The sequence below is a fragment of the candidate division WOR-3 bacterium genome, from assembly GCA_039801905.1.
In the GTDB taxonomy this organism is placed as follows: domain Bacteria; phylum Hydrothermota; class Tepidihabitantia; order Tepidihabitantales; family JBDRVQ01; genus JBDRVQ01.
Genome location: JBDRVQ010000010.1, coordinates 1 through 49,230, shown reverse-complemented (window position 1 = coordinate 49,230; position 49,230 = coordinate 1). Strand labels below are relative to the sequence as shown.

The window sequence follows — 49,230 nt, the reverse complement described above, 5'->3', positions numbered from 1 at the left end:
CAAAAGAAATTTTCTCCCTCCTTTTAAAAGCGGAAGCGAAGGTACACAGAAAAAAGACGACTCACCTCCACGAATTGGGAGAATACGATACCCTCTTAGATATTGTCGGTTGCCTTTTGGCGCTTAACCTCTTAGAAATAAGAGAGATTTATGCCTCTTTTGTCCCTTTGGGGAAGATAAAGGCACCGGTCACCTTAGAAATATTAAAAGGGATACCGGTCTACGAGAAGGATATTGACTTTGAGATTACCACCCCAACCGGCGCTTTACTTATAAAATCATTAGTCAAAAAATTTTGCCCTTTACCTTTAATGAAAATAGAAAGGATTGGTTACGGCACCGGTACCTTTGACCTCAAAGAGCCTAATCTTTTAAGGGCAATCGTTGGCAAATTGGAAGAGAAACCGAAGCAAATCTTTCTAATTGAGACCAATGTTGACAACACCTCACCCGAGATCTTGGGCTATCTAATGGAGAGATTATTAAAGAAAGGGGCTTTGGATATTTATTTCACACCAATCTATTGTAAAAAGAACCGCCCCGGGATAAAGATTTCCGTTATGACAAAAGAAGAGAAGAGGGATGAGATGATTGATGAGATTTTTTCTCAAACCAAGACCTTAGGGGTAAGAGTCTATCCAATAGAAAGGTATGAGGCGGAGAGGGAGATAAAAGAGATTAAGACCGAATACGGCAAAGTGAGATTAAAGATTGGCCGGTGGCGGGGAAAGGAAGTGAATTTTGCCTTTGAATATGAAGACTTGAAAAGAATAGCGGAAAAGAAAAAAATCCCCTTAAAAGAAATTTACGAAAAACTCTTCCCCTTGACAAAGAAGGTTTATAGTCAAAATTCCAGCTGACTCGGCAACCATAAAGGTCTCTTTAAGTTTTAGAAAGTTAGGGGATAATAGAATATAGAAACAAATATCGCCTATCTTAAACTTAATCACGGATTGGGTCTCGTCTCTTTTTTCACTCAAATGAGATTGCTTCGCCTTCTGTGCATAATGACATTCGGAGTTAAGTCGTAAGACTTTTATAAAATCCTTATCCCTCGTAACCTCTAAGGAGTTCCAAGGCGAAAATCTAATCTTATTAAAAATTGGTAATTCATCAAATTGAAATATTAATGTCATTCATATTTTTGCTAGCCGCTCTTTTCTTACAAGTCCTTAATTTACAATAATTTATTAGATTTTGCCTGAAAAATGGGGGGCAGTATAGGGGATATAATGGGGAAGGTAAGTAAAGGCCTAACTTAGACCTTAACCTTCATCCTAATATTCAGTTTAAGGGAAACTATAAGTGATGGCTCAATTCTCTCCCTAATTGGCAGTTTAAAAGGGTGTTTAATGGGTAAATTAAAGGGGAGTCTAATTATTGGGCTAAAAGGAAGGCTAAATTAGGGTCTAACCGCATGGCTAAAAGAAGGGATAATTGGAATAATGAAGATAACCTTTGACCGCCTATTTTTTTCTCCTGGTAAAGGATTATTCGCTCCGGTGGAAAGGAAGTAGTCCTCTTTGAGAAGAAAAGATTTTTGTCTCCTTCCCAATCTCCACCACAATCGCTCCGGAAGATGTATTCAATAAAGAAGAATCTCCTTTCAAATGAAACCCTCTTTTCTGGATGACAAAATACTGAGCATCCTTCTTTTCCATCACCTTTTTAATCTTTTTCCTACTTAAATCCCCACCAATCTTTTTAAGGAAAGCCCCATTTCCTCCTTCTTCCCCAAAAGAGAAAATTAGTTTTTGGCCATTAGCCCAAAAAAGGATATTGTAGGAAGATCTTTCCGGGAGGAGGTGGAAATTTACTCCCGAATAGATTATCTCGTATCCCCTCTCTACTTTTAATACCCCGGGCAGGGAAAAAGAAAAATTCTTGGGGACAATTATCTTTTCTATCTCTAACCCACCACCTCTATTTAAGAAAGAAATTAACTCTCTTTCCCTAATTTTGGGGAGAAAGAGGATAGCTAATTTTTTTACCCCTTTCCGGAGAAGAAAGTTATCCAAAATTTCTTCCCATTTCCCGGTGAGGATGAGAAACTTCTTATCTTGGACTTCGATCAAGATCGGCTCGGAGTGGTAGGTGTCAAGAAATGTTATCCGAACTGTTTCCCTTTTTACCAGGGAAGACCAAAGGGAAAGGTTGAGACCGATAAGGAAGAAAAATGACCATAATCTTCTTATCCTTCTCTCGTTAAATTTTAATGGCAGGAGGAGTAAAAGGTAAAGCCAAAGAAGAGAGGGGAGGGAAGGTGGGCTGAGGTTAAGAGTAGAAAATTTTTGCGAGCCAAAGAATTTACCCAATCCTAAAATTATTTGGGAGGAAAGAGCCAAGGTAGGGGAGAGAAATTGCCCCAAAGCGGGATGAAGTAAATTGAGGAGAAGAAAGAGAAGGGTTGAGGATAATAGGAAACTGACTAAGGGGATGATAATGAGATTGGCAACAATACCGAGGAGGGGTATTTGGGAGAAGTGGAACCAAAGGAGGGGAAAAGATCCGAGAAAAGAAGAAAAGGAAACAGAAAGAGGAAGAAGGATATATTTTTTGATAAGAGAGGGGAGGTGGTGACTGCGGAAAAGGGAATAGAGGCGATGGGCAAATAGAAGGATGAAGGCCGTTACGATAAAAGAGAGTTGGAAGCCGATATGAAAGAGGGAGGTTGGAGAGAAGAGAAGGATAAAAATGGCAGCGAGGACAAGAGAATGAAAAGAATCGGTCTTCCTCTGGGGGAGAGAGGAATAGAGGAGGAGTAAGAAGATAATCGTTGCCCGAGTTGCGGAGGGACTAAAACCGGCCATTGCGAGGTAGAATAAAAGAAGAAAAGTAATGATAAAAAGCCTTGCCCAATTTTTTATTCTTAAAACCGAAAGGAGAATAAAGAGGGAGAAAGCGAAAATGCCGATGTGCAAACCGGAAACCGCCAATATGTGATAAATCCCCGCCCTTGAGAAATACTCCCTCACTTTATAAGGGAGTTTTTTCCCCTCCCCGAAGAGTAGGGCAAAGAGAAGTGCTCTTTCCTCTCCTTTAAGATACTGACTGAGGGTGCGGGAGCAATAATTCCGGCAAGAGATGATTAACCGGAGAAAGAATGGAATTTTCCCTTTCGCTAAGACTTCCACCTCTTGGGCAAAGAGGTTGCCAATAAAACCCTGCCGCCTTAAAAACTTATTTCGGTCAAAAAGGTGAGGATTCTTGGGATAGTTTAAGGGTTTGAGTTTTCCCCTCACCCAAAGAAGATCGCCCAATTGGAGAGGGATACTATCTCTCATAAAGAGATTCGCTTTCCCTTCCCCTTTCATCTTTTTACCCTTGGCAAAAATTGAATTCAACTCCAATACCCAAAAACCATTTTTCTCTTCTCTTATTTTCCCAATGAAAGAAATTTCCCGAAAGTAGAACTCTTTTGGGAAGAGCGGTCGTTTCAGATGGTAATGGAGAGAGAAGAGGGAGGAGAAGAGAAGATAGAGGGAGAAGAAACGGGTGGGGAGAAGAAGGAGGAGGGATAAGAGGAGAGAGAGGAGAAGGAGAGGAAAGGGGAGATACTCCCCAAAGATGATACCGAGAATTAAAAAGAAAAGAACCCTTCGGGCAAAGGGACGCACTACCTTTTAGAGGAAGATCTCTCTTATCATCTCCTCCGTGATTTCTAATAAACTACTAATTTTGCGGTCTGCTAAGGAGAAATCTTCATCTTGATTGTATTGATTGGGGATGGCAATACACCTCATCCTTGCCCCCTTTGCCGCCTTTACCCCGGGTAAGGTGTCTTCTAAGACCAAGCACTTCTCCTTATCAATCCCCAAGCGGGAACTGGCTAAAAGGAAGATCTCCGGAGCAGGCTTTGCCTCCTTCACCTCTTCTCCCGAGACGATCACTTTAAACTCATTTTCAATACCTAAACTTTTTAATCCCATCTCAATCCACTTTCTTTGGGAAGAGGAGGCAATCGCTTTCTCAAAACCCATCTTCTTAAAAAGGGTCAAAGCGAAAAATAGACCCGGGCGGGGCGCAATGCCAAATCTTGACAATAACCGACCGTAAATCTCACTTCTTTCTTTTAATAGTTCTTCTGGATTTTCCTTTAAGGAGAGCCTCTCCTTCATAATCTTCATACTCAATAGACCACCGGTTCCCATAACTTCCCTTTTCGTCTCTAAGGTAAAATCCTTACCCCTTTTCTTTGCCATCTCCTGCATCGCCAGAAGATAGATGGGCTCGGTATCAACAATCACCCCGTCGTAGTCAAAGATCGCACCAAATCCCAAAAAGTTCATTCACCCAAAGGGAAGAGCTCTTCAATCTCTTTAACCGTCCTCTCCGGGTCGGAATTGTCAAGCCAGTAAATTCTCTCCCTCTTGAACCAGGTCAACTGTCTTTTCGCATAATCCTTTGTCTTTTTTTTAATAATCCGCAGCGCCTCTTCTAAGGTTAATTTCCCCTTTAGGTATCTCATCAGTTCTTTATAACCGAAGGCATTAAAGGGATAAAGGTTCTCATCATAACCCAAATCTAAAAGTCTCCGCACCTCTTCTAAAAACCCTTCCTGCATCATCCTTGCCAATCGTTCCTCTATCCTCCGATAAAGGGTCTTCTTAGGCAGGAAAAGGCCAATATAAAATGGTTGGTAGGGACACTCTCCTTCTTTTCCCGACCAGAAAAAAGAGAGGGGTCTTTTTGTCTGAAAGAAGACCTCTAAGGCGCGAATAATTCTCTGTCGGTCCTGAGGGTGGATTCTCTGGGCAGCGGTTGGATCAACTTTCTCTAATTCTTGGTAGAGGAGTTCCAAACTCTTTCCCTGCAACTCCTCCCGAATTTTTGGGTCAATCTTTGGGATCTTGGCCAGGGGCTTAAAAATTGCCCGGATATAGAGGCCGCTCCCCCCGCAGATTAAAAACCTCCTCCCTTCTTGAGAAAGTCTATCCATCACCTCTCTTGCCCGGAGAGCGAAGTCACCAGCACTCAAAACCTTATCCGGGGAAACGATATCAAGGAGATGGAATTTAACCCTTTCTCGCATCTCCTTCGGCGGTTTGGCGGTTCCGATATCCAAAAATTGATAAACCTGCCGCGAATCCGCCGAAATGATCTCTAAGTTATGCCGTAAGGCCAAGAGGAAACTGACCTCGGTCTTCCCCACCGCGGTCGGTCCGACAATTGTCAAAACCTTCACTATGGATTATAGATTTTATCTCTGATGAAGTTTATATCCTTACGCCAACCTTCCGCCACTTTGACCCATAATTCCAAATAGACTTCTTTACCTAAAAAATTCTCTATATTTTTTCTTGCCCAACTCCCTAATCTTTTTATCGCCTTTCCGCCCTCACCAATAATAATCTTCTTTTGGGAAGGCTTCTCCACATAGATTATCGCCCGGATGTAATCCTTCCCCCCTTCCCTTTCTTTAAACTCTTCCACCTCCACGGTTGTGGCGTAAGGGATCTCCTCTCCGTAAAGGTTAAAAATTGCCTCCCTTAAAATCTCTGCCACGAAGAAGCGTTGGGGACGGTCGGAAATCTCCTCCGGTGGATAATAAGGTTCCCCTTCTGGTAATTTCTCAACAATCCCCTTTTTCAACTCTTCAATCCCATCCAATTGCAAAGCGGAAATGGGATAGATATCTTTAAAACCCATCTCCTGATACTTATCAATTATCGGTAAAAGCGAATCCTTAGGCACCAAGTCCACCTTATTAATGACGATCAGCGTCGGCTTCTTCTCTGCCAGCAATCTCTTCAAATTCTTCTCTTCGATCTCATCTGGGGGACCGAAGGCTTCGGTAACGAAAAGGATGACATCAGAATCCGTAATCACTTCCATAATCTCCTTCACCATCATCTCTTGGAGGGTGTATTTGGGGGTTAAAATCCCTGGAGAGTCTAAGAAGAGGATCTGATAACCTTCACCGCTTAAAATCCCTAAAATCCGATGGCGGGTGGTCTGGGGTTTGGGAGAGATGATTGCTAACTTATATTTGAGGAGGGCGTTAAGGAGGGTTGACTTTCCCACATTAGGTTTTCCAACCAATCCGCAATAACCAACCTTCATTCCTTAAAGACCCCCATCCGAGCAAATTTTTCCCGACGTTGCGCCAGTAATCTTTCTTCTGGTATTCCCCGCAGGAGGGCGAGGTTCCTCTTGATCGCCTCTTTCACCAAACTTGCCGCCTCATCCCAATCCTGATGGGCACCTCCTAATGGTTCCGGGATTATCTCATCTATAATCCCGAATCTCTGTAATTCAGCAGCGGTCATCTTTAGGACCGCTGCTGCCTCTGCTGCCTTACTCCCATCCCGCCAGAGAATAGAAGCGCAACCTTCTGGGGAAATGACCGAATAGATAGCATTCTCTAAAGCTAAAATTCTATCCCCAACCCCTAAGGCTAAGGCACCACCCGAACCTCCTTCCCCAATCACGACGCAGATAATGGGGACGGTGAGCTGTCCCATGGTGAAGAGATTTTGGGCAATCGCTTCGGCTTGCCCGCGTTCTTCTGCCCCCACCCCGGGAAAGGCGCCCGGGGTATCAATAAAGGTGATGATTGGTAGATTAAACTTCTCCGCCAGTCTCATCACCCGCAATGCCTTCCGATAACCTTCGGGGTGGGGCATCCCAAAATTCCTCTCTAACTTCTCTTTGGTTGTTCTTCCCTTCTGGTGACCACAGATACAAACCCTTTCCCCTTCCAATTTCCCAAAACCAGCCACGATCGCTTTATCATTACCATACCTCCGGTCACCTGCCAATTCAATAAAATCCTCGGTAATCCTTAAAATGTAATCCAAGGTGTAAGGGCGAGAAGGGTGGCGGGCTAAAAGTACCCTCTGCCAAGGAGTTAAGTTAGCATAAATCTTCTGTTTCAATTTAATAATATTCTCCTTTAACTCTAAGACCCTTTTATCCTCTATCCCCAAATCTAACAGATCCCGAAGTTTCTCCTCCAATTCTTGGAGGGGTTTCTCAAAATCCAAGTATTCCTTTTCCACCTCATAAAATAGCCTATTTTTTCTTAATGTCAACTAATAAGAGAGGTAAATATCCCAGAGAGGATTTGGTGATACCTTGACATTTAACAATTTTTTCTTATATTTATTCTTTATAAAAATGAAAGAACTTATTTCATTTTTATTTAAAGGGAGGAGATAATGCGCATTAAGTTGACCAATAATAAAGAGATTCCGATTGAAGGCCATCGGGTGAGGATTGTTCAAAAATTAGAACTGCCATCGGTTGACCGGAGGTTAAAGGCGATGGAGGAAGCGGGCTATAACACCTTCCTTTTGCGGACCAAGGACATCTTCTTAGATATGCTCACCGATTCCGGAGTGAATGCGATGTCCGACAATCAATTGGCCGGGATGATAGTTGCCGATGATGCCTATGCCGGGGGTGCCAGTTATTACAAACTCTTGGATGCGGTCTGGGCGGTTTTGGGTTATAGGTATGCCTTTCCCACCCACCAGGGAAGAGCCGCGGAGCACTTGATTGATAAAGTCTTCTTAAAACCGGGTCAAGTTGTCCCCACCAACTACCATTTCACTACCACCCGCGCCCATATTGAACTTTTGGGGGGCACAATCTTAGAGATTTATAACGACGAAGCCTTAAATACAAAAAGTACCCATCCTTTTAAAGGGAATATTGACCTAAATAAACTCCAAGATGTGATTAAAAGATACGGCCGGGATAAGATCGCCTACGTGCGGATGGAGGCAACCGCCAATCTGATGGGTGGTCAACCTTTCTCAATGGAAAATCTGAAAGAAGTGAAAAAGATCTGCCAAGAGCACAACCTACTCTTAGTCCTTGATGGCTCCTTAATCTGTGAGAATGCCTATTTGATAAAACAGAGGGAAAAAGGTTATGAGAATAAGTCGGTGGGGGAGATTGTGAAAGAGATTTGCACCTACCCCGATATCTATTATATGAGTGCCCGTAAGAATACCTCCGTGCGGGGCGGCTTGATTGCTACCAATAACGAAAAGTATTACTTGGCAATGCGCGATTGGCTTCCCGTCTACGAAGGCTTTTTAACCTATGGAGGGATGTCGGTGAAGGAAGTAGAGGCAATGGCGATTGGGATGTGGGAGATGACCGCCGAGGATGTGGCCGGTTGCGCCATTGAGCAGGTAAAATATTTTGCCCAAAGACTTTTGGAAAATGATATCCCAGTTGTCACCCCACCCGGTGGTCTTGCCTGCCACCTTGATGCCAAACTATTTCTGCCCCATATCCCCCAAGAGCAGTATCCGGCTGGAGCATTAGCGGCAGCTATCTATCTCGCCTCCGGTATCCGAACGATGGAAAGGGGAACAATCTCCACCGACCGGGATAAAGAGACCGGGAAGGAGATAATGGCGGATTTGGAACTGACAAGAATCGCTCTGCCGAGAAGGGTTTATACCATTTCCCATATTGAATACGGGGTTGACCGCATCTCTTGGCTTTTTAAGCATCGGGATTTGGTGAAAGGGTTAAAGTTTATTGACGAGCCACCGGTATTGAGATTTTTCTTTGGCAAATTAGCCCCGATTGATAACTGGGGAGAAAAACTCTGTACGGTTTATAAAAAAGAAGTAGGAGATTACTGAAAGAGCAGCCTAAAAACCGATAGTTTGACGAAAGGGTGCTCTTCCCTTAAAATCGCTTATGAAAAAAATAATCGGCTTTTCGCTTTTTATCTTCTCTTCCCTTCTTTGGGCTCAAAAGAAAGATAATTGGTGCGGAACCCTCTTCGCCTTAGAGAGATTTTTAGCTAAAAGTCCTCTTCAAAGGCCTGACCTCTCTCCGGAATCAATTATTGAGACTGAGCACTTTCTCATTCATTACACCCTTTACGGTCAAAACCGTTCGGATCCCACCTATGCCCAGGCGGTTGCCAGTTACTTTGAATATTCCTGGCACAAGCAGATGGATACGATGGGTTGGGCGGCACCACCACCGGATTATGGCCAAGGTGGTGATGACCGTTACGATGTTTACATCTATGACCTACCCTCCGGTGTCGGCGGTTGGTGTGTAACAGAAGCCTGGTATTCAGAACCCTATCCTAATGGAGCCACAAGTTGGATCGGTATTGATAACGGTCTAGGTCTCGGCAATTTCTTAAAGGTTGCCTGTGCCCATGAGTTTAGCCACGCCTCCCAATTTCGTTACAGTGCCCGGGAGATGAATTTTATCTATGAGAATACAGCGGTCTGGATGGAAGATTGCTGTTACGAAGAGATAAATGACTATGTCGGCTATTTGTCCACCTCTCCCAATCCCTTAGGCAATCCCGACTATCCCATCACCTCAGTTCAAAATCTCTATCTCTACGCCGGAGGAATTTGGTTTATGTTCTTAGAAGACAGATACGATATAACTTGTCCCCGCCGGGTCTGGGAAAGGATGGGAGAAGTGGCCGGGGAGAATACCCTTTCGGCAATTGATTCTGTCCTCCGGGAATATTACTCCTCCAATCTAAGGGAGGCACTAAAAGATTATGCCCTCTGGCGCTATTTTGTCGGGATGCGTGCGGATACGACGCACTTCTTTAAGGAAGGAAACCTCTGGCCCACCTCTTATCTTTTAAGGACAATCACCGAGTATCCAACCTGGGGGACCGAAGACCCCCGTCCGCCTTTTGCTCCTGGGGGTTGTGACTTTATCCAACTCCAAAATGGTGGTGGCAAGTTGCTCCTAAACTTTAATGGGGAAGATGGGTATAAGTGGCGGCTCTGGGTCATTGGCTATAAGTCAGGAAATCATTTTATCTTTGAGATGCGACTTGATTCGCTCACCAATGTTGGGCGGGATTCTTTCAATTGGGGTGACCGGGTCCATTTTGCCTTAATTCCTGTGGTTTGTGATTGGGAATTTCACTCCGGGGCTTTAATCTTTGATTACGATGTGGACTGCCGAATTTTAAGGGATGTCGGTGTCGCTTCGCTGGTCGGTATACCCGGTTCGGTGGATACTGGTTCTTTCTTCATCCCTAAAGCCTGGGTGAAAAATTACGGCAGGCAAAGTGAAACATTTGATGCCATCTTTCGGGTTGGTGATTTCTATACCAACCAAAGAAGGCTCACCCTCTCCCCAAACGACTCTTTCTTACAAGAATTTTCTCCCTGTACTTTAAGGGCGCGCGGTTATCAAAACTATATCTGCACCTTAGCCTTAGAAGGCGACGAAAGGGTTGCCAATAATTTTAGAACCGGCCGGATATTGGTTCTGGTGCGGGATGTTGGCGTCTTAGAGATTTTAGAACCAGTGGGTACTGTCCCCCAAGGAAGGGTGATTCAACCAAAAGCAAAGGTGAAGAACTTTGGTAACCTACCGGTCCAATTTGATTGCCACTTTTGGATCAATTCCTGGCGGACAACGAAGCGGGTAAACTTAGCCGCGGGCCGGGAATTTGATCTCACCTTTGATTCCACCTGGCTAGCGAATGATACTGGTCAATTCACTGTCAGATGCTCAACCGCCTACGCGGATGATAAAAACCCTTTTAACGACAAGGTGGAGGGAAGTTTTTCTGTTTCTCCTTCCGGAATCGGCGAGGGAAAGGGAAAAAGGATTATTTTTGATAAGGAGAAGATGGAGGTTTATAACGCCTTAGGGATTAAGGTTTATGAGGGGGAGAAAATCTCCCTCTTCCAACTTCCCTCCGGCATTTACTTTTTAAATCCCCTATCGGATAAAAAGGCAAGAAAGAAGGTTTTAATTGTCCGTTAAGTGAGAGAAATTTTTATTTTCTCTTTCCTCCTCTTTCTCTTCTGTTATCCGAGACCCAAGAGCCCTCCTCCTTTAGAAATTGTCAATGGGGAATTCAATGAGGATTGGAATTTTGGTTGGCGAAGTAAAGTAGAGAACCACGCGGGCGACTACGAGATAAGAAGGGTAAAAGTGGATAAAGAGTATCATATCCGGGTTTATAAAAGCCTCTGCGGTTCTGCCCAAATCTACCAAGTTATAAAAATTCCTAACCTCGCTGCCACTCTTTCTTTTCGGGCAAAATTTTTTGCCGATTCCAATATTGAAGAATACGCGGCAGCGGCCGGCATTGTGATTGAGTATCTCAATTCCGCCCAGAGAAAACTTGGTGCCACCTATTTCTATTCTGCAACCCCTAACTTCCAAGAGTGGCAGAACTCCCCTACCACCCATCTTTATAAAGTATCTCCTGCCGACTGGCAAAGATTCTCATTAGACATTAAAAAAGAACTCAGGGAGAATCTGCCGGGTATAGAAAGAGAAGAGGTAAAATATATTAAAATTACCCTCCTCGCCTATTGCACCCAAAAGGAAGGTTGTTGAGGGTTGGTGCAGGAAGCTGAGGTCTCAGCGGATAAGATAAAATTAAGCCAAACCAATTAAAATAAAAGGGGAGGGGTGAAATCACCCCTCCCCTTCTCCGCTTAGGGATTAGTATTCACCGTAGCCACCCGGTGGGGTTGGTGGTGCCTTCTCTTTCTCCGGCTTCTCGGTAATACAGGCTTCCATTGTCACCAGAAGAGCCGCCACACTTGCCGCATTCTGTAAAGCGGTCCTTGTCACCTTAGTTGGGTCAATAATTCCTGCTTGGAACATATCCTCAAAACGGAGTGTCTCCACATTGAAACCGACATTTGGATCCTTTTCCGCCTTCACCTTCTCCACGATGATGGAGCCATTCTCTCCAGCATTTTCGGCTAACTGCTTTAATGGTTCCATTAATGCCTTCCGCACAATCTCCACCCCTAATTTCTCATCGCCTTCCAGTTTCAGTTTTTCTAAGGCGCTACTCGCTCTTAAGAGGGCAACACCACCACCCGGCACAATCCCTTCCTCCACCGCGGCGCGGGTGGCATGGAGAGCATCTTCCACTAATGCCTTCTTCTGTTTCATCTCCACCTCAGTTGCGGCACCGACATTAATCACTGCCACACCACCAGCCAGTTTTGCTAAACGCTCCTGCAATTTCTCCCGGTCATAGTCGGACTTCGTCTCCTCAATCTGTTTGCGAATGGACTCAATCCGCCCCTGAATCTCTTTCTTCGAACCCTGACCCTCAACGATTGTTGTATTATCTTTATCCACCACCACCTTCTTCGCCCTTCCCAAGTCGGAGATTTGAACATTTTCTAACTTTATCCCTAAATCTTCGGAGATGAGTCGACCACCGGTGAGAATCGCGATATCCTCAAGCATCGCCCTCCTTCTCTCTCCGTAGCCGGGGGCTTTAACCGCACAACATTGTAAAGTTCCCCGAATCTTATTCAAAACTAAGGTAGCTAACGCTTCACCTTCCACCTCTTCCGAGATGATGAGGATCGGCTTCCCTTTCTGGGCAACCTTCTCTAAGAGGGGCAATAAATCACGGGCGGAAGAAATCTTTTTCTCATAAAGGAGGATATAACAATCCTCCAATTCGCATTCCATCTTATCGGGATTGGTGATGAAATAAGGCGAGAGATAACCTCGGTCAAATTGCATCCCTTCCACCACCTCTAAGGTCGTCTCCATACTCTTTGCCTCTTCCACGGTGATGACACCCTCTTTCCCAACTTTTTCCATCGCGTCGGCAATCAGGTTGCCAATTTCTTGGTTATTGTTAGCAGCAATTGTCGCCACCTGAGCGATCTCCTGTTTGGTGGTGGTCTTCTTTGACATCTTCTTTAATTCTTCCACCGTCTGGGCTACCGCCTTCTCAATCCCTCTCTGAACCGCCATGGCATTGGCTCCGGCACTTACAACCTTTAGCCCCTCGCGGTAGATTGCTTCCGCCAGGATCGTTGCCGTTGTTGTTCCGTCACCTGCCACATCCGAAGTCTTAGAGGCAACCTCCTTCACCATCTGCGCTCCCATATTCTCAAACTTATCCTCCAGTTCAATCTCCTTCGCCACCGAGACACCGTCTTTGGTGATGGTCGGAGCTCCCCATTTCTTCTCAATCGCCACATTCCTTCCTCTGGGACCGAGAGTCGCTTTTACCGCACGGGCTAAAATCTCAACCCCTCTTAAAATTGCCCTTCTCGCTTCTTCATTAAATTTTATCTCTTTCGCTGCCATTTTACTCCTCCTTCTTTTCAATTATCGCCAACACATCATCTTCCCTCATAATGAGGTATTCCTTATCTTCCACCTTTATCTCCTGACCAGAATATTTCCCGAAGAGGATATAATCCCCTTTTTTCACCTCCATCGGAATTCGGTTTCCCTTTTCGTCAATCCGACCCGGACCGACCGCGATCACTTTTCCCTGCTGGGGTTTTTCCTTAGCGGTATCAGGAAGGATAATTCCCCCTTTTTTTACCTCTTCTTCTTCAATCCTTTCTACCAATATACGATCGGCTAATGGTTTTATCTTCATATCCTCCTCCTATTCTTTTCACCTCTCCCAGAAGACCCTCACCATCTTCTGGTCTTCGGAGAAGCGAATTTCTAATTTTCCCTTGTAGGCACGGCTTAAAGCCTTGCCCAAGGCAAGGGCTAAATTCTCAGAGGTTGTTTCAACAATCATCTTCTCCTTCTCTTCTTTTAGACTCATTATCCGGTCCAATGGATTCCGCAAGATCTCTTTCCTTTCCGTATTTTTGATAATATTATTTATCTCCTCTTTGTGACTAAGAAAGAAACTTCCGCTAATGGTTAAAATCCCCATTGGGTAATGGTCTTCTATCTTGCGGCACGAAGGACACTTTATCCTTTTTGCCTCCCTTTCTAACTTCTCTTTTAACCCCTCATCCCTTTTCCAGTGCTTTTTATGATAAATAAGACCACAAGTCGGACAAACGGTCGGTTCCGGGTAAGCCTTCTTCGTCAAGTACGGGTCATCTAATTTACCTCTTAACCATCCTCTAATCTTATGGAGCATTGGAAAATGGGCGAAACCCGACTTGAACGGGTGACCTCCTCCTTGTAAGGGAGGCGCTCTCGCCAACTGAGCTATTCGCCCTTAAAGGATAATAAAAAAGTTATTATTTTTGTCAATATGCTGAAGCGTTAACAGTGATTATGACCAGTCTAAGACCTTAGCTTAAAAAGCTTTAGCAAAATCTTTTTAAGGATTTTATAAAAGTCCTTTATCATTTTTGCTCCCCTCTTTCAAAGCCTTTTTAGGCTCCGGATTAAACTCCTAATTAGGATTGGGTTTAAACCCTTCATTATTTCCTCTATTAAACTCTAATTTAGGCTTCTAATTATACCTTCGCTTATACCCTTTTTAAGACCATTTATTAAATTCTCCATTACCCTATATATAAATCGGAAATACCCCCAAAACTCTGACACTAAATTCTCTCTTTCTATCTAACCCATTCTTTTTCAAGGGCTTAATTTATCCAACCTCCCACCAAAATAATGGAAAATCTCAATTGACAGGAAGGGATTTCTTTTTATAATGATTTTATGCTTATTATCCTTTTAGGACCGCCCGGAAGTGGGAAAGGAACCCATGCCGAGCTTTTAGCCAAACGCTATTCCCTTTCCCATATCGCCACCGGGGATATCTTTCGCGCCGAAGTGGCTAAGAAAACTCCTTTGGGCGAGAAGATAAAGACCTATTTGGAGAGCGGAAAACTTGTGCCCGACGAATTGGTTTTGGCGGTGATTGAGGGATATCTATTGGAGAGTAAAAATGAAGGGATTGTCTTTGATGGTTTCCCCCGAACCTTAAATCAGGCATTGGGGTTAGAGAAAATTCTTAACCGTTTGGAGAAAAGAATCTCTTTCGTCTTTCTTTTGGAACTATCAGCAGCGGAAATTATCCGGCGCTTGACAACCCGAAGGGTATGCCGGCAATGCGCCGCCATCTATAATTTGGAATCTAAACCACCAAAGTCTCCCGGAAGATGCGACCTCTGCGGCGGTGAACTCTACCAGAGGGAAGACGATAAGGAGGAGACGATCCAGAAGAGGCTTTTGGTCTATGAGGAAGAGGCTAAGGATTTAATCCCTTTTTATGAAAAGAAGGGAATCCTTTATCGGGTTTCCGGAGAGAGAGAGGAAGTTCAAGAGGAGATGAGAAAGATTATTGAGGGATGCCGATCTACATAAAATCAAGTGGAGAAATCAGAAAGATTAGAGAGGCGGGCAAGATCGTCGCTGAAGTTTTAAGGATGATTGAAGAGAGGATAAGAGTTGGGGTTTCCCTAATAGATTTAGAAAAGTTCTGTGATCTCTTAATCCAGAAGAGGGGTGGTATTCCTGCCTTTAAGGGATATAAAGGCTTTCCGGCGGCGGTCTGTATCTCCCTTAATGAAGAAATTGTCCACGGGATTCCTGATGGTCGGCGCCTAAAAGAGGGTGACATAGTTAAAGTTGATGTTGGGGTGATAAAGGATGGGTATTTTGCGGATGGGGCAAAGACTTACACCTTAGGGAAGTTAGAAGGCCGGGTCAAAGAACTGATTAAAGTTACCGCTTCCGCCCTTCTCTTAGGGATTAAAGAAGCCCGAGCGGGAAAGAGGGTTGGCGATATCAGTGCCGCAATTCAAAGGGAGGTAGAGAGGGCTGGTTTTTCTGTTGTCCGGGAACTAACTGGCCACGGGGTGGGTATTGAACTCCACGAAGAGCCCATAATCCCAAACTTTGGCAAGAAGGGGGAGGGGGTTCTCTTAAAATCGGGTATGACCTTAGCGATTGAACCGATGGTTAATATGGGTTCACCGGAGACCGAAACCTTAAAAAACGGTTGGACGGTTATTACGAAAGACCGCCTTCCTTCTTGCCATTTTGAACATACCGTCCTTGTGACCGAGGACGAACCGGAGATTTTAACTGATGGCTAAAAAGGATTTGATCCGCCTTGACGGCACAGTGATTGAAGCGCTGCCCAACACAATGTTTCGGGTTAGGTTAGATAGTGGACATATCGCCTTGGCTCACATCTCGGGTAAGATGCGCCTCCATTTCATTAAAATTGTCCCTGGTGACCGGGTAGCAGTTGAATTCTCCCCCTACGATTTAACTCGGGGGAGGATTGTCTACCGTTATAAATAAGGGAGGAAATTATGAAAGTAAAACCTTCGGTAAAGAAGAGATGTGTCCATTGCCGAATTGTTAAAAGGAAAGGGGTAGTGCGGGTCATCTGTAAGAGAGACCCTACCCATAAACAGAGGCAGGGATAAATTTATCTTTAAGGAGGGACTATGGCAATTGTCGATTTAAGCGTTGTCCCAGTCGGTACAAAGACCCCGGGGGTTAGTGAATATGTTCGGGAAGCAGTGAAGGTGATTAAAGAGAGCGGCTTAAAGTATTCTGTCTCTCCGATGGGTACCGCTGTGGAAGGTGACTTAAAAGAGATCTTCTCCCTCGTCTTAAAAATTCACGAGAGGTTGGTGGCGATGGGTTGCCAGCGTCTTTTAACCACAATTAAAATTGACGACCGCCGGGATAAATTCCAAACAATGGAAGAGAAAGTGAATAAAGTAATATAGGAGGCTAAAATGCCATCTCTCTGGGAGAGAGTAAAATCTTGGTTGGAAGACACAACCGAGCAGGCATTGAAAGAAGCCGAAGATTTGACAAAGAAAGGGCGACTAAAGATGCAAATCCTTTCTTTAAACCGCTCAATTAAGGAGCAGTTTAGCGAATTGGGGGGCCTTGTCTACCAACTAATTGACGCTCCGGAGGATATAAGGGAGAATGCAAAAGTTAAGGAAATCGTTAGCAAGATTAAAGACCTGGAAAAAGAGTTAAAGGAAAAAGAGAAAGAGTACCAAAATATGAAGGCGAAGAGGTAAGCGATCGCAATTTCATCTTTTGCGTTGCTTTTTTCTTTGCCGTCTGAGAAAAGGGGAGGAAGATTATGAAATTATTTTTCCTTGTTCCTTTATCTTCCTTTACCGCCCTTCTCTTCGCTCTCATTCTGGCCTTGAGAATCTTAAAAAAAGACGAGGGGACAGAGGAGATGAAGAGGATTGCCGCAGCGGTAAAGGAAGGGGCGCAGGCTTACTTAAAAAGACAGTACCAGGTAGTGAGTATCTACTTCGTTATCCTCTTTCTCATCTTAATCTTTTTAGCCTTGAACCATCTCCTACCCATCTTTGTTCCCTTCGCCTTTCTTACCGGCGGTTTCTTTTCTGGCTTATGCGGCTATTTGGGAATGTCAATAGGAGTGCGCTCCTCCGCCCGAACGACTCAGGGATGTCGGAAATCGCTAAACGATGGTTTGAGGATTGCTTTCTCTTCGGGAATGGTGATGGGTTTAATCGTTGTTGGCTTTGCCCTTTTTGACCTCTTCCTTTGGTATGTCATCTTAAACTCTGTTTACAAAGCCCTGCCCACTGCGGAACGGATAGAAAAAATAGTCTCCACGATGCTCGGCTTTGGCATCGGCGCTTCTTCCCAAGCCTTATTTGCCCGGGTTGGGGGAGGAATTTTCACTAAAGCCGCCGATGTTGGTGCGGACTTGGTGGGTAAGGTAGAAGCGGGTATACCCGAAGATGATCCCAGAAATCCAGCAGTGATCGCGGACAATGTTGGTGACAACGTGGGAGATATCACCGGTATGGGTGCAGATCTGTATGAGTCTTATGTCGGCTCAATTGTTGCCACAATGGCTCTTTCGGTTAGCGCTGGTCTCGGAGAGAGGGGCGTCTTTTTACCAATGGTGATTGCCAGCATCGGAACTATCGCTTCTATTATCGGTAGTTTCTTCATTCGCACAAAAGAGGAGGCGAGCCAGAGTGCTTTGCTTTCCGCTCTCCGAAAAGGGATCTATAGTACCGCCATTTTAATCATTTTGGCCTCTTACTTTTTGGTCCAGGGAATTTTGGGTAAAGAATACCTTTTCATTTATTGGGGGATCTTAATTGGTACTCTGGCGGGAACTTTAATCGGGTTTGCTACTGAATATTTTACCTCTGATGCCTATCCGCCAACCCGGGGGATTTCCTATGCGGCAAAAACTTCTACCGCCAATGTGATAATTGAAGGACTCTCGGTGGGTATGCGTTCCACATTCCTCTCCGTTTCCATCGTTGGGATAGCAATCGTTTTAAGTTTTTATCTGGGCGGTGGTTTTCATAACTTAAACCTCGGACTTTACACCATTGGTCTGGCGGCGGTTGGAATGCTCTCCACCTTGGGAATTACCTTAGCCAGCGATGCCTACGGACCGGTGGCAGACAATGCGGGTGGTAATGCCCAGATGGCGAAATTAGAACCTTATGTCCGGGAAAGAACCGATGCCCTTGATGCCTTAGGTAACACTACGGCGGCTACTGGAAAGGGATTTGCGATTGGTTCCGCCGCTTTGACCGCCTTAGCCCTAATCGCGGCTTATCGGGATGAAGTTTGGCTTTTGAGCGGCAAAACGAAAATCGTCAACTTAAATCTCTTAGATGCCCGAATCATTGTCGGCCTCTTTATCGGCGCGATGCTTCCCTTCCTTTTCAGTTCCTTCATTATGCGGGCAATCGGTCGCACCGCGGGCTTAATTGTGGAAGAAGTGAGGAGGCAATTCCGGGAGATAAAAGGCCTCCTTTCCGGTGACCCAAATGCTAAGGCGGATTATGGAAGAGCGGTTTATATCTGTACCGCGGGTGCCCAAAAAGAGATGATTCTACCTTCTCTTTTAGCCATCATCTCCCCAATCTTAATTGGCTTCTTTTTGAGTGTGGAGGGGGTTGTGGGCCTTCTTTGTGGGGCTCTCACTTCCGGCTTTGCCTGTGCGGTGATGATGGCCAATTCCGGAGCCGCCTGGGATAATGCGAAAAAGTATATTGAGAAGGGGAATTTGGGTGGTAAGGGTTCGGATGTCCATAAGGCGAGTGTCGTGGGTGATACAGTTGGCGACCCATTGAAGGATGCCGCCGGTCCCTCATTAAACATCTTAATCAAGTTGATGTCAATGGTTTCCATCGTCTTTTTAGGTTTCATTTTGCGATACGCCCTGCTAAAATAACTCTTTTAGCGCTATCCAAACTTCTTGACTATTTCTTTTTCTCCCTTAAAATTACTTATGCGACCCCTTGGCGAATTGATTGAGACATTAAGAAAAAAACCCTATCCGGAAAAGTTAAAAGCGATTGAAGAGTTAAGAGACGGAAAATCCCCGGAATGTGCATTAGTTTTAATCACTGGTCTTTACGATTCGGACACGCGGGTGAGGAAGGCGGTAAGCGATGCCCTTATCTCTTTAAGCGAAATGGCACTAAATCCCCTAACTTCCGCTCTCCAAACTTCGGACCGCGCTGTCCGCCGAAACATCCTCTTAATCTTAGAGAAGATCACCGAGAAGCAACCAGCGGTAGCAAAAAAAGTAGAAGAGGTTTTGCTTAATTACCTCAAAGATCCCGACCCGGTAGTGAAAGCCCAGGCCGCTGAGAATTTGGGCAAAATGAAAAGCAAAAAGGCGATTCCCCTTATCTTCCCTCTCCTCAACGATATCAACTTCTGGGTACGTTCCTTAGCCAGCCTCGTCTTAGGGGAATTGGGCTCAATCGCCGATGAGGAGACAAAAAAGAAAATAATTGAAGCACTGTTAGGGAGATTGGATGACATTAACCCCTGGGTGAGGAGGAGTGCCTGTGAAAGTTTAGGGAAATTAAAGACAAAGGAGGCGATAGAAAAAGTAAGTGAATTAGCCCTCTTTGACCAATCGGACATCGTTCGGGATGCCGCGGTTGACGCCTTAAAAATGATCGGCACCTTTTCTCTCCCCCCTTTCCAAAAGGCGCTCACCAGTAAAGAGATTAAAGAGAAGGTACAAGCGATTAATACTTTAGTAAAAATCGGGGAGAGTGGTCTTACGGATTTGATCTCCCTGCTGAGAACAGAAGATGGGGAGTTAAAAACAGTCGTCTCCTCCATCTTGGGACAAATTAAAAGTCCCAAAACTGCGGAATATCTCCTCCAGGTGCTTAAAACCGAAAAGGGGGACATTCCGATTTTATTAATAAATGCCTTATCCGAAATGAGAGAGGAAAAGGTGGTAAGGTATCTCATCTCCCTTCTCTCCCATCCCGACCCCCTCCTTACGGACGAAACAAAGAGGAGTTTAGAAAAGATGGGAGAATATGCTCTCCCTTTTCTCTTAGAAGAATTAAATAATCAAGACCCGAAGGTGAGGATGAAAGTTTGTGAGATATTGGGGAACATTGGGAAAGAAGACGCCCTCTCCCCTTTAACAAAGAAGATGGCCGATGAGAACCCTTGGGTTCGAGCCGCCGCCTGTGAGAGTTTGGGTAAAATCGGGAAAAAAGAAGTAGTCCCCCATCTCATTATCGCCCTTAAAGACCACTCCCCTTTGGTTCGGGCAAAGGCGTGTGAAGCGTTAAGGCTTATTCGGAGTCCCTATGGGATAGGAGAACTTACCGCCCGGGTTAAAGATGATGATCTTTTAGTAAAAATCTCCGCTTTGAAAGCCCTAATTGAAATTAAAGGGGAGGAGGCAAAGCCGATAGCAATCTCTGCCCTTCAGGATGAGGATGTGGAGATGCGGGTAGAAGCAATCAATGCCCTCGGCCAATTAGAAGCGATTGAGACCTTACCCATATTAGAAAAAATTAGCAAGCCCTGGCCTTTCAGCCGAGAGGATGATACCGTAAAGGAAGCCGCCCGCCGGGTGATAAAAAAATTTAAGGAGATCATTGCCTACCGGCGAGAAAAGATGCGGTAAAATTATTCTAAGAGGGCCTCTGCGAATTCTTCAGCTGAAAATTCGTCTAAATCTTCAATTCCTTCCCCAAAACCGATAAATTTAATGGGGAGACCTAACTCTTGGGCACACGCTAACACAATCCCTCCTTTGGCGGTCCCGTCTAATTTTGTCACCACTAATCCTGTTACCCCAAGTTCTTCGGAAAAGACTTTCGCCTGAACAATGCCATTCTGCCCGACCGTGGCATCCAAAATCAAAAAGATATCATCCGGTGCCTTATCCCTCACCTTGCCCACTACGCGCTTTATCTTCTTTGCCTCTTCCATCAAATCTTTCCTCGTATGGAGCCGTCCCGCGGTATCAATTAAAACGATATCAATCCCCTTACTTTTCGCCTTACTAATCGTATCAAAGGCAATTGATGCAGCATCCTGCCCTTTCTCCGAAGGGACAATCTCCACCCCTGCCTTTTTTGCCCAGACGATCAACTGCTGGGCAGCGGCATCACGATAGGTATCGCTTGCCGCAATTACTACCTTCTTCCCCTCCTTCTTAAACCGGTAAGCTAACTTGCCAACGGTTGTTGTCTTCCCTGAACCGTTCACTCCAACCACCATTAGGATATAGGGAGGGGAGAGGGATTGGGGTGGTCTTTTTTCCACTTTTTTTAAGATCTCTATAATCTCTCTCTTTAACACTTCCTTGCGGTCACCAGATTTTTCCTTAACCTTGGAAAGAAGATTTTCGGTAACTTTTATCCCACAATCGGCCGCTAAGAGAACCTCTTCCCATTTGGAAAAGTCCTCCTCTTGGAAGAGATTTTTTAATAACTCCTTTGTCTTTTTTAATCCCGCCTTTAACTTTGCTAAAAACATACTTTATATCCTAATGAAAGAAAGGGAAAAGGCAAGTGCCGATTTTTGAATTTTGCCTCTTGACCTTATTACAAAAGAGAAGATAAGTCCGGGCGGTTTTGAGGTATTTTTCTTTTCTCGGGCGAGGATTGGGTCTATTAAAGATTTGCCAGAGTTTTTTGAAAAGCCTTTTAGAGTAGCCTCGGGCTCTTAAAGTGGTTATGTTCACTGTTAACGTTTGCAAAACTGCCTTGACTTATATCAAAATTGGATTAAAATATTTGTTTTGCGGGAGTAACTCAAGGGTAGAGTCCCTGCTTCCCAAGCAGGTGGTTGCGGGTTCGAGTCCCGTCTCCCGCTCATAAGAGATGCTATTCAGTATTGGGTTTTGGGTATGTTTTCTTTTGACCTTTGCCTCTAATCCTTTCCTTGACTTCGGCACATGGGAGATAGTAATCTCTCAGGAGACAAAAACTGAGACCCCAATTTCTACAAAGGATATAACACTTTTAGCCAAAGAGGTCCTTAAAGATTGCTTTTACGACTCTGAACAGACGGTGCGAGATTTACTTATCTCTAACCCAAAAGTTGAAAGGAGATTTAATTTTCTTAACCTCATCCCCTCTTCTTCAGAAAGAGGTCAGCTCTCGGACGGTACAAAAATCATTGACTTCCGAATTCCCATAAAAGGGAATATTCTTTCTTTATTAGCCCCCAAAACTGGAGGTGGAATCCCCTTAGGTCCAATTGCCTGCCCTATCTGCGGACAACCTTGGCCTGAGGGAAAGGAAATTCCAGAAGGGATAACACCAGTTTTATTAGAAGAAGTCGGCGCACCTAAATATACCGGGGTAATTATTGACGCCCGGAACTTGGAATTAAAACCTTGCCTCTTCTTACGGATTTTAGATGAAGAAGGGAGAGAAGTTTACGGACCCTCCTTTGTGGAGCGGGAAGAACTTATTGAAAAAGGAATGGTGGAGTACCAAAAGTCAATAAATTTGGCTTATGGAAGTGAAAGGGCAGGGAATGCGCCAATTTTTATTCCCGCTTTAAGGGTTACGGGGAAACACAGATGTAACTTAGTAATCTCAAATTCCGATGCCCGAAAACTTCATTCTTCCTCTTTGGGTCTTAAAGCACTCCGGCGGTGTCGGGTAATCATTCTCGTTGGTGAGTAGGCTAAATTGAGCCCTTTACCTTTACAGAAAGACGTTATCTACGGACCGATTCGGTCAAAGAGACTCGGACTCTCCCTGGGAATAAATCTCTTACCCACAAACCAAAAAGTCTGCTCTTTTGACTGTATCTATTGCCATTATGGGAAGACAAATATTAAAACCTTAGACCCTAAGGATATTCAATTTCCGGCGATTGATTTAGTGCTAAAAAAATTAGAGTGGTACCTAAAATCGGACATTGAGTTTCATTATATTACATTTTCTGGCAATGGTGAACCACTCCTTTATCCAAATTTTGACCTTCTGGTGAAGGAAATAAAGAAATTAAGAGACTGCTACCGTCCAAAAACACCGATTGCCCTTTTAAGTAACTCCTCGGTAATAATTCGTGATAAAAAGATTGAAATATTAAAGTTAATAACTTTACCAATCTTTAAGTTAGACGCCGGAGACGAAGAGACCTTTCAAGAGATTAACCGGCCGGTGTCTGAGGTAAAATTGAATGGGATAGTGAGTGCCTTAAAAGAGATTAGTAAAGAGATAGAAATTACTATCCAAACGGTCTTTCTTAATGGCCGGATAAGAAACTTTAACGAGAAATCGCTTAAAATATGGATTTCTCTAATCAAAGAGATAAATCCTTCTTTTATTCAAATCTACTCGGTTGACCGACCAGTAGCCGAAGAGAATGTGAAAATGGTAGACGATAGAACCCTTTTATCTAAAGCAAAAGAAATTGAGAGAAGGACAAAAATAAGAACAATCGCCTATCTTCCCAAATAGGAAGGAATTCTTAAATAAAAAAAGGGGCGGAGAAAACCTCCGCCCCTTCCCCTTTTAGGTCGGTATTAGTTGTGGAGGACGAAGAAAACCCAGAACTCTTCGGAAGTTGGGTCATCGCAGTTAGGAGATAACTCGTACATCGGTGGACCTTCATACATTCTTCCCCAACCGACAATGGAATATTGCTCAACCATCCCGGTAGTGGCATTAACCCATGTTCCAAAAGCAATTGTTCCGGCAACTTCACCCTCTGCCGCCACATCAATATAGGGGCAGTCAGAATAAGCACCAGAATTTAGAGTGAGGATATTTCTATCTGCTGGATCATCAAAATAGAGGTCACCATGTGGGTAGTAAATGTCCTCAAACTCGTCCCCTAAGTCTTCACTGATATATGGTTGACCGATGTAAGGGTTAGTTGGGCAAGTTCCGTAAATGATATCTTCTCCACCGGTAAAAATTTCACCACCTGGGAAGTAAGGACCAACAACCTCAAAAAATGCAGCCTCATCGCCATCAATTTCATCAGCGGAAGGATAATTGCCGAAATGGTCGGTAGCGAATGCCTCTAATGAGGTCTGGAAGACGTGCATATTATTCTTAACCGAAGACCGACGGGCTCTTTCCTGGAAGAGGACGAAGTTCGGGATGATAAGTGCTAAGAGGATACCGATGATTAAAATTACAACCAAGAGCTCAATTAATGTAAAGCCCTTGCGTTTTAACATAGCGCACCTCCCTGTGCTTTATTTACCCTATGGGGGTCTCTCTCCACAATAGGGTCTCTCATATAACAAGTAAAATAAGTAAAAAAGACGCTTTTGTCAATAAAAAATAACAAAAACTAAATTAAAAATAAGATTTTGAATATAAAACACTTATTCTATTTTTTAATAGAAATTATTACAAGCCGGTGACGACCTACTCTCCCATGCCGTTACCAGCATAGTACCATTGGCCCTGGAGGGCTTAACTTCTCTATTCGGAATGGGAAGAGGTGTTTCCCCTCCGGTATCGCCACCGGCAAACTTACTGGAAAGGCGGATAGTTTTAAGTCGCACAGCCGATTAGTACCGCTCGGCTCAAAGCGTTACCGCTCTTACACCTGCGGCCTATCAAGCAGGTAGTCTACCTGCGGCTTTCAGGGTATTACCGGTTGCCCGGTAATACACGGGAGACCTAATCTTGGGAGGGGCTTCCCGCTTAGATGCTTTCAGCGGTTATCCCTTCCGGACATAGCTACCCAGCGGTGCGGCTGGCGCCACAGCTGGTAGACCAGAGGTCCGTCCAACCCGGTCCTCTCGTACTAGGGTCAGCTTCCCTCAAGTCTCCTACGCCCACGATGGATAGAGTCCGAACTGTCTCACGACGTTCTGAACCCAGCTCACGTACCGCTTTAATGGGCGAACAGACCAACCCTTGGGACCGACTTCAGCCCCAGGATGCGATGAGCCGACATCGAGGTGCCAAACCGGGCCGTCGATGGGAACTCTCGGGCCCGATCAGCCTGTTATCCCCGGAGTACCTTTTATCCGTTGAGCGATGGCCCTTCCACACGGGACCACCGGATCATTAGGCCCCACTTTCGTGTCTGCTTGACCTGTCGGTCTCGCAGTCAGGCTGGCTTATGCCCTTACACTCCACGCACGATTACCGTCCGTGCTGAGCCAACCTTTGGGCACCTCCGTTACCTTTTAGGAGGCGACCGCCCCAGTCAAACTACCCACCTGCCACTGTCCTTCGGTTATACCCGAAGTTAGGATCCCAACAAATCCAGGGTGGTATTTCACCGTTGGCTCTGCCCTGACTGGCGTCAAGGCTTCACAGCCTCCCACCTATCCTACACAGGATTTGCCAAGACCCAATAGCAAGTTGTAGTAAAGGTTCACGGGGTCTTTTTGTCCGATCGCGGGCAGGCGGCATCTTCACCGCCACTACAATTTCGCCGGGCTCCCCGTTGAGACACTGGCCCGCTCGTTACGCCATTCATGCAGGTCGGAACTTACCCGACAAGGAATTTCGCTACCTTAGGACCGTTAGAGTTACGGCCGCCGTTTACCGGGGCTTTGGTCGGAAGCTTCTCCCGATTTGCATCGGGATGACCTCCTTCCTTAACCTTCCGGCACCGGGCAGGCGTCAGGCCCTATACATCGCCTTACGGCTTAGCAGAGCCCTGTGTTTTTGTTAAACAGTCGGCAGGCCCACTTCACTGCGGCCCTCTTCGGCTTTTGACCGAAAAGGGCACCCCTTCTCCCGAAGTTACGGGGTCAAGTTGCCGAGTTCCTTAACGGGGGCTCACCCGAGCGCCTTTGGATACTCTCCTCGCCCACCTGTGTCGGTTTCCGGTACGGTCACCCTAATATCTCGCATAGAGGTTTTTCTCGGCAGTTGGTCCGGCTGAGTTCGCCTCGGTTAAGAGGCTCCCCCTCAGAGCAAGGAATTACGGATACGGATTTGCCTATATCCCATCCTCACTCCTTAGACCGCGTAAGCCAACACGCGGCTCAGCCCTTCCTCCTGCGTCACCCCATAGCTGGTAACGATATTAGGGTGGCAGCGGAATATTAACCGCTTTCCCATCACCTACGCCTTTCGGCTTTGGCTTAGGCACCGGCTAACTCTGGGCGGATTAACCTTCCCCAGAAACCCTTGGGCTTTCGGCGACCGGGTTTTTCACCCGGTTTATCGCTACTCATGCCGGCATAATCACTTCCGCCTCGTCCAGTATCCCTTACGGGATACCTTCAACCTACAGCGGAACGCTCCCCTACCGAAATCCGATTTCTCGGATTTCCTACGGCTTCGGTTCCAGGCTTAAGCCCCGATAAATTTTCAGCGCGAAATCGCTCGACTGGTGAGCTGTTACGCACTCATTATAGGATGGCTGCTTCTAAGCCAACCTCCCAGCTGTCTAAGCGATTTCACATCTTTTCCCACTTAGCCTGGAATTTGGGACCTTAGCCGGTAGTCTGGGTTATTCCCCTCTCGGCGATGGAGCTTATCCCCCACCGCCTCTCTCCCGGGATTATTGTCACGGCATTCGGAGTTTGATTAGTTTCCCCCGGATAAAATCCGGAGTAGACTATTCAGTGCTCTACCTCCGTGACAAAACTCCCGAGGCCGCCCCTAAAGGCGTTTCGGGGAGAACCAGCTATCACCTGGTTTGGTTAGCCTTTCACTCCTACCCACAGCTCATCCGAGGATATTGCAACATCCACCGGTTCGGGCCTCCCTCTCGTGTTACCGAGAGTTCACCCTGGCCATGGGTAGCTCACCAGGTTTCGGGTCTATTCCCGGAAACTAAGCGCCCTATTAAGACTCGCTTTCGCTACGGCTCCCTCCTATGCTTTCACATAGGAGTTAACCTCGCTTCCGAGAATAACTCGCCGGCTCATTATGCAAAAGGCACGCGGTCACCCAATTCCGGAACCTTACGGAACCGAAATCAGGCTCCCACTGATTGTAGGTATAGGATTTCAGGTTCTATTTCACTCCCCGCCAGGGGTTCTTTTCACATTTCCCTCACGGTACTACTCCACTATCAGTCAGTCAGTAGTATTTAGCCTTAGGAGGTGGTCCTCCCAGATTCACACAGGGTTTCTCGGGCCCCGTGTTACTTGGGAACTCTACCAGAGAAGATGCTCCGGATTTCGCCTACAGGGCTTTCACCTTCTATGGCTTGCCTTTCCAGGACAATTCGGCTATCCAGAACATTTTTTCACTTCTCCGCCTTACGGCAGTCGGCACGGTAGAGTCCCACTACCCGACTTGGGCAACGGCTGCCGCCTTTGGCACCCAAGCCGTTTGGGCTCTTCCCCTTTCGCTCGCCGCTACTTAGGGAATCGCTTTTGCTTTCTTTTCCTCCGGGTACTGAGATGTTTCACTTCCCCGGGTTCGCCTCCACCTTGCGGTGGATTCCCTGATTTAATCAGGGACGGTTTCCCGATTCGGGGATCGCCGGGTCAAAGGTTGTTTGCACCTCACCGGCGCTTATCGCAGCTTACCACGCCCTTCATCGCCTCTGACTGCTGATGCATCCATCCTATACCCTTAGGAACTTAAAACTACCCGCCATTCCAAATTTTCCAAAGAACAATTCAAGTACTATATATAAATATAATACAAAAAAAGGGAAGAATGTCAAGGGGGAATTTAAAATTATTTTATTGTTTCACATGAAACAAAAATGAGAACTTCCTTATAAAATCTTTAGCACCTTCCAGAAATCACCGGTCCATAACCATAGAGGCATAATCCCGGAAAGGTTTCTAAAAATTAAAGGAGACTTTGTCAAATTTTGGAAAATTTTTAAACCCTTCCCTCCAATTATCCACTTCGCCTTCTTTAATCTCATCTTTATTGGAGCAATGGTCTATCTCCTTTGGCGGGTGCTGATTTTGGCGGCACCCGCCTTAAAGTTTCTCTTAGGATTAGGCTCCCATTTAGTCTCCTGATTAAACCCTTAATTAGACTCTAAATTATACCCTGATTTAGGCTCCTATTTATCCCTCTCTTTATACCCTCTTTTAGACTATTTATTAAATTCTCAATTAAACCCTTTATTAAATCTCCGATTAAGTCTAAGATTAAGCCTTTTCTTAGAACTTCTATTATCTCTTCCATTAAATCCCCGATGCCATCCCCTGTATGCTACACCCCTTTTTATAAAAGTAATCCCCTCCTTCTCTTTTTCCTCCTTTTTATTATCTTTTACTCTCAATTACTCTATGGCGATAGGACCTCCAAAATTTTAAGGGTTGGGATTAGAACCCAATCACTTACCTTAATAACTTCTTTTAACTTCTTCATAGCCCTATATAATAAATACGGAAATACCCCCCAATTTCTGACACTAAATTTTCCCTTTTTTAGCCAATCCCTTCTCTTTTGCTTAAAAAATCCTTTGGAGTGGTCCCAGCGGTTAGAATCCTACCGTAATCATGCTCACTTTTAACGTTTGGACTGAAGAGTTGACATTTTTTTAATTTTCAGTATTTTTAAATTATGATTAAAAAGTTAATTCTTTCTACCGCTTTTTTAGTAAGCATCCATATTGTCCCTCTACCGATAAAGGCTAATCAAATATGGATAGAGATTGGCAACGGAACCGGAGTGGAATACTGGCCGTTTTGCCGATATTTTAACTATTCTATCTGGGAAGGGATATATCTCCAATCAGAAATAGATAGGGCAGGAGACATCATCGGTATGGGATTTCATACCTGGGCTACTTTTGGTCTGACAATAGAAAGCGTAAAAATTTATATGAGAGAGACAACCGCCACTACCCTAAGTGACGGACTAATACCGAATTCCCCACCTGAACCCTGGGTATTGGTTTGGAATGGGGAGTGGCCAAATTTAGACACTGGCTGGAATTATATTTTTTTCCCAACTCCCTTTTACTATTCTAATGAGGGTAACCTTCTTATATTAATCATTAAAGGGTTCCAAGTTGGCACTCACGGGAATTCTCCAATGTGGTATTATACTTCAACCTCTCCTAATTTTCGGGTGAGAAGAAATGTGAGCGATGCCCGAATTCCGGGAAGCGGTTATGCCAGTTATAATCGCCCAAATATCCGTCTCGGTTTTTCAGAAACAGGTATTAAGGAGGGAAAAGAGATTAGGAAGCAACTTCTATTAGGTAGGGAGAAAAACTTTGAAAAGATTTTCAATTTTTCAGCAAGGAATGCCAAATTCCGGATTTACGATGCTTTTGGGAAGATGATTTTAGAAGACTGTCTTCTGGTAAAGAGATTACCTAAGGGTATATACTTTTTGCTTCCTGCCACGGATGGGTATAGAAAAAATAAGAAGTTAATAGTATATTAGGGTTTTTTCACGGTTTTTAATAATGGATTACTCTCCTTGATAGATAAAAATTCTCCCTTGACAAATTCAATTTTCTTATTATTATTTTTATATATAAGTTGCTCCTTGGAAAATTGGGATGCGTGCTCAGGATGAGGTGTTTCGCTTGGAGGGTTTGATCCTGGCCCAGGACTAACGCTGGCAGTGTGTCTTAGACATGCAAGTCGAACGGACTTATTACGGTAGCAATACCGTGATAAGTCAGTGGCGAACGGGTGAGTAATATAAGGATAACCTGCCCCTGAGAGGGGGATAAAATCCCCCATAGTCTCAATGGGACGCATGTCCTATTGAGTAAAGGTGGCCTCTGCTTGCATGCTACCGCTCAGGGAGGGGTCCTTATCCCATCAGGTAGTTGGTGAGGTAACGGCTCACCAAGCCTATGACGGGTAGCCGGCGTGAGAGCGTGACCGGCCACACGGGGACTGAGACACGGCCCCGACTCCTTCGGGAGGCAGCAGTCTAGAAATTTGGGCAATGGGCGAAAGCCTGACCCAGCGACACTGCGTGGGGGATGAAGGCCTTCGGGTTGTAAACCCCTGTCAGGAGGGAAGATGTCTCAGAGGACTAATAATCCTCTGAGATGACTGTACCTCCAGAGGAAGCCCCGGCTAACTACGTGCCAGCAGCCGCGGTAAAACGTAGGGGGCAAGCGTTGTCCGGAATTACTGGGCGTAAAGGGTGTGTAGGCGGATTTGCAAGTCCATTGTGAAATTCCCCGGCTCAACCGGGGAACGGCGATGGATACTGCAAATCTAGAGGACAGGAGAGGAGGGTGGAACTCCCGGTGTAGCGGTAAAATGCGTGGATATCGGGAGGAACGCCGATGGCGAAGGCAGCCCTCTGGAATGTTCCTGACGCTGAAACACGAAAGCTGGGGGAGCAAACGGGATTAGATACCCCGGTAGTCCCAGCCCTAAACGATGTGGGCTAGACATTGGGGAGACCCGGTGTCGCAGCTAACGCGTTAAGCCCACCGCCTGGGGACTACGGCCGCAAGGCTAAAACTCAAAGGAATTGACGGGGGCCCGCACAAGCGGTGGAGGATGTGGTTTAATTCGATGCTACGCGAAAAACCTTACCTGGGCTTGACATGTCGGTAGTAGCGACCCGAAAGGGGAGCGACCGGATTTTTTCCGGAGCCGACACAGGTGCTGCATGGCTGTCGTCAGCTCGTGCCGTGAGGTGTATGGTTAAGTCCTGCAACGAGCGCAACCCCCGCCCTTAGTTGCCACCCCGATAATTCGGGAGCACTCTAAGGGGACTGCCCGGGCAACCGGGAGGAAGGTGGGGATGACGTCAAGTCATCATGGCCTTTATGCCCAGGGCTACACACGTCCTACAGTGCCCACTACAATGGGCGGCGACCTCGCGAGAGGGAGCAAATCCCAGAAAAGTGGGCATGGTTCGGATCGTAGGCTGCAACTCGCCTGCGTGAAGATGGAATCGCTAGTAATCGCACATCAGCATGGTGCGGTGAATACGTTCCCGGGCCTTGTACACACCGCCTGTCACGCCATGGGAGCTCGCAATACCCGAAGTTCCGCTTTTGCGGACCCAAGGTAGGGCGAGTGACTGGGGCGAAGTCATAACAAGGTAGCCGTACGGGAACGTGCGGCTGGATCACCTCCTTTTAATTAGAATCAGACTATTTTAACAAACTTAACCTGAGCACGCATCTCTTTTTTGTTTCACATGAAACAACCAAAAAAATAAAAGAATTCAAAAAATTTACCCTTCCTTCCATCAAAAAGAAATATATCCCTATTGACATTCCATAAAAAATGTAGTTTAATTTATCCCTAAGGATATTCAAGGAAAGAGAAAGAGGAGTGAATGTGGATAAATGGCAAAAAGAAATAAGTATTTGGAAATTGGAAACTTAATTTATTTGGTATGTGGATAATCTTGTGGATAAAATTACTTAACTATGCTTGATAAAAAAGAGATATGGAAAATAGCTCTTGAGTACATAAAGGGAAATACTTCTGAGGATGTTTTTAATACCTGGTTTCTACCTATCTCCCTAAAAGAGATAATAGACGGCAAAGTAGTTTTAGAAGTGCCAAATTTATTTTTCTCGGAATGGCTTGAAGAATATCATTCCGACTTAATAAGGGAGGCTTTCAAAATCTCTGGCCTTAAAGAATGTGAAATCAAATATCAAACAAAGAATTACGAAATTACCAAGGAAGAAAAAGGAGTTTCTTTCGTCCAAGTAAAAGAAAGTTTTCCTTCGGAAAAGAAAATCTCCTTCCTCAATCCACGATATACCTTTGAAAATTTCGTAGTTGGGGAATCAAATCGCTTTGCCTGTGCCGCGGCAAAGAGGGTGGCGGAGGATTTAGGTTCTTTTAACCCATTATTTATCTATGGAGGGGTTGGCTTAGGAAAGACCCATCTGTTGCACGCGATTGGCAATTACCGAAAGAAGGAGTATCCCAATGAAGCGATTTATATCACCTCTTGTGAAAATTTCTTCTTAGATTTTATTCAATCCCTTCAGGAAGGAAAGGCTATGGCATTTAAAACCAAATATCGCGAAGTATCCCTTCTCCTTCTTGATGACATCCATTACCTTATAGGTAAAGAACGCCTTCAGGAAGAGATCTTCCATACCTTCAATCATTTTCAAAGCCTGGGGAAGCAGATAGTATTCACTTCCGACCGCCCACCAAAAGAAATCCCGACCTTAGAAGAAAGGTTGGCTTCAAGACTTGGCTCAGGCTTGGTTTGTGATATTGGACCACCAGACCTTGAGACAAGGATCGCAATTTTGAAGAAGAAGGCAGAACAAGAAAATTGCTTCTTCTCCCCGGAAATTTACCAACTGATAGCCGAAAGGATAAAAACAAATATTCGGGAGTTAGAATCGGCTTTGATCCGGCTGATTGCCTATCGGTCAATCATCGGGGATAATATAACCCTAAAAACTGCCCAGGAGATTTTGAAAGACCTTTTACCCCAAAAAGAGGAGTGCCAAGGAGAGGAGATAATTGAGGAGGTAATTAATGAATTTTCTATTTCTAAGAAGGAATTATTCTCTTCCAGCCGGACAAAAAGAGTAGCATTACCAAGGCAAGTAGCGATGTATCTATTCCGAAAATTATTAGCCCTACCATTGAAAGAGATTGGTGCCATCTTTAATGGCAAAGACCACACAACCGTAATTCATGCCTGCGAAAAGATAGAGGAGATGATGAAAGAGAATAGAGAACTGGCAAACCGGATTGAAAAGATAATCACCCGAATTAAAAGCCGATAGCATCTCATTAAGTTATTGATATTAAATAACTTGTATTATAAAAATCACCTTTTGACAAAATGGAAAAATTTTGTATTATTATATGTTAGGGAGTTAAAAATGGAGGGCTTATGAAACTCTTCATTCATTCGCTGTTATTTTAGTAGCGGCCCTCTTTTTCTCTTCTAAACTAACCGCTTGTGGTTTCATCCATGAATGGCCGAATGCGGAGAGCCTTAGATTTTACGGATTGTCAGATACTCAAACGGCAAGAATCAAGTGGTATCTTGAAACTATGCTAAAAGTTAAAGATAGCCTTACAAGAGAAAAAGAGAGAGAATATGAGAATCTTACAAAACTTATGGAGGCGGAAGAGATAGACGAAATCAAAATCAGAAGAGCGAGCGAGAAGGTAGAAAAATTATGGGGAGGGATTTTAAGAAATGACATTAGCTTCTTATTAAAGATGAGGAAGACTTTGCCACCTAAACTATATAAAAAGATTAGGAGACTTTTTAAGTTAGGCGACCCAAATAAATGGAAAGAAAACTTAGAAAAAAAGGAGGGAAGATGAAGATAAGCCTAAGAGCAACTTTATTTATATTTTTAATCTTCATTACTCTAACTGCCCCTGCGCAACAATCCCCAATAATATGTACTTTGCGCGGGAGTCCTCCAGAATCAATCCCTTCACAATTTAATGGTAATATCCGGGCTGCATCTTTCCTCTATGGTACCCTATGTTTTCTTCATGGGCGCTATGGTTACGCAAGCTTTGCTGATAGAGAGAGTATCTGGATCAATGTTATGGAAGAATTAGAAGATGGATTTGACCTCGTAATCTTTGAAGGCGATATTGAGAAGGCGAAAGAAAAAGTTAATGAGGCGCTTGCCACGGTTAAGAAAGAGATGGAAGAGGGGAGCCCGAAAGATCTTTATTCTATCTTGCTACAAGGAGCGACCTTTTTGCTCACTCATCCGAAAGAAGAAACCTCTCAAAAGGAGTTAATCGAAATCCTCTATAAGATTGCCGACGAAAATGGAATAAGCAGGTCCATAGTTGATAAGTTCGTTGCGGGTGAAGAACCAAACATTGATGAAAGACGATGGCGCTGGGGTCATTCCTGTGAGGTGTCGCACGGTCATAGCGGGTGGCACGAGGTAACAGTTTGTTTCCCAGATTGGCTTCAGAGACAACACTAATAGGCTTTAATGATTAAACTTCTTCTCTTTTTTTTGATAATAAATAAGGAGAAACTCATTTTCGTTAAAGTTACAGAATTAATAGGAGACTCTAAAAGGGTAAACGCTGTTTCCTTCACACCCGACGGCTCATATGTTGTAGCCGGAGGAGAGGATGGAGTGATAAAGGTTTTGGAAAGTGAGAAGTTTAATCAGATTGCTCTCCTCAAGGCACACCCAGGGGGAATTAATACTCTCTCCTTCTCCCCTAACGGAAAATTTCTCTCCTCCGGAGGAAATGATAGTGGAATTAAGTTATGGCGCACTATTGATTGGAAAGTTGAGAAGACTCTTAAATCAGAAGATAAAGTGACGGCGGTTCTCTTCGTAGATACTTCTTGTCTCATAACGGGAAATGGGAAGGGTGAAGTAGTAGTTTGGAATATACTATCAAAGGAAAGAAAAACCCTGACGAGACATAGAGGTACAGTTTTTCTCTCCTCCAATCAAGGGATTGTTGCTACAGGTGGTTCAGACCGGTTGATAAAAATTTGGGAACCTATCACATTTAGAGAAATTACCACTTTGAAAGGATTTAAAGATTTCATCGGTGCCACTTCAATTTCCCCTGATGGAAAACTCATAGCAATTGGGGTGAGAAAATCAATAGAGATATGGAGTTTAGAGAACTTCTCCAAGGTAAAAACCCTAAACCATCGCGGTCCCGTAATTAGTGCTGTAAAATTCTCCTCCAAAGGAAATCTTCTCTTTACTAGTGACGAACCTTGCTTTTGGGGAAGTGGGTATATTAGAGTCTGGAGCAGAGACGGTTGGCTCCTTCTCGGTGAAAAAGAATTTCCAGACGGAGTCATTTCCTTCGATTTTTCGCCGGCTAAAGAATTATTAGCAGTAGCGAGTGGGAAGAAAGTGATAATTTTTAAGTTAAGGGAGGAATAAAAAAGTAGCAGGAGGTTTTTCTATTATTTACATATCTCACAACAGTAATTTTCATGCCTATAGAAAATGGAGAGAATAGAGAACTGGCAAATCGGATTGAAAAGATAATCACCCGAATTAAAAGCCGATAGCCTCTCATTAAGTTATTGATATTAAATAACTTGTATTATAGAAATCACGACGTCTTAAAATACTTCACACTTTCAGAAGAATAAACGACGAACCTCTTATCACTTCCTGCTCCTTTTCTTTAGGAAATGGGACGTGTTATCGCCTCCGCTATTGAAAATGGTTATCCATTGTCCATAAATATCGGACACGGTATTTAAGAGGTTATATGACTCGCTTTTTCAATTCCCTTTTTCTCTTTTCCTGTCTATTTTTAGTTTGCCCGCCAAAAGGAGTTAAAGAGTTTAAGAAGGCGAAGATGGAAGAGGGAAGAGGACTTAAACTAAAAGAGTTCGCCACCGCATTAATCAAAACCGGACTCTTTTCTGATTATGAGGAATTAGCACAAATCCCTTTTGTCTTTAAACTTACAGATACCCTCAAAAGCCCCATTCCCTCTGAGAATATCCTCTTAAAATTTAACGGTGAAATTAAAACCTTTACCACTGATGAAGAGGGTAAAGTTATTCTCTTTTTAAGTGAAGAGATATGCGGGAAAAGTGGCAGAGTACCTCCCACGAATGCGGGATATGCAGAAGGGGGCAAGAGGGGATTAGGAAAACTGTCAAGAACTATAGGAGACCAACTATCCCTTTCTAAGTAGCGGGCATAGAGCCGATAGGGGAAAAGGGCGGTTGGTGAATAAGACTGCCAAAAAACATAGACCCTGCCTTCAAAAGGGCCAATCGTTGGGTAGGAGCGGTCTTCATTTGGGCAAAACTACTTATTTGGTAGGTATCGCCATCAAATCTTCGGTAGTAAATCCTTGAAGGACCAAAAGAGGAGTCGGTCCAGACAATATGGATCCCATTGGAATAGGGAGAGATCCCAACGACAATTGAGGAGAAATAAGACTTTCCCAAAGTTCGGCTGATATTTACTGGTGGACTTCTTATATCTAAGCAGTAATAATAAATTTCGGAATTGCCCGCGGTATCTTTTTCCCGAACAACATCCCGGTAGCCATTCTCGGAGACGAAATTTGAAGGGTTCCTTCCCGGATAAAGAATTGGAAGTATAGTTAATTTCTTGACATTTATCAATTTAGGCTCTCAGAGCATTATGCAGGGAGAAGAGATATCGGTGGTTGACAAGATAAAAAAATTTATTATTATTAAAAGTATGTTCGGGCGATTAGCTCAGTCTTGGTTAGAGCGCTTGCTTGACATGCAAGAGGTCACCCGTTCAAATCGGGTATCGCCCATTCACCATGGCTGACATCCTGTCCCAGTTATGGCAACTCCAACAACTGGATAGTGAAATTGACACCCTTAATAAAAAAGAAGAAGAAATTCCCAAAAAGATCGAAGGGTTACTCCTTTCCCAAAAAGAAGCGGCTAAGAAGTTAGAAGAAAAAAAGAAGGAAATTCTAAACTTAAAAAAGTCTTATAAGGAGAAGGAGATTGACCTAAAAGAATGTGAGGAGAAGTTAAAACAATATTCAGTACAACTCTATTCCGCTAAGAGTAATGAGCAGTATAAGGCATTTCTTAATGAGATTGAAAATCAGAAGAAATTAAAAGGAGAAATTGAAGATAAATTAATCCTTATCTTAGAAGGGATGGAGGTGGCGGAAAAAGAGGAGAAGGTTTTAGAGCGCGATTTACAAGAATTGGAAAAGTTGACCCAGGCAAAAATTGCCTCTTTAAAAAAGGAGGAAGAGGAGGCGAAGAAAAGACGTGCCGAGAAGGAAGAAGAGAGGGCCTCCTTTATTTCTCAATTGGATGCTACTTACCTCGCTATTTATGAAAGGATAAGGACGAAAAAAGGAGGAGTGGCGGTAGCAGAGATTATTGAGGAAAGATGTTCCGCCTGCTTCAATCCCATCCCTCCCCAAATTATCTTAGAAATCGGAAGAAGAGAAAAACTCTACTACTGCGATTACTGCGGACGGATCCTTTATCTCAAGGGGAGAGATTCGGTCTAAGCAAAGAAGGCGATGATTAAAAGATTTCTTATGCGCCTCGCTACCATTTTTGGGAGTTTTTCCCCACCTTGGGTAGTAAAGGCACTCGCCTTTCTCTTCTCCACCTTAGCCTTTCTCCTCTTAAAGAACCAACGGCGGAGAATTGAAAAAAATCTCTTATACATCACCGGGAAAAACTCTAAGAGTTTATCTTTCCGATTATTTCAAAACTTTGGACTCTGTATCGCCCATTTTCTTCAGAGCCCAACCTTAGTTAATAAAATTCTACCCTATTGCCGTTTTGACCTTACCACCTTGCGCCGAGCAGAAAAGAAAGGCAAAGGGGTAATCTTACTCACCGCCCATTTTGGCAATTGGGAGTTGGGTGGCATCCTTTTAGCTAAGATTGGCCTTCCCCTCTCGGTAATTGTCGAGCCGATCCAAGAAAAACTTTTTGCCACTTATAACTATTACCGCTCCCGCTTTGGTTTGGAGGTAATTCCCTATAATCAACCGAGAAAATTGCTCTCTGCCATAAAAAGTAGAAGGATAGTTGTCTTTTTAGCGGACCGGAGCCTTTCGAAAAAAGGGGTTTTAGTCCCTTTCTTCGGTAAGATGAGAGTCTTCCCAAAAGGTCCTGCCTATTTTAGCCTCAAATATGGGGTACCGATTATTCCGGGCTATGTTCTCCTTTCTACCTCCCCTTTCTTCCTATCGGGGAGGAAAGAGAAGAAAGAAAGGTATTTCTACCATCTTGTTACGGAAGGGGAAATTACCTATCATCCGACTGGAAATTTTGAACAGGACGTAGAGGAGTTAACGAAACTGATTAGCCAAAGGATAGAAGGTTGGATAAGAGAACATCCCACTCAGTGGTTCGTTTTTGAAGCGGAATGGCAGGATGGAAAGGGTGAAGGTTAAGATTAAAAGACTATCTGATGTTCCCCTCCCGGAATATAAAACCCCAGGCGCCGTTGGTTTAGATATCTTTGCCGCGGAAGAGAAGATAATTAAGGCAAAATCTTATGGTATTGTCGGTACGGGAATTGCCATTGAACTTCCTCCGGGAGTGGAAGCGCAAATCCGACCCCGGTCCGGTTTAGCGGCAAAATCCGGCATCGGAGTGCTTAATAGTCCGGGCACGATTGACCCCGACTACCGGGGGGAGATTAAGGTTATCCTTTTTAACATCGGTGAGAAGGATTTTCTAATTAAAAAGGGAGAAAGAATTGCCCAGATTATTTTCTCCCAGGTCCTCCCTATTGAATGGCAGGAAGTGAAGAGACTCTCTCTGACTAAAAGGGGGAAAAAGGGATTTGGCTCCACCGGGAAGTGAAAGATATTTGGTTGATTTATAGTTCAAAAAAAGGGGGGCATAAATATCCCGCTTCTGCCTTGGCTCAATACTTAGGAAGATATTTCCCCCAATTTCAACCCCTGGTGGTCAATCTCTTCTCTTTTTCCCGAACCCTCGCTCTCTTTGATTCTTTTGGACGATTTTGCGATTTGTATTTCCCTTCTCTCTGGCGCGCCGGTGGAAAAAGATTAACCAGACCCAACTCGGTCTTTTCTCATCTCTACCGGAAAACGTTAAAGTTGACGATTGGGCTTTCCCACAGCAAAAGTTTTCTCCTCCGGAAAAACCGACCATCACTCATCATCTCCTTCCAACCCGAATTAAACATCTGTGCCCCTTTCTTTAAGAGATGGTTTTCTTGTCCTTTTTATAGTGTGGTGATTGACCTTTTAATTCATCAACTCTGGGTGGAAAAGGAAGTGGACCGCTACTATGTTCCGAACGAAAAAGCGAGGGAAGAGTTAATAAGATGGGATATCCCTAAAGAAAAGATTATTCTCTCAGGTCTCCCGCTGCGGGAAGGTTTTAAAAAAATAGAGGGGAAAGCCCTCCCTGAATTGAGAAGCAAATGGCAAATTCCCGAAGATAAACCTTGCCTCCTTTTAATGGCTGGTCTTTTGGGTAAAATGGTAAACTTTGAAGAGGTAATTAAATCAATAGGGAGAAGCGAAGAGTCAGTATCCTTAATGGTGGTCTGTGGGGAAAATAGGAAAAAATTTTTAGACTACCAAAAATTGGCAAAAACTTATCCTCAACTTGCCCTTATCCCTTTCGGGCGGGTAGAGGAGATATTTGAGTTGATGGCGATTGCCGACATTATTATCACCAAGCCCAGTTCGGGAACAATTAGCGAAGCCTGCGCCTTAGGCAAAAAAATCATCTTACTCTCCCCGACTGGGGGTGCCTACCAGGATATAAGATTTGCTCAATTCTTAGAAGAGAACGGTGCCGCAGTTTGGGTGAAGGATATGAGAGAGGTGGGGGAGATGGTAAAAAAGATTTTAAGAGATAAAAAGCTCTCTCTCCACTTAACCGAAAATGCCAAGAGATTGGGGGAGAGAAATCTTTGGGCTAATAAAATTATTAGCGAATCTCTTCTCACCGATTACCAATTAGGGAAATTTTAAAAACCTTTTTCCATCAGAAAGAAAGGCCAAGTTCTATCCGGAGAAGGGGAAAGTTTCTCTTCTCTCCTGCCCTTAATTTGTAATTAAATACCCATTCCCAGCCAAATTCCCCTCGGAGGGTGAGAAAAGGTAAAGAGAAAAATTGCGTACCCAAAAGGAAGGAGAAGGACTTCTCTGGTTTTTCTCCCTCCTTTACCCAAAGGAAACAATTCCGCGGCGGAACTTCTGCTCCAAAAGCCAATTTTGTCCTTCCGCGCCTCTGGTAAAATAGAGAGAGATGTCCATCAAAATTTTGGTTTAAGTGATATAAAAATTTATAATAAATCTCATCAAAATCCGGTCCTTTCGGATGGCCAATCGGATAACCCATATAGAGATAGTAGTTTTTCTTCTCAAAGTGGAAATAAGTATGAGAATTTACCCTCGTGTATTGGAATAGAGAGTAGGAGGGGCGAAAGGGAAAATCTACGATTCTTATCCCCAAAGAGAAACCGAAAGGTCCGGAATTAGTCAAATCCTTGATAAAACCCGGGGGGAAGCCATCAATGAAACTCAAATCGTCAAGCAAAATCTCACCAAAGAGAGATTTTTTAGGTAGGTAATAAGCAAAATCAAAATCCCAGTAAAGGTCATCATTGAAAGGGATGAGACCCAATCTCTTATTTCCGTAATGGTAGTTATATTCATTTAAGCGATAAAGGCTGAAAGGGTTGAGATAGGCGGCACCCTGGAGGAGTTCTTGCCGGCAAAAGACCACCGCCTCACTTAAACCAAAAAGGAGTTTATTCCCGAAAAGGGAGAATTCTAAGCGGTGGGCAGAAAAGAATCGGCTTGTATCAATGGTATAGGGATCCAAAGGAGAAAAGAGAAAACTACCCTTCAAAATTTTGTACTCAGCACTAGCCAAAAGAAGGTTAAAGGGTGGCGCAGTACCGGAGATTAAAAGAGATTGACCCCAGCGGATTGGCTCCCGACCAAGAAGTAAGGTAAAAGATTTTCCTTTTAATAGACCATAGCCTCTCCGGTAATCAATCCCATAGATACTATCCCAAGAAAGGGCGGGGTACTCAAAAGACTTTCCAATTTTCCCCACCCCTTCAAAAGAGAAAGTAAAATGGGAAAAATTCTTCCTTATTCCCAAAGATTGGAAAGAGCGGAAGAGGGTATCGGAAAGGAAAGAGACCTTGCCGGAAAAATCCTTCTTTAAGTAAGAGATGACCCTTTGTGCCAAAATCTTTTCGGTTGGGGAGAAAGTTCCTATTCTCTCTTCTAAATCTCCAATCATCCCGTCTGAGAGGTAAGGCATCGTATGGGCAAATTTGGGAGAAATCTCACCCCGGAGTCGCAACTCTTCAATCGGTTCGTTGACCCAACTTTCAATTGGGATAAAAAGAAAGAGGTGGCAAAGAAATAACAGCACCATAGAAAATTCTAATAAAAATAAAGTTTTAGTCAACTCTCGGGTGCAAGTGTTAACAGTGATCATGACCACTATAAGTAGGAATCCTCCAAGAGGCTTTTCAAAAGAGTCGACTACCAAAATCTTTTTATGGCTAAATCCATCTTAAAAGGTCTTGGTTAAAATAGACCAAATTCTCGCCCCAAAAAAGATATTAGAAGTTTATTTCTAAACCGGAAAATATCTCAAAAACCGCCTGACTTATAAGGGAAAGAGGGTCTTAGGGATAAATCCCATCGCTTACAAATTAATAAAACCATCCGGCGATAGAAAATATGGATTTTATAAAAATCTCAGGAGTTAACTCCTAAGAAAGAAACTAACCATTCGCAAAACTGGCCATCGTTATTACAACCCTTTGAGACGATGCAAATTGATGCCAAATTTATAGTTGATGATTTGACCTTGCCAAGTGAAACCTATCGCCATCTTCTATGAGTTTATTTCTCCTTGCGTACACGCGAAGCGAGGTCTCGTCTCTGGCGGATGGTTGGATAAGAAATTGAATGGTATGAGACCGGAGGAGTATCTTTTAGCCTTTCAACTTTTTGCGGTGGATACGATCTCTATAAGCAGTACAAAAAATTATCTGACCAGATAATTTTTATTTAAGGGCGAAAATGGTTTAAGTCTCTAATTTTCAATAACTTAAACTCATTTTTTAAGAAAGATGGGGGTCAGTTCCCTCTACGGCATCCTTAGGGGATAAAAAGGAGCAAATTTTTCCCCAATCTCTCCCCTAATCCCTCATCCTTTCTCTCTCCTCCTTTCTTCCCCACCTTCATCTATTCTTCCTTTTTCCCCTCCTCTCCTACCCTTAATCCCAATCTCTTCTCTCCCTCCTTCCACCCCATCTCCTGCCTCCTCTCTGCCACCCTCCTTTCCCTCCTCGCCTCTCCTCTAAAAGAGCCAAAAACTAAAAGTAAAATGGAATATTGACAGAAAAACTTTATCTCTTATAATACAAGAACTGAGGCAGGAAAGGGGAATATCGGAAGCCGCATTCTCATTTAACCTCCTTCCCCGCAGGCTTCCGCGCTTCCGACGGGTGAGCCTGCCCTGCCTCATTAAAGAAGAAGTGATGTCAGGTAATAAAATTGTTGAGATAGAAAAGGCAGAGAACGGATGGATTGTCCGAACCCGCCAGCCGATTATTTCCACATCTCAGGAATTCCAGAAACAGCAATTGAAGGTGATGGCGAAGGTTATCGCCCTCCTCTCTAAAATCTACGGACAGGAAGTGGTAAAAGGAGCGGACGAAGAATTGGAACCTTGGAAAGAGACGACTGATAATCTACCTGAACTTTGGGAAGAGATTGACCGAATAATTGACTCTGCGTTTGCCCAGGGAGGAGAGATTGGGATTGAGATTAAGAGATTAGGAAAGGAGGAAGAGACTTACGTATTCAATAACTTAGAAGATGCCTTAAACTTCGCCCGGCGGTTCTTAGAATCCTCTTAGTTTTCCTTCCCCATTTTCGCAAAAAGGCGGGAGACGAAATTTCAGGATTAATCCTGATTGGACGTGTGGTTAATACCCAATCGCTTCATCAGCCGGAAAAGATGTGCCCGATGAATCTTTAATACCTCTGCGGTTTTGGTCAAATTTCCATTATACTTAGAGAGTAATTCTAAGATATATCTTCTTTCAAATTCATCCCGTGCCTCTCTCAAAGACTTCTCAACATCCGAAGCCTTTGGTCCATAACCTGTTTCCATAACCTTTATCAAATCCTTAAAACTTATTTCACTCGTCCGAATAAGAATCGCCGCCCTCTCAATTAAGTTTTTCAACTCCCGACAGTTCCCTTTCCAAGTTTGACTCTTCAAGAACTCAATCGCATCCGAAGTGAGAGTTTTCTTTGGGATACCGTTTTCTTCGCAGGCGACACTAAGGAAATAATCCGCTAACACGGGAATATCCTCCTTTCTCTCTCTTAAAGGTGGGATATAGATACTTATCACATTCAGCCGATAAAATAGGTCCTCCCGAAATTTCCCACCCGCCATCTCCTTTTCCAAATTTTTATTGGTAGCGGCAATCACCCGCACATCCACCTTTAAGATGTCAATTGAACCGAGCCTCTCAAATTCTCCCTCTTCTAAGACCCTTAATAACTTTGCCTGGGTGGATAGACTCATATCCCCGATTTCGTCTAAGAATAAGGTTCCGCCATCTGCTAACTCCAATTTCCCTTTCTTTTGCATCTTGGCATCAGTAAAAGCCCCCTTCTCATAGCCAAACAATTCACTCTCAATTAACCCTTCAGGGATTGCCGCACAGTTTATCTTGACAAATGGCTTATCCTTTCGCTCACTCCGGTTATGAATCGCCCGGGCAACCAATTCCTTACCCACACCACTCTCCCCAGTAATGAGCACACTTACCTTCCTTGGAGCCACATCTTCAATGAGGGTAAAAATATTCATCATCTCCTTTGATACCCCAATCATCCGATATCTCTTAAAAACCTCTTCTTTCAGCAGAGTAATCTCCCGCTCCATCTTCTCTTTTTCCAAGGCATTTCTCACTGTCAATAAGATCTTTTCTCGGTTCGGGGGCTTTTCAATAAAATCGTAGGCACCGAGTTTTGTAGCAAGAACTGCCTTTTCAATCGTTCCAAATTCGGAAATCATTACAATCGGAAGAGAAGGCTTTATCCCTACTATTTCCTTCAAGACCTTAAATTCGTCGTTTTCCGGTATGTCAGGAAGACGGAGGTCAAGGAGAATAAGATTTATCTCATTCTCTTTTGCCATTTTTATCCCTTCTTCTCCTTCTCCGGCTTCTAAAACTTCATAATTTTCCGAGGAAAGAATATCAGCCAGTACCTCTCGCCATCTTTCGTTATCATCAATAATAAGAATTTTTCCTTTCATTCTATTTAGCCGAGAGGCAAGTAGACATTAACTTCAGTCCCGACCCCTTCCTTGCTATGAATTTCAATATAACCCTTATGGTCTTCTATAATCTTTTTTGCCAAGGTTAAACCAAGACCCGTTCCTAAGGGTTTGTTATAGGTGAAATAAGGTTCACAGACCTTTTCCAAATATCGCTCCGGAATTCCGGTGCCGGTATCTGATATTTCTATCCTCACATATTCTTTTATAATACCTTTTTCTAATTTCTCAATTGGTAAGGTTCTTATCTTCAATATACCAACTCCTTCCTCTCTATTTACTTTTCCCTTTGCTATCACTGCCTCAATTCCATTTTCAATTATTATATTCAGGGCATTAGAGATTCCCTCCTCGTCAAAATTAATGAGGGGTAATTTTCCATCCAGTTCGCATTTTATTGTAATATTTTCCGCAAGTCCTGTCTCGTATTTTCCTATTACCTTTTTAATGACCTCGTTGATACTTTTGGGTACTAAAACTGGTGGTACTATTTTCGTAAAGCGCATAAAGGCATCAGCCATTTTCTTTAAGTTTGTAACTTCATCTTTAATATAGCCGAGGTATTTCTTAATCTTTTCGTCTTCGCATTTAATTTCAATCTGTTCAACCGCTCCTAAAATAGTTGAGAGTGGATTCTTAATACCGTGTGCTAATTTTTGTGCTACTGGCGCCCAACCTTCAATTCTTTTTAAGGATTCCGCTTTGGTTATATCTTCAATTCTTATTAGAAATCCTTGTTTGCTTTCACTTCTTTTGAAAGCCAAAACTATTTCCCCTTCTGGTTTTTTAATGGTTATTTGTCCCTCATCTTTCTCTATTATTTCCGCTATCTCTGGGATTAATTTTTCTCTTAACTTTGCTCCCACCAAATTCTCAATTTCCAAAATCCTCACAGCGGTCTCATTAGCAAACAAAACCTTTCCTTTTTTATTCAGAATGATATATCCCTCTTTTGCCTTTTCCAACAAATTAGTTGTTGGAAATTGGATTTTATGAATGATTATCTTGCTGACATAAAGATAAGCAAGTGTTATAATTGTAATACCAAAAATGATTAGAAGGACGGTAGGAATTATAGGAATAGGTGCAACGAAGGCTGGAACCAATTCTAAGAGTGTTAATTCTGGCATTTCTTCTTTAGGGTATCCTAACAAGATTCTTCTCTTTATCCCTTCCTTTACAGGTGACACTCTTACCTCAGTGTTGTAATCGTCAAAATTCAAAGGAATAGGTATTTCTGCTTCAGCAATTTCTTTCAATCGCCCATTCAATACTACTAACCTTCTATCTGCGGTAACAATAAAAATTTCCGGTTTTTCATCGCCGTCGGTATCAAAGACCGATTTTAATTCTATCCCGCCTGGGTTACGAAAAGAAGAAATTACACTAAGGTTTTGGTCAAAGACTCTTAATTCACCATCTCGATTGCCAGCAACAATCTCATCTTTTCCATCTTGATTTAAATCAGCACATTCCAATCCCATAAAACTACCCATTTTTATAGATTTCTTAACTTTTCCATCAGCGCCGTCAAAAATCATTAATGAGTCACTTTCTTCAACCTGTCGGATAGTTCTTAAAGCGACTACGATTTCTTTATTCCCATCCAAATCCAAATCCGAAACTCGCAAAAAGGTACGAGAAAAATAACCGCCGATTTCTTTTTGCCATAGAAGTTTGCCTCTATTATTTAAAACAATTACATAAGTATGAAAATCATCAGTATTGTCGGCATATACTCCGTTAGAGAGGGCTGACGTTTCAAAAAAGATCTCCGGTTTTCCGTCACCATTCAAATCTTCAACAAATGTTTCGCCTACCATCGGACCAACTAAATACTCCCATAGTTTTTTACCAGTTTTTAAATCAAAAACTGCTAGACCTCTCCAACCCTTTCCCCAATATGTACTCAAATTAACTATTATATCTAATAAACCGTCTTCATTAGCATCAACAAGCCCACAGGGACGAGCACCTCTGTACCACCAGTAGTTCCTTTTTTTATCTTCCTTAGTAATTGTAGAAAAAGGTGGCGTCAATTGAATATTTGATCCATCATAGACGGTGATAAAATCAATTGACTCCTTGCGAATAGTAGCGAATATTTCATCAAATCCGTCTTTGTTGAAATCTCCGGTCAAAAAACTTTCAAAACCCGAAGGAGGATAATTTCTATCCCAAATGATTTTGAGTTTATTATCCATCAGCCTGATACGAAGACCGTCCTTGTTTAGAAACTCATCGGTACCGTCGCCGTTCATATCATAAGGTTTTAATCCATAATTTACCCTCCAAATTTCTTTCAATTGGAAAGGTAGATCTTTTGGATAGGCGAATGTAAAAGGAATTAGAATAATAATTAACGGAAGACCAATTTCCCTCATAATTGGATTTAAACATAAAAACCCCTAAATGTCAATATCTTAAGAATAAGTTAAGGCGGGAAGAACTCCCGCCCTAACTTCGCCCTCTATCCAACTCTGTATGTTATTTTATAACTACCGCTTTTTTAGTTTGAAGTGTCCCATTGATAGTCAAGGTAACAAAGTAAGTCCCGGCTGGTAAATTGATGCCCCTTTCATCTTTACCATCCCAACTTATCCCGTATCTACCTGGTATCTTTTCTCCGGCTGAAAGGTTTCTGACTACTTTCCCAGAAATATCGCTTATTGTCAAGTTGATGTGAGAAGGATAAGGAACAGTAAACTCTATAACCGCATCGGAATTGATAAGATTTGGTTTGATGTGAAGAGAACCCTTTTCTTCCGTTCTCCTTCTCTCACTGGGTGCTTTGATTCCCATTTCTTCCCGCCTTACCAACTCCACTAAAAACCGCCAATTTGCCTCACGACAGGCAGCTGCTGGGACATCGTCTCTACCTTCCCATTCGAAGAGCGTGTCACCAATTACTCTCCAACCGAACCCTCCTCCTCGTGTTACTATACAAGCTCTAATCACTGACGAAATTCTCCAGCTATCCCCTCGGACTCTAACATATCCCGCACAACCTGGATGATATCCTTCCGCGCCCGCGAATTGGACGAAAACCCAAATCGTGTCCCGTGCCCACCATCCGGCCAATCCTCCTTTATACATCCTTGAGATGAAACTCTTGTTCAGTTCCCAGCGATTACCAGTTGGATGGGTGCGCCATGAGAAGTCGGTTGAATCCGGAAAGAAATCTCTAAAATACCTGAAATAGCCTGGATTCCCTGATGGGTCAATTGGCCAAAGTCTGGCTTGAACACTCTGCCCCTGATTAACTGGTTTTCCGAAGATATTGATTGGAGCAAAGTTACTTCCCCATTGCTGAGTAAAGCAAGCTTCTATATCCTGCCTTTGGACTGATTCTCCAAAAATTTTAACCTCGTCAAACCAAGCAGTTCCAGCACCTACGGTAAGGTCGACATAGTTAAGGTCATTTTCGTAGGAAAACGCTGTGTCATCAAATGGTCCATACATTGCGTCATTTATCCAATAAGTTACGCGGACAGAGTTAGGATTAGGTCTTTCATATCTGACTCTTACTCTATACCATGTCAAAGTGGAATAGGTTTGGAGAGGTCCTCTCATTCCATATATGGTGTCGTTTTTATGAAAACTAAGAAAATCTCTACCGGGGTATGTCCAATCCGGTCCGGTACGCACAGACAAACCTCCACGGCCTTGGTGTCCTTGCGGAGGAATTTGCTCCGAACCATTTCTGACCATAAATTCAATTAAATAAGGAGCCGATGTTTGTAATGGGCGATGAGCAAGCGCACCCCAAAATGCACCCACAACTCCATAAAGTTTCAGGGACTTAACACCAGCATATCTGACGGTACTGTCTACATAACAATCGGATGAGTTGCCGTTTCCACTTGGTATCCAAGGTGGGTTTGGAAATTGACCGACGGGGTAAGATTCGAATCCATCTTCCCATACAATTTGTGCCCACGCTACTGTTGAAAGGCAAAGTATCGCTGTAATTATAATTGATCTACGCATTTTATCCCTCCTGCTTGATACCCTGCGCACCAAAAGGGTATCTCTTCTCGTCCTTGGCTCGGTGCCGCCATTTTGTATCCTTCCGTATTTTCTTACTCATTTTTATTTCTTTATTGTATAATCCCAATCGCTCTTGGTTTCTTTAGTCGGTGGTTTATATTGAACATTTTCAATCTTTACTGGAAGAGTATTAGTAAACTCAATAGGCCCAACACTTGTTGTAATTCTCCGAGTCAGTCCTTCTTCCTTATCTACACAAACTGATACTGAACCACCAACCCCACCAGTAACAGTTCTAATCTCGGCTCCTACGCCTATACATCCCCCAACGTTGCCGTTATTATGGTTTCCGTAGACAGTTCCTTGGATACCCCCACAACCACCTGAGACAGAAATCTCCCCTTTGTCATTATAACTAACCCCTACATTACAAAATCCATTTCCTATACCGGCTTTAAAACCCATAGAGGTTTCTTCTTCGGTTTTCGGGTTCGCCGAATTTCGGGTGTCATCTTTCTTCTCTACCCCTTGTGCAAACATACAACTTGTAATTAATGCTACTGCTAATAATTTCTTAAACATCTTTCACCTCCGCTAAAAATAACCCTTGGGCACCAGAGGGGTATTTTTTTCTCGTCCTTGGCTCGGTGCCGCCAGTAATTTATAGGAGAGAGAAAGTTTCCCATTTCCTCTTTTAACCGATTTTGCTTTTAATATTCTCATACATAGGTTAATAAGCAAAGTCTGTGCCAAAATGAATAGCTCTTTACCTTAGTTTTAAGTTATTGAAAATTAAATAGTTAGGGAATTAGAGGGTAGGTTAAAAAATAAAATGTTGCATTTAGGCAAATTTTGTTGTAAAAAGGCAAATTAAAATTTAACTTTTCTTAAAAATAATCCTTGAGGAGGGGCGGTGAGAAATGGCCGGTGGGGTTTGCCTTCTAAGGCGTTTATAATATCTTCTTTAGTAATCTTTCCCCGGGCATAATCAACTAATGCCCCAACAATCCTCCGCACCATCTTATAAAGAAACCTGTCCCCTTCAATTTTTATTATTAACTCCTTTCCTCTTTTCTTTACCTCTATCTCTTTCAATTCGCAAATCCCTTTTCCTTCTTTTTTAACAAAAGGGGCAAAATCCCTTTTTCCTAAGAATAGACTTAGAGCCTCTCTCATTTTTTCTTCGTCAATTTTGTATTCTAACTCCCAGACTCTCTCTCTTTTTAATGGGGAACGACCAAAGAAGATATGATATTCGTAGACTTTACTCTTCGCTGCCCGGCGCGCAGAAAAATCATCTCCTTTTATTCCAATCCTTTTCACATAGATATCCCGGGGCAAAAGGGAGTTTAATGCCTTCTTTAATCTCGCCAGGGGTAAAGCCTTCGGGCATTGGAAGTTAACGAAGAAAGAAAAAGCACTAACTCCCCGGTCCAATCGGCTAACACCGGTCGTTTTAATCTTTTTTTGAAAGATTATTTCTAAGACCTTTTCTAATTCTCCTTGGACGGTCCTTCTCTTTGGCTGTTTCTGCCAGCCAAAGAAACCTTCGCCATCAAACTCTAATTCTAAAAGGAGATTAAAACGATTGGCTATTTTTCGCCCTGCTTCGCTTCCAAAATCTTCTGGCATTTAATACAGTAGCGGCAGTAAGGGAGCGCCT

General features: G+C 43.6%; 43 protein-coding genes, 3 tRNA genes and 3 rRNA genes. 28 read left to right on the top strand and 21 right to left on the bottom strand.

Features of this window, described 5'->3' with window-relative positions; all coding sequences use genetic code 11:
- On the top strand, positions 1-860 hold an 860-nt coding region (locus ABIL00_03205; protein ID MEO0109772.1), incomplete at its 5' end, for a LarC family nickel insertion protein.
- Positions 861-1,490: 630 nt separating this feature from the next.
- Here ABIL00_03205 and ABIL00_03200 read toward each other — a convergent pair.
- From ABIL00_03200 to ABIL00_03180, 5 genes are read right to left on the bottom strand one after another with little or no spacing between them, the layout of a single operon-like run.
- A complete protein-coding gene (locus ABIL00_03200; protein ID MEO0109771.1) occupies positions 1,491-3,617 on the bottom strand; it encodes a ComEC/Rec2 family competence protein in 2,127 nt (708 codons plus the stop codon).
- 6 nt (positions 3,618-3,623) lie between these two features.
- On the bottom strand, positions 3,624-4,280 hold the full coding sequence (locus ABIL00_03195; GenBank protein MEO0109770.1) for an HAD family phosphatase: 657 nt from the start codon (positions 4,278-4,280) through the stop codon (positions 3,624-3,626).
- A 5-nt stretch (positions 4,281-4,285) separates the two neighbouring features.
- Complete coding sequence (miaA, locus tag ABIL00_03190; protein MEO0109769.1) at positions 4,286-5,185, bottom strand: tRNA (adenosine(37)-N6)-dimethylallyltransferase MiaA; 900 nt, start codon at positions 5,183-5,185, stop codon at positions 4,286-4,288.
- Positions 5,185-6,063: a GTPase Era gene (era, locus tag ABIL00_03185; protein MEO0109768.1), complete on the bottom strand. Its 879-nt coding sequence runs from the start codon at positions 6,061-6,063 to the stop codon at positions 5,185-5,187. Before era ends, miaA begins: the two co-directional genes overlap by 1 nt.
- A complete protein-coding gene (locus tag ABIL00_03180) occupies positions 6,060-7,001 on the bottom strand; it encodes an acetyl-CoA carboxylase carboxyltransferase subunit alpha (GenBank protein MEO0109767.1) in 942 nt (313 codons plus the stop codon). Before ABIL00_03180 ends, era begins: the two co-directional genes overlap by 4 nt.
- A gap of 159 nt (positions 7,002-7,160) precedes the next feature.
- Here ABIL00_03180 and ABIL00_03175 point away from each other — a divergent pair, with 159 nt between their 5' ends.
- From ABIL00_03175 to ABIL00_03165, 3 genes are read left to right on the top strand one after another with little or no spacing between them, the layout of a single operon-like run.
- Positions 7,161-8,606: a tryptophanase gene (locus ABIL00_03175; GenBank protein ID MEO0109766.1), complete on the top strand. Its 1,446-nt coding sequence runs from the start codon at positions 7,161-7,163 to the stop codon at positions 8,604-8,606.
- Positions 8,607-8,664: 58 nt separating this feature from the next.
- Entirely contained in the window at positions 8,665-10,731 is a 2,067-nt protein-coding gene (locus ABIL00_03170; GenBank protein ID MEO0109765.1) for a T9SS type A sorting domain-containing protein, read from the top strand.
- On the top strand, positions 10,732-11,313 hold the full coding sequence (locus ABIL00_03165; protein ID MEO0109764.1) for a hypothetical protein: 582 nt from the start codon (positions 10,732-10,734) through the stop codon (positions 11,311-11,313).
- Between the two features lie 108 nt (positions 11,314-11,421).
- On the opposite strand, the gene groL is transcribed toward ABIL00_03165, so the two are convergent.
- The 4 genes from groL to ABIL00_03145 form a co-directional block, all read right to left on the bottom strand.
- Entirely contained in the window at positions 11,422-13,047 is a 1,626-nt protein-coding gene (gene groL / locus ABIL00_03160) for a chaperonin GroEL (protein MEO0109763.1), read from the bottom strand.
- Between the two features lies 1 nt (position 13,048).
- A complete protein-coding gene (gene groES, locus ABIL00_03155) occupies positions 13,049-13,348 on the bottom strand; it encodes a co-chaperone GroES (protein ID MEO0109762.1) in 300 nt (99 codons plus the stop codon).
- A gap of 18 nt (positions 13,349-13,366) precedes the next feature.
- On the bottom strand, positions 13,367-13,852 hold the full coding sequence (locus ABIL00_03150) for a BCAM0308 family protein (protein ID MEO0109761.1): 486 nt from the start codon (positions 13,850-13,852) through the stop codon (positions 13,367-13,369).
- A 7-nt stretch (positions 13,853-13,859) separates the two neighbouring features.
- Positions 13,860-13,933: transfer RNA gene (locus ABIL00_03145), tRNA-Val, on the bottom strand.
- 452 nt (positions 13,934-14,385) lie between these two features.
- On the opposite strand from ABIL00_03145, the gene ABIL00_03140 reads away from it, so the two are divergent.
- The 8 genes from ABIL00_03140 (at position 14,386) to ABIL00_03105 (ending at position 20,602) form a co-directional block, all read left to right on the top strand.
- Positions 14,386-15,033, top strand: coding sequence for an adenylate kinase (locus ABIL00_03140; GenBank protein MEO0109760.1), 648 nt, complete (start codon positions 14,386-14,388; stop codon positions 15,031-15,033).
- Complete coding sequence (gene map / locus ABIL00_03135) at positions 15,018-15,767, top strand: type I methionyl aminopeptidase (protein ID MEO0109759.1); 750 nt, start codon at positions 15,018-15,020, stop codon at positions 15,765-15,767. Before ABIL00_03140 ends, map begins: the two co-directional genes overlap by 16 nt.
- Positions 15,760-15,978 carry a translation initiation factor IF-1 gene (gene infA, locus ABIL00_03130; protein ID MEO0109758.1) on the top strand — a complete coding sequence of 73 codons (219 nt, stop codon included), beginning with the start codon at positions 15,760-15,762 and terminating at the stop codon, positions 15,976-15,978. The genes map and infA overlap by 8 nt, the downstream gene beginning before the upstream one ends.
- Before the next feature lie 11 nt (positions 15,979-15,989).
- Positions 15,990-16,106, top strand: a complete 117-nt coding sequence (gene rpmJ, locus ABIL00_03125; GenBank protein MEO0109757.1) for a 50S ribosomal protein L36 — start codon at positions 15,990-15,992, stop codon at positions 16,104-16,106.
- 21 nt (positions 16,107-16,127) lie between these two features.
- A complete protein-coding gene (locus tag ABIL00_03120) occupies positions 16,128-16,415 on the top strand; it encodes an MTH1187 family thiamine-binding protein (protein ID MEO0109756.1) in 288 nt (95 codons plus the stop codon).
- Positions 16,416-16,424: 9 nt separating this feature from the next.
- Positions 16,425-16,721 carry a hypothetical protein gene (locus ABIL00_03115; GenBank protein ID MEO0109755.1) on the top strand — a complete coding sequence of 99 codons (297 nt, stop codon included), beginning with the start codon at positions 16,425-16,427 and terminating at the stop codon, positions 16,719-16,721.
- 65 nt (positions 16,722-16,786) lie between these two features.
- Positions 16,787-18,886, top strand: a complete 2,100-nt coding sequence (locus ABIL00_03110) for a sodium-translocating pyrophosphatase (GenBank protein ID MEO0109754.1) — start codon at positions 16,787-16,789, stop codon at positions 18,884-18,886.
- Positions 18,887-18,943: 57 nt separating this feature from the next.
- Complete coding sequence (locus ABIL00_03105; GenBank protein MEO0109753.1) at positions 18,944-20,602, top strand: HEAT repeat domain-containing protein; 1,659 nt, start codon at positions 18,944-18,946, stop codon at positions 20,600-20,602.
- A 2-nt stretch (positions 20,603-20,604) separates the two neighbouring features.
- Here ABIL00_03105 and ftsY read toward each other — a convergent pair whose 3' ends face one another.
- Positions 20,605-21,459: a signal recognition particle-docking protein FtsY gene (gene ftsY, locus ABIL00_03100; protein ID MEO0109752.1), complete on the bottom strand. Its 855-nt coding sequence runs from the start codon at positions 21,457-21,459 to the stop codon at positions 20,605-20,607.
- Between the two features lie 267 nt (positions 21,460-21,726).
- On the opposite strand from ftsY, the gene ABIL00_03095 reads away from it, so the two are divergent.
- The 3 genes from ABIL00_03095 to ABIL00_03085 all read left to right on the top strand — a co-directional run bounded on the left by ABIL00_03095 (position 21,727) and on the right by ABIL00_03085 (position 23,402).
- Positions 21,727-21,798 (top strand) — tRNA-Gly (locus tag ABIL00_03095).
- A gap of 8 nt (positions 21,799-21,806) precedes the next feature.
- The gene (locus ABIL00_03090; protein ID MEO0109751.1) at positions 21,807-22,619 is read left to right on the top strand and encodes a hypothetical protein; all 813 of its coding nucleotides are present in this window, start codon (positions 21,807-21,809) and stop codon (positions 22,617-22,619) included.
- A gap of 6 nt (positions 22,620-22,625) precedes the next feature.
- A complete protein-coding gene (locus tag ABIL00_03085) occupies positions 22,626-23,402 on the top strand; it encodes a radical SAM protein (protein MEO0109750.1) in 777 nt (258 codons plus the stop codon).
- 65 nt (positions 23,403-23,467) lie between these two features.
- On the opposite strand, the gene ABIL00_03080 is transcribed toward ABIL00_03085, so the two are convergent.
- From ABIL00_03080 to ABIL00_03065, 4 genes are all read right to left on the bottom strand, one after another.
- Positions 23,468-24,130: a prepilin-type N-terminal cleavage/methylation domain-containing protein gene (locus ABIL00_03080; GenBank protein MEO0109749.1), complete on the bottom strand. Its 663-nt coding sequence runs from the start codon at positions 24,128-24,130 to the stop codon at positions 23,468-23,470.
- A 180-nt stretch (positions 24,131-24,310) separates the two neighbouring features.
- A 5S ribosomal RNA gene (gene rrf / locus ABIL00_03075) occupies positions 24,311-24,427 on the bottom strand.
- A 21-nt stretch (positions 24,428-24,448) separates the two neighbouring features.
- Positions 24,449-27,466, bottom strand: a 23S ribosomal RNA gene (locus tag ABIL00_03070).
- A 482-nt stretch (positions 27,467-27,948) separates the two neighbouring features.
- Entirely contained in the window at positions 27,949-28,122 is a 174-nt protein-coding gene (locus ABIL00_03065; GenBank protein MEO0109748.1) for a hypothetical protein, read from the bottom strand.
- 284 nt (positions 28,123-28,406) lie between these two features.
- Between ABIL00_03065 and ABIL00_03060 the strand changes: the two genes are divergently transcribed.
- The 7 genes from ABIL00_03060 to ABIL00_03030 all read left to right on the top strand — a co-directional run bounded on the left by ABIL00_03060 (position 28,407) and on the right by ABIL00_03030 (position 35,431).
- Complete coding sequence (locus ABIL00_03060; protein MEO0109747.1) at positions 28,407-29,237, top strand: hypothetical protein; 831 nt, start codon at positions 28,407-28,409, stop codon at positions 29,235-29,237.
- Between the two features lie 142 nt (positions 29,238-29,379).
- Positions 29,380-30,910: ribosomal RNA gene (locus tag ABIL00_03055) — 16S ribosomal RNA — on the top strand.
- 296 nt (positions 30,911-31,206) lie between these two features.
- Positions 31,207-32,541 (top strand): chromosomal replication initiator protein DnaA, encoded by a 1,335-nt coding sequence (gene dnaA / locus ABIL00_03050; protein MEO0109746.1) that lies wholly within the window; start codon positions 31,207-31,209, stop codon positions 32,539-32,541.
- A 274-nt stretch (positions 32,542-32,815) separates the two neighbouring features.
- Positions 32,816-33,094 (top strand): hypothetical protein, encoded by a 279-nt coding sequence (locus ABIL00_03045; GenBank protein ID MEO0109745.1) that lies wholly within the window; start codon positions 32,816-32,818, stop codon positions 33,092-33,094.
- Positions 33,091-33,723, top strand: coding sequence for a hypothetical protein (locus ABIL00_03040; protein MEO0109744.1), 633 nt, complete (start codon positions 33,091-33,093; stop codon positions 33,721-33,723). The genes ABIL00_03045 and ABIL00_03040 overlap by 4 nt, the downstream gene beginning before the upstream one ends.
- 33 nt (positions 33,724-33,756) lie before the next feature.
- Entirely contained in the window at positions 33,757-34,659 is a 903-nt protein-coding gene (locus ABIL00_03035) for a WD40 repeat domain-containing protein (GenBank protein MEO0109743.1), read from the top strand.
- Between the two features lie 337 nt (positions 34,660-34,996).
- Positions 34,997-35,431, top strand: coding sequence for a hypothetical protein (locus ABIL00_03030; GenBank protein ID MEO0109742.1), 435 nt, complete (start codon positions 34,997-34,999; stop codon positions 35,429-35,431).
- Here ABIL00_03030 and ABIL00_03025 read toward each other — a convergent pair.
- Complete coding sequence (locus tag ABIL00_03025) at positions 35,424-35,870, bottom strand: hypothetical protein (protein ID MEO0109741.1); 447 nt, start codon at positions 35,868-35,870, stop codon at positions 35,424-35,426. The two genes, ABIL00_03030 and ABIL00_03025, sit on opposite strands and share 8 nt — an antisense overlap.
- Positions 35,871-35,955: 85 nt before the next feature.
- Between ABIL00_03025 and ABIL00_03020 the strand changes: the two genes are divergently transcribed.
- From ABIL00_03020 to ABIL00_03000, 5 genes are all read left to right on the top strand, one after another.
- Positions 35,956-36,031 (top strand) — tRNA-Val (locus ABIL00_03020).
- Between the two features lie 6 nt (positions 36,032-36,037).
- The gene (locus ABIL00_03015; GenBank protein ID MEO0109740.1) at positions 36,038-36,754 is read left to right on the top strand and encodes a C4-type zinc ribbon domain-containing protein; all 717 of its coding nucleotides are present in this window, start codon (positions 36,038-36,040) and stop codon (positions 36,752-36,754) included.
- Positions 36,755-36,766: 12 nt separating this feature from the next.
- Complete coding sequence (locus tag ABIL00_03010; GenBank protein MEO0109739.1) at positions 36,767-37,654, top strand: lysophospholipid acyltransferase family protein; 888 nt, start codon at positions 36,767-36,769, stop codon at positions 37,652-37,654.
- On the top strand, positions 37,635-38,069 hold the full coding sequence (gene dut / locus ABIL00_03005; GenBank protein ID MEO0109738.1) for a dUTP diphosphatase: 435 nt from the start codon (positions 37,635-37,637) through the stop codon (positions 38,067-38,069). The genes ABIL00_03010 and dut overlap by 20 nt, the downstream gene beginning before the upstream one ends.
- 11 nt (positions 38,070-38,080) lie before the next feature.
- Positions 38,081-39,217: a glycosyltransferase gene (locus ABIL00_03000; protein ID MEO0109737.1), complete on the top strand. Its 1,137-nt coding sequence runs from the start codon at positions 38,081-38,083 to the stop codon at positions 39,215-39,217.
- Between the two features lie 13 nt (positions 39,218-39,230).
- Here ABIL00_03000 and ABIL00_02995 read toward each other — a convergent pair whose 3' ends face one another.
- The gene (locus tag ABIL00_02995) at positions 39,231-40,640 is read right to left on the bottom strand and encodes a hypothetical protein (protein ID MEO0109736.1); all 1,410 of its coding nucleotides are present in this window, start codon (positions 40,638-40,640) and stop codon (positions 39,231-39,233) included.
- Between the two features lie 1,117 nt (positions 40,641-41,757).
- Here ABIL00_02995 and ABIL00_02990 point away from each other — a divergent pair.
- Positions 41,758-42,138 (top strand): hypothetical protein, encoded by a 381-nt coding sequence (locus ABIL00_02990; GenBank protein MEO0109735.1) that lies wholly within the window; start codon positions 41,758-41,760, stop codon positions 42,136-42,138.
- 47 nt (positions 42,139-42,185) lie between these two features.
- Here the strand turns inward: ABIL00_02990 and ABIL00_02985 are convergent, their stop codons facing one another.
- The 5 genes from ABIL00_02985 to truA all read right to left on the bottom strand — a co-directional run bounded on the left by ABIL00_02985 (position 42,186) and on the right by truA (position 49,199).
- Positions 42,186-43,556, bottom strand: a complete 1,371-nt coding sequence (locus ABIL00_02985) for a sigma-54 dependent transcriptional regulator (protein ID MEO0109734.1) — start codon at positions 43,554-43,556, stop codon at positions 42,186-42,188.
- A 5-nt stretch (positions 43,557-43,561) separates the two neighbouring features.
- Entirely contained in the window at positions 43,562-45,961 is a 2,400-nt protein-coding gene (locus ABIL00_02980; GenBank protein MEO0109733.1) for an ATP-binding protein, read from the bottom strand.
- Between the two features lie 103 nt (positions 45,962-46,064).
- Positions 46,065-47,567 carry a FlgD immunoglobulin-like domain containing protein gene (locus tag ABIL00_02975; GenBank protein MEO0109732.1) on the bottom strand — a complete coding sequence of 501 codons (1,503 nt, stop codon included), beginning with the start codon at positions 47,565-47,567 and terminating at the stop codon, positions 46,065-46,067.
- Between the two features lie 102 nt (positions 47,568-47,669).
- Positions 47,670-48,149 carry a hypothetical protein gene (locus tag ABIL00_02970; GenBank protein ID MEO0109731.1) on the bottom strand — a complete coding sequence of 160 codons (480 nt, stop codon included), beginning with the start codon at positions 48,147-48,149 and terminating at the stop codon, positions 47,670-47,672.
- A 288-nt stretch (positions 48,150-48,437) separates the two neighbouring features.
- Entirely contained in the window at positions 48,438-49,199 is a 762-nt protein-coding gene (gene truA, locus ABIL00_02965; protein ID MEO0109730.1) for a tRNA pseudouridine(38-40) synthase TruA, read from the bottom strand.
- Positions 49,200-49,230: the final 31 nt, after the last annotated feature.

Coding starts and splice junctions, on each gene's coding strand:
- dut (MEO0109738.1), top strand. CDS start 37,635: ATGGAAAGGGTGAAGGTTAAGATTAAAAGACTATCTGATGTTCCCCTC.
- dnaA (MEO0109746.1), top strand. CDS start 31,207: ATGCTTGATAAAAAAGAGATATGGAAAATAGCTCTTGAGTACATAAAG.
- ABIL00_03140 (MEO0109760.1), top strand. CDS start 14,386: ATGCTTATTATCCTTTTAGGACCGCCCGGAAGTGGGAAAGGAACCCAT.
- map (MEO0109759.1), top strand. CDS start 15,018: ATGCCGATCTACATAAAATCAAGTGGAGAAATCAGAAAGATTAGAGAG.
- ABIL00_02995 (MEO0109736.1), bottom strand. CDS start 40,640: ATGGTGCTGTTATTTCTTTGCCACCTCTTTCTTTTTATCCCAATTGAA.
- truA (MEO0109730.1), bottom strand. CDS start 49,199: ATGCCAGAAGATTTTGGAAGCGAAGCAGGGCGAAAAATAGCCAATCGT.
- ABIL00_03120 (MEO0109756.1), top strand. CDS start 16,128: ATGGCAATTGTCGATTTAAGCGTTGTCCCAGTCGGTACAAAGACCCCG.
- ABIL00_02980 (MEO0109733.1), bottom strand. CDS start 45,961: ATGAGGGAAATTGGTCTTCCGTTAATTATTATTCTAATTCCTTTTACA.
- ABIL00_03030 (MEO0109742.1), top strand. CDS start 34,997: ATGACTCGCTTTTTCAATTCCCTTTTTCTCTTTTCCTGTCTATTTTTA.
- ABIL00_02970 (MEO0109731.1), bottom strand. CDS start 48,149: ATGTTTAAGAAATTATTAGCAGTAGCATTAATTACAAGTTGTATGTTT.
- ABIL00_03170 (MEO0109765.1), top strand. CDS start 8,665: ATGAAAAAAATAATCGGCTTTTCGCTTTTTATCTTCTCTTCCCTTCTT.
- ABIL00_02990 (MEO0109735.1), top strand. CDS start 41,758: ATGTCAGGTAATAAAATTGTTGAGATAGAAAAGGCAGAGAACGGATGG.
- ABIL00_03040 (MEO0109744.1), top strand. CDS start 33,091: ATGAAGATAAGCCTAAGAGCAACTTTATTTATATTTTTAATCTTCATT.
- ABIL00_02975 (MEO0109732.1), bottom strand. CDS start 47,567: ATGCGTAGATCAATTATAATTACAGCGATACTTTGCCTTTCAACAGTA.
- ABIL00_03175 (MEO0109766.1), top strand. CDS start 7,161: ATGCGCATTAAGTTGACCAATAATAAAGAGATTCCGATTGAAGGCCAT.
- ABIL00_02985 (MEO0109734.1), bottom strand. CDS start 43,556: ATGAAAGGAAAAATTCTTATTATTGATGATAACGAAAGATGGCGAGAG.
- ABIL00_03150 (MEO0109761.1), bottom strand. CDS start 13,852: ATGCTCCATAAGATTAGAGGATGGTTAAGAGGTAAATTAGATGACCCG.
- ABIL00_03105 (MEO0109753.1), top strand. CDS start 18,944: ATGCGACCCCTTGGCGAATTGATTGAGACATTAAGAAAAAAACCCTAT.
- ABIL00_03045 (MEO0109745.1), top strand. CDS start 32,816: ATGCTAAAAGTTAAAGATAGCCTTACAAGAGAAAAAGAGAGAGAATAT.
- ABIL00_03115 (MEO0109755.1), top strand. CDS start 16,425: ATGCCATCTCTCTGGGAGAGAGTAAAATCTTGGTTGGAAGACACAACC.
- ABIL00_03015 (MEO0109740.1), top strand. CDS start 36,038: ATGGCTGACATCCTGTCCCAGTTATGGCAACTCCAACAACTGGATAGT.
- ABIL00_03110 (MEO0109754.1), top strand. CDS start 16,787: ATGAAATTATTTTTCCTTGTTCCTTTATCTTCCTTTACCGCCCTTCTC.
- infA (MEO0109758.1), top strand. CDS start 15,760: ATGGCTAAAAAGGATTTGATCCGCCTTGACGGCACAGTGATTGAAGCG.
- groES (MEO0109762.1), bottom strand. CDS start 13,348: ATGAAGATAAAACCATTAGCCGATCGTATATTGGTAGAAAGGATTGAA.
- ABIL00_03090 (MEO0109751.1), top strand. CDS start 21,807: ATGCTATTCAGTATTGGGTTTTGGGTATGTTTTCTTTTGACCTTTGCC.
- groL (MEO0109763.1), bottom strand. CDS start 13,047: ATGGCAGCGAAAGAGATAAAATTTAATGAAGAAGCGAGAAGGGCAATT.
- ABIL00_03080 (MEO0109749.1), bottom strand. CDS start 24,130: ATGTTAAAACGCAAGGGCTTTACATTAATTGAGCTCTTGGTTGTAATT.
- ABIL00_03060 (MEO0109747.1), top strand. CDS start 28,407: ATGATTAAAAAGTTAATTCTTTCTACCGCTTTTTTAGTAAGCATCCAT.
- ftsY (MEO0109752.1), bottom strand. CDS start 21,459: ATGTTTTTAGCAAAGTTAAAGGCGGGATTAAAAAAGACAAAGGAGTTA.
- rpmJ (MEO0109757.1), top strand. CDS start 15,990: ATGAAAGTAAAACCTTCGGTAAAGAAGAGATGTGTCCATTGCCGAATT.
- ABIL00_03010 (MEO0109739.1), top strand. CDS start 36,767: ATGATTAAAAGATTTCTTATGCGCCTCGCTACCATTTTTGGGAGTTTT.
- era (MEO0109768.1), bottom strand. CDS start 6,063: ATGAAGGTTGGTTATTGCGGATTGGTTGGAAAACCTAATGTGGGAAAG.